This window comes from Shinella sp. AETb1-6 (assembly GCF_009826875.1).
GTDB classification, from domain to species: domain Bacteria; phylum Pseudomonadota; class Alphaproteobacteria; order Rhizobiales; family Rhizobiaceae; genus Shinella; species Shinella sumterensis.
In genome coordinates, this window is sequence record NZ_WUMM01000022.1 from 1 (window position 1) to 45,581 (window position 45,581).

Sequence of the window (45,581 nt, forward strand, 5' to 3'; positions counted from 1 at the left end):
GGCTTCCGCGGGCCCATCCAGCCCGAGTGCGTCGATCAACCGGCGCTGTCTGAGCAGGAGCGTGGTGAGCGCGACGACGTCGCCGCGCGTCGGCTGGTGCGTCATGCTTTCCTGCACCGCTTCGACGATCGCCTCCAGCGTATCGGTGATTTCGCGCGAGACATCCTGCAGGTCCAGGAAACGCGGATCGGCGGCCGCGGCCGCAAGCGTTGCGACCGAGACGCGACCGATACCGTGCGGCACCTTCGAGCCTGCATCGCTATAGCCCTCCGGCAGGTCGCCTTTGAGGTTGCTGACCCGTCGCCTGAGGATGACGTCCATGATCTGGTCGACCGCCTGGCAGGCGCCCGCCACGCGGGAGGGATGATCGGTATCGGCGGCCGCATGCGGTAGAAGTTCCAGCTTGCCGGGATGCCGCTCAGCGACCTTGAGGTAGGGCAGCATCGGCCCGCCCAGGACGCCGCTCGTCGCATTCTTGAAAAGGTCGGCATCGATTGCGGCGTGGCGCAGCCGGCCGGAGGTGAGTGCCCTGTCGAGCGCGGCCGTATCCACCACCTCACCGCGATCGTAATTGACCAGAACGGCGCCCCGGTTCATCGCCGAAAGCACGGCGTCGCCGACGAGCCCGGCATTGGCATAGCGGCGGGTTTCCGCATCCAGCCGGCCCAGGCCGACATGGACGGACAGCACATCCGCGCCGCTCGCTGCCTCGACAGGCGTTGGTGCGAAGTCGAAGCCTTCGGCTTCAATCCATTGCCGATGGCTCGGGCGGGCGTAGATCGACACCCGCATGCCGAAGGCACGGGCGAGCTTCGCCACTTCGCGGCCGATATTGCCATAACCGAGCACCGCCATCTTGCGGCCCTCCAGCTTGGCTGTGGGGTAGGATTTCAGGTCGCGGCCCGTATCGAAATCGCCCGCCGCAACACGCTGGTGCAGCATATCGACCGGGAGATCCGGGATCACGTTCAGGATCGCCTTCATCACCATCTGCGCGGTCGCGCGGGTGTTGATGCCGGGCGTGTTCATGAGCGGCGCGGTACCGCCCTCCCCGTTGCCGCCGCCCCAGGATGCCGATCCCATATTGCCGGTGCCGGCGCCGATGCGCACGCCGCCGAGCGGAAAGACGGCTTGTTTGGGGATGAAGGTCGCAGCGGCGATCAATGCATCGTAGCGACCGTCCGCGGTCTGCGCGATGATTTCAACCTCGGCGCTGAGATCGGGCTGATAGAAGAAGTGAATGCCCGGCGGCAGATCCTCGCGCTTGTAAGCCCCGTCGTGAAAATGCCCGCCGCGGGCTTCGATATAGGCGCGCACTTCGCCTGCGTCGGGCCGCCCCTCCGCATCGAAGCGCAGGCCGACCAGATCGGCGATCAGGACCTTGTAAGCGCGATCGAGGCCATCGGTCGTTTCGGTTTGCCGCTCCTGCATGTTCCCCTCCAAATCCTCACCCGTTTCGTAGGCGAGATTGCCGGACCGGGCAAGCCGATCCGGTTGTCAGGTGCCGCCCAGCGGCGCGGAAAGAACGGGACTGTCCCCGCTTTCCAAGAACTCCCGCACCGTTGGCGGAAGCAGTCTGGAGTTCTGCGGCATCACTCCGCAGCGTGACAGCAGGAGCCGGCGGTCGGTATCGGCGCCGAGATGGCGCCAGATGGCCCGCGACGCATAGGGCTGGTTCTGCTTCCGCCAGGATATGCCGAGCGTCATGCCCTTCAGATAAACGCGCTGATGGGTTTCGAACGGCGCCAGGATGGTCTCGGCGATCATCGGCTCGTCGCGCGTGCTGCGCTCGACGATGAAGATGCGGTTCTGCAGGAAAGAGACCAGCCCGACATATTTCGTGAATTGCCGGATCTCATGCGGGCGATCCTGAATTCGCTCGATGGTTTTGACGCGGACCACGCCGTCTTTCTCGTCGATCCGGGCGCAGGAACAGACGATCATGCCCGGCCATGACAGGGAGACGTGGTAAGTCTGGTAATAGCCGAGATGCCGCCGCAGCGCCGGGAGATTGCCCGGAAAGCACGCCTGGAGCGCGTCCGCCTCGAAGGCAGCGCCCGATGAACTGAGCAGGCGCTGCTCGAATTTCACCGGATCAAGCGAGAAATCGCCCGGACGCATGCCGAAGAACGCCGCGATACGTGCCAGATTGTGCGGCGACGGCATTGCCTCGCCGTTCACATAGCGATTGAACTGCTGGCGGTTGACGCCAAGCTGGCGGCAGATCTCCGACACCGACTTGCGGGTGCTGCAAGCGTGGCGGAGATTGACCGCAAATGATGTGTCCTGCATGTCGATCCTTTGCCACGGTAGCGTAAATCAGCGTAATCTCGCGTCAAGTCGTGAAATATCAACGCACCAGGATATTCGCTACGACTGGGCACGACGACCCCGGCCATGTTCCGGGGTGACCACAAGAACGGGAACCGCCCACATGACGCCTACCTGGAAGTCCGAACCTTACGCCAATGCCGGCCTCAACCGCCGCGCCTTCCTCGGCGGCACCGCAGCCCTCGGTGTTCTCGCTGCGACCGCGACGAGCCTTGCGCCCGGCCGCGCGCAGGCCCAGGAGCCGAAGCGCGGCGGACACCTGAAGCTTGGCCTGAACGGCGGCGCTGCGACCGATATGCTCGACCCGGCAGGCTACAGCGCCGGCGTCGCCTTCGTCACCGGACGCTGCTGGGGCGACACGCTGGTGGAATCCCATCCCGAAACCGGCGCGGCCGTCCCATCGCTCGCCGAATCCTGGGAGCCGTCTGCGGACGCTTCGGTCTGGACCTTCAAGATCCGCAAGGGCGTGCAGTTCCACGACGGCAGCGAGATGACCGTCGCCGATGTGCTGGCCACGCTCAAGCGTCACGGCGACGCGGGCTCCAAGTCCGGTGCGCTCGGCCTTCTCGGCTCCATCAAGTCGATCGAGGACAAGGCGGGGGACCTCGTGATCACGCTCACCGAAGGCAATGCCGACCTGCCGCTGATCCTGTCGGACTATCACCTGATCATCCAGCCGGGTGGCGGCATGGAGAACCCGCACGCTGCAATCGGCACGGGCCCCTATAAGCTCACCTCCTTCGAAGCGGGCGTGCGCACGACCTTCGAGAAGAACGCGAACGACTGGCGCAGCGACCGCGGTTTCGTGGAAAGTGTCGAGATCATCGTGATGAATGACACGACGGCGCGCATTGCGGCCTTGTCGTCCGGACAGGTCCATTTCATCAGCATGGTGGAGCCGAAGACCGCCGCTCTCCTGAAGCGTGCTCCGACGGTGGAAATCCTTCAGACCGGCGGCAAGGGCTTCTACAGCTTCCTGATGCACTGCGACACCGCGCCGTTCGACAACAACGACCTGCGCCTCGCGCTCAAATATGCCATCGACCGCCAGGAAATTCTCGATCGCGTGCTTGGCGGCTACGGAAAGCTCGGCAATGACTATCCGGTCAACACAGCCTACGCGCTGGCGCCCGACGATATCGAGCAGCGCATGTTCGATCCCGACAAGGCCGCGTTCCATTTCAAGAAGTCTGGCCATTCCGGCGCAGTCGTCTTGCGCGCTGCCAATGCGGCTTTCCCGGGCGCCGTCGATGCCGCCGTGCTCTTCCAGGAAAGCGCCAAGAAGGCCGGCATCGCCATCGACGTCAAGCGCGAGCCGGATGACGGCTACTGGACGAATGTCTGGAACGTCCAGCCGTTCTGCGCCTCCTACTGGGGCGGCCGGCCGACGCAGGATTCGCGTTACGCGACCTCCTATGTCTCGAACGCCGAATGGAACGATACGCGCTTCAAGCGTCCGGACTTCGACAAGATCATCCTCCAGGCACGCGCCGAACTCGACGACACCAAGCGCCGCGAACTCTACCGGACGGCGGCGCTGATGGTGCGCGACGAGGGCGGACTGATCCTGCCCGTTTTCAACGACTACCTCAACGCCTGCTCTAAGCAGGTGAAGGGCTATGTCCACGACATCGGCAACGACGTCTCGAACGGCTATGTCGCCAGCCGCGTGTGGTTCGACAGCTGAGCCAGCGCCGCATCGGCCTGACGGGGTGATCCATCCCGTCGGGTCAGTCGTCTCCCTTTGACCAAACGGATACTGTCCATGTCCCGCGCCTTCACCGTCATTGAAAACGAATGGATCACGCTTGCCGATGGCACGCGGCTCGCCGCCCGCATCTGGATGCCGGACGGCGCGGTCGATGATCCCGTGCCCGCCGTCTTCGAGTTCCTGCCCTACCGCAAGGGCGATGGCACGAGCCCGCGCGACGAATCCACCTATCCGGTCTTCGCCGCAGCCGGCATTGCCGGCGTGCGCGTCGATATCCGCGGCTCGGGTGAATCCGATGGCGTCATCGATGGCGAATACACGCCGCTCGAGCTGGCCAATGCGTGCGAACTCATCGCCTGGATTGCAGCACAGCCCTGGTCGAACGGCTCGGTCGGCATGATGGGCATTTCCTGGGGCGGGTTCAACTGCCTGCAGGTCGCGGCCCTCAAGCCGCCGGCGCTGAAGGCCGTCATTTCCATCGCATCCACGGTCGATCGTTACAATGACGACATCCATTACAAGAACGGCACGCACCTTTCCGCCCAGCTGTCCTGGGCCGCGACGATGCTGGCCTACCAGTCGCGCTCGCCCGATCCGGCGATCGTCGGCGACCGCTGGCGCGACATGTGGCTGGAGCGCCTCCAGAAGGAAGACTTCTTCATGGAGGAGTGGCTGCAGCACCAGCGCCGCGACGCCTTCTGGCAGCACGGTTCCATTTGTGAGGATTTCGATGGTTTCCCGCTGCCCGCGCTCGTCATTGCTGGCTGGGCGGACGGCTATCGCAACACGCCGCTGAAGGCGGTCGAAGGCCTTGGCGACAAGGCGAAGGCACTGATCGGCCCCTGGGTGCACAAATATCCGCATTTCGCCTGGCCGAAGCCGCGCATGGATTTCCATGCGGAAGCCATTGCCTGGTGGAACCGCTGGCTGCGCGGCGAGGAAAACGGCGTCGAAAAGACGCCGCAGGTCCGCGCCTATATCCAGGATGCGCCCAAGCCCGCGCTGCGCCGCGAATTCGACCCCGGCTTCTGGGCCGCGAAGGATAGCTGGGAGACGCCCGAAATGGCGACTTTCTATGTCGAGCAATATGGCACCCTTGCGCCCGGCATGCCGATAACGGGTGCGTCCGGGCATGACCGCTACCTGAAATCCCCGCTCGATACCGGGATCATGGCGGGTGAGTGGTTCACACTGAAGCCGGATGCTGAAATGGCGCTCGACCAGCGGCTCGACGATGCCGGATCGCTCGTGATTGAAACGGCGCCGCTTGCCGAAGCGCAGGATTTTCTCGGTCAGCCCGTGCTCGAACTCGATATCTCGACGGAGGCGGAGATCGGCAACCTCTGTGCCCGCCTTGTCGATATTCATCCTGACGGTACGGCGACACGCGTCACCTTCGGCGTGCTCAACCTTGCCCATCGCGATGGAAATGCAGAGCCGAAGGCGATGCCGAAGGGTGAGAAAACCCGCATCCGCCTCGTGCTGGACGCGATGGGCTACCGGTTCCGCCCCGGCCATCGCATTCGCCTGTCGCTCTCCACCGCCTATTGGCCCATGGTATTGCCGCCGCCGGTCGATGCGGGGGTGACCATCGACCTCGCCTCGCTCGGCCTTGCCCTGCCCAAGCTCGGCGAATTCAGGGTTATCGACCTTCCCGAGCCTGAAAATACCGATCCCTTGCCGAAATACACCGAGCTCGCGCCCGGTGAAACCGCGCGCGGCGTGGAGCGCGACCTGACGAATGGCCTCACGGAGTATACGATCTACGAGGATACCGGTCTCCACGAGCATCCGGGCACGGGACTGGCGACACGGCAGGTGCGTGACGAGCTTTGGTCCATCGCCGAAAATGACCCTCTGTCGATGACCGGCACCTCCGTCTGGACCTGCGACATGCAGCGCCCCGGCTGGTCCGTGCGCACGATCTCCACCTCGTCCATCGCCTGCACCAACACGGACTGGCTGATCTCCGCGAACGTGCGGGCCTTCGAGGGCGAGACGCAGATCTTCGAGAAGACCTTCGAGAAGAAAATCCCGCGCGATTTCATGTGACCCAAACCATTTCCGGTGCATGTGAATTCACCGGAAATGGCTCTGCCTTTTCGTTTTCGCTGATTTTCCGACGGCAAAGCATTCCCTGCTTCGGCTGGAAATATTCTAGTGAAAATCGCGCGACTTGACGCGGATCTCGTCGATATGGCCATAGCCGTCGACGAGATTGCGCGGTTTGACGAGTTTCGGCATGTCGCGCCTGTCGGGCGAGGGACTGCCGTGGTGAAACTCGTCACCCCGGCCATGCGGCAACGGGAAGGGTCCTTCGCGCCGGCCGACGCTGGCGAGCATGCCGGACAGGTCCGTGAGGTGCTGCGCCACGACATGCACCACCTCGCCTTCCCGCTGGACATAGCCCTTCACGCCCAGCATGGATGCCCCCATCACGACCCTGCGATAGGTGGCAAACACCTTCTTCCAGACGACGAGATTGGCGATGCCCGTCTCGTCCTCGATCGTCACGAATATCACACCCTTTGCCGAGCCCGGCCGCTGGCGAACGAGAATGACGCCGGCTGTCTCGACCGGTTGACGGTCGCGCAGATTGGCCGCGACATGACAGGAAACGATCTTTCGGCGCGCCAGATCTTCCCGCAGGAAGCTGACGGGATGTGCGCGCAGCGTCAGTCCGACATGGCCGTAATCCTCGACGACCTCGTTGCCGGCGGTCATGGGACGGAGGGCGACCTCGGGCTCGTCCAGCTCCGCGATGACCGCCTCTTCCCGCCGTGCCGCCGCGGCAAAGAGCGGCAAGGGTTCGTCGCGCAACGCGCGGATCGCCCAGAGCGCCTCGCGCCGGGCAAGGCCGAGCGACGGCCGGAAGGCATCCGCATCCGCCATTTCGACAAGGGCGGCAACCGGCAGGCCGGAGCGGCGCCAGAGATCGTCCACCGAGGCGAAGGGCTCATCGGCCCGTGCCTGGACGAGCCTACCCGCCTCCGTGTTGTTCATGCCCTTGATCATCCGTAGCCCGAGCCGCACGGCAAAACGATCCGGATCATCCGTGGGCTCCAGCGTGCAATCCCACCGGCTTTCATTGACGCAGACCGGCAGCACCTTGACCCCATGCTCCTGAGCATCACGCACGATCTGCGCAGGAGCATAGAAACCCATCGGCTGCGAATTGAGCAGGGCCGCGCAGAAGACATCGGGGTGGTGGCATTTCATCCATGCCGAGGCATAGGCGATGATCGCGAAACTGTAGGCATGGCTCTCGGGAAAGCCGTAGGAGCCGAAGCCTTCGAGCTGGCGGCACATGCGTTCTGCGAATTCCCGGCTATAACCTTTGTTGAGCATGCCATCCCGTAATTCATCCCGGAACTTATCGACGCCGCCCGTCTGCTTGAATGTGGCCATCGCCCGGCGCAACTGGTCGGCGCGGCCAGGTTCGAAACCGGCGCATTTGATCGCAACTTGCATGGCCTGTTCCTGAAACAAAGGAACACCAAGGGTTTTCTTGAGAACCTTCTCGAATTCCGGCTTGGGGTACTCGACCTTCTCCAAACCTTGCCGGCGCCTGAGATAAGGATGCACCATATCGCCCTGGATGGGGCCGGGACGCACAATCGCCACCTGAATGACCAGATCGTAAAGCTTTTGGGGCTTGAGCCGCGGCAGCATGGACATCTGCGCCCGGCTTTCGATCTGGAAGGTACCGAGCGTATCGGCCTTTGAGATCATATCGAACGTCGCCTCGTCCCTGTCGGGTATAGAAAGCGTACAGATCGTCCCCTTGTGCTCTCTTAGGAGATCGAAGGCTTTGCGCATGCAGGTGAGCATGCCCAGTGCCAACACATCCACCTTCATGAAATTGAGGCTTTCGATATCGTCCTTGTCCCATTCGATCACCTGGCGATCGTCCATGGCGGCAGGCTCAATGGGTACGAGATCATCAAGCCTGTCCTGCGTCAGTACGAAACCGCCTGGATGCTGGGAGAGATGGCGCGGCGCGCCCGTCAGTTCTCGCGCAAGCTCGACAAGAAGACGCATGCGCCGGTCATCGACATTGAAGCCGATATCCTCGATCTGCGCCTTAGGAATATCGTTCGACCACCCCCAGACTTGAGAAGACAGCGCCTTAAGCACATCTTCCGGCATGCCGAGCGCACGCCCGACATCCCGCATGGCACCGCGCGAGCGATAACGGATGACCGTGGCACAGAGGGCCGCATGGTTTCTGCCATAGGTCTCGTAAATCCACTGTATGACCTCTTCTCGCCGCTCATGCTCGAAGTCGACGTCGATGTCAGGAGGCTCGCCGCGTTGTTCGGAAACGAAGCGCTCGAAAAGCAGGCCGTTGTTCGTGGCATCGACAGAAGTAATGCCCAACACGTAGCACACCGCACTGTTGGCCGCAGATCCCCTGCCCTGGCAGAGAATGCCCATCTTGCGGGCCTGGCGGACGATGGAGTTCACCGTCAGGAAGTAAGGCGCATAGTTCATGCGCGCGATGAGGGCCAGTTCGTGGTTCAGCTTCTCGCGCACTTCCTGCGGCACGCCCTGGGGATAACGCTCCTCGGCCCCCTCCCAGGTGTATTTCTCCAAAGCCTCCTGCGGCGTGTAATGCGCGTATTCTTTTTCCTCGGGATACTGGTATTGCAGCTCGTCCAGCGAGAAACCGCATCGCTTGACGATCTCCAGCGTACGCCCGAGCGCCTCAGGGTAACGGGCGAAAAGCCGGTGCATCTCCTCCGGCGGCTTGAGGTAGCGGTCGGCATGGCGCTCGCGCAGGAAACCCGCATTGTCGATGACCACATTGTGGCGGATGCAGGTGACGACGTCCTGCAACATGCGGCGGCCGGGCTCATGGTAGAGCACGTCATTGGTCACGACGGTGGGAACCCGATGCTGGGCGGCGAGATTGGAGAGCTGCCAGAGCCGTAGCTGGTCGTTCGGCCGCCGGCGCAGGGTCAGCGCCAGATAGCAGCGCCCGCGGAAGGTCTCAGTCAGTCGGCGCAGATGAAAACCGGCCGTTTCATCGGCCTCGTCAGGCACGAGGACGGCCAGAAGCCCCTCGCTCCACGCTACCACGTCGCGCCAGTCGAGATGGCACTTGCCCTTGCCGGCCCTCTTCTTGCCGATGGTGAGCAGGCGGCAAAGCCGGGCATAGGCCTCCCGGTCCGTGGGATAGACGAGCAGGGACATACCATCGACAAGGTCCAGCCGGCAGCCGACGACGAGACGGACCATGTTTCCATCGGCCGGCAGTTCCTTGACCGCGCGATGCGCCTGGACGATGCCGGCAAGACTGTTTCGGTCCACCACGGCCAGGGCTTCGATACCAAGCGCACTGGCCTGGGCGAACAATTCCGCGCAACTGCTCGCCCCGCGCAGGAACGAGAAATGGGACGTGACCTGAAGCTCGGCGTAGCGCGGGTTCATGCGAAAATCCCGTGCAGGAACCAGCGGCCGAGGCCGCCCGCGGCCTGAACCTCATCGCCGGAACGAAACAGCCAGAAGCGTTCCCCCATGGCATCCTCGACCTGGAAATAATCGCGCACGGCCGCGCGTTCGCCGTCACGCTTCCACCATTCGCCGAAGACGCGCTCGGGGCCATCGGCACGCTTCACCAGCCGCCGCACGCCGCGCCAGGTGAAGGAGGCCGGCGGATGGTCCGGCAGGAGCGCCATCACCTCTATGGGTTCAGGGCGGGCCAGCAGACGCGCCGGGCGTGGCCACTGCCCCTGCCATGTCGCACCGGCATCCGGCGCCAGCGGCGCGACACGCTGGAAGGACCGTTCCGGGACATCGCTCTCGACCGGGGCGATGCGGTAAAGGCGGGCGGCGCCGATGCGGTTGGCGATGACATCGACGAGGCCGGCAATATCGGCAGGCGCCTCCTCGATCAGCGAGGTCGCCGCCTGTTGCAGGACAAGCGGTTCGGCCAGTGTCGCGGAAAGCTCCATGACCTCGATGCCAAAGCCGGGCTCGATGGTCTCGATCCGGTCGCAGAGCAGCCGGGCAAGGCGTTTTTCATCGCGTACCGGACGGGCCGTTCCGATACGGATCGCCTGCAGGGAATTGTCGACGCGGTGAAAGATGAGGTCGAGCCGGCGGGCGCCGAGGCCGCGCTTTTCCAGGGCCAGACAAAGGTCCTGGACCAGCGCCGTCGTGTAGCGCGCGATGGTTTCGGGCGCACCGATCGGCTCGCCGAAGCCTTTGCGTGCGACAATCCGCTCCGGGTCGCGCAGCGGGTCTACGGGCTCGCGGACAATCCCTTCCAGCTGGTCCAGCCGGCGGCCAAGGAGAGGCCCGAAGCGCAGCACCAGCGGTGCGCGCGGCACGGCGAGCAGGTCGCCGATCGTCGAAAAGCCGAGCACATGCAGCCCCGCCACGATCTCGGGGGGAATGCGCAGCCCGTGGATCGGCAGCGGCGAAACGCTTTCGACGGCGCTTCCCGGAGGGATGACACGGACCGGATCGGCAAGGAAGCGGGCTGCTGCAAAGGCTGCGCCCCATGTATCGGCCACCGCGGCGCGAGCGATAATGCCGGAAGCGCCGAGGCGATTGACGAGGCCGCTCAGCATAAGCGCTTCTCCGCCGTGCAGATGGTCGGCGCCGGTCGTGTCGATGACGAGGCCATCCGGCGGATCGGGCGCGACGATGGGGGCATAGTGCTGAAGAGCCCAGAGCGAAAGCCGCTCGAGGGCTGCCGCATCGGCCGCAGGATCGGCCGGCAGGGTGAGGATGTCAGGCAGGAGCGCGTGGGCCTTGGTAAGCGGCATGCCGACACGCAGGCCAGCCTGCTCGGCCGGGCGGCTGACCGCCGTCACGACGCGGCGCGTGCCCTCGCGACCGACAAGCACAAGCCGGCTGTCAGGCGGAGGCGCTTCCGCGCCAAGCGCCCGCCGCAGCCGGTCGATCGGCCAGCCGGGGAGAAAAAGCGATACGACCCTCGGCATCGGATGCCTCCACTTCGAATTCCGCCGCCTCGCCCGCGCGGCATCGGGTAAGCTCCAGCAGCCATCGCGCCCGGCCGACGCCGGACACCGGAAGCGGCACGGATGGCCGCACGGAAACCCGCCAGCGCGTCACCGCGGCCGATGGCAAGGTGAAGGCATCCGCCTCGGCACGGCTGCGAAAGCGGCGCACGGCAAGCCCGAGCGTGCCACCGGCCTCCGCCGCGAGTTGCAGGCGGCGCGACGCGGTCATGGACAGACGCGCGACTTCCGCTACCACAGCCCCAAGCCCGCCATGGCGCAGCCCCTCCTCGAAACAGAGAAGCAGGCTCTTCTCGTCACCGGCTTCCACGTAAAGGACGCGCCCCGGGGCAAGCCCCGCCTGGGCAAGCGCCGGCGCAAACAGGTCGGGCCGGGTCAGGCACCAGAGCACCTGCCCCCGGGTTCGCGCGGCGATACCCGCGGCAAAGAGCATGGCGGCCGTGCCCTGGACGGCATCGTTGCCGCCACCGCAGACTTCATGAAGGCTGGCAAGCGCAAGCCCGCCGCCAGGCAACCGCTCATCGATCTCCGGCACGCCGAAAGGCAGCACCGCCCGGTCGCGCACCGCCCGGCCATCGAACTGGCGGATGCGGTCGCGCAGGCCGGCGACGACAGCGCGGGCGGCGGCGGAGGACATCGATACAAAACTCCCTGGCTCGGACGGCATGTTCTTTATTTGTTCTCAATTCCGGAAAGAGTCAATCGTCGTTCCCGGTGGGAAAGATCACAGTTTGAATCATCGGTGGGAACCAACTTGCCCGGCGGAAGTTTCCCCTCACGCCATTCCAACAATCCAGGAGACACATCCATGGCTGACGAAAAGAGCACCGGAAAGCGCACGCTCGGCGTCGTTGAAGGTATCGACAGCATTTCAGAGGAAGCCCGCACTGCTGCAGCCGAGGCGGACATCAGCGCACAGATCGAGGCCCTGAAGACGGAAATCAGCCGCATGAAGGAATCGGTCGGCCTGATCGCGGAAGGCACCGGTCAGCTTGCCGTCGCCAAGGCGGAATCGCTGCGTGAAGATCTACGCCAGACGATCCAGGCCAATCCCCTCGCCACCCTCGCCGGTGCGGCCTTCATCGGTTACCTGTTCGGCCTGCGGCACCGCTGAGTTTTTCGCAAGTCACACCAAAAAGCCCGGCAATGCCGGGCTTTTCCGTATCGACGATCGCTGTTCTTAGAACCAGCGCTGGCGGCGGGGCTCGCTTTCATAGGAGCCGAGCAGATAACCGATAAGGACGCCGGCAAGTCCAGCCGTCAGAACCACGGTGGAAACGGCAGCCGGATGCTCGCGTGCGGTCTGGGCAACAGCAGCACCTTCATTGCGCACATAGCGGGTGGCAGAACGCACGGCAGGGCGCGCAGCGTCTACAGCCTCGCCTGCACGCTCACGGACCGCTTCGTAAGCCTCGGCGCCACGCTCCCCAAGATCCTTCTGGAGGGCTGCGATTTCTTCACGAAGAGCGGAAATCTGGGATTGAACGTCATTGCTTGCCATTACGGTCTCCTTCTTAGCAATGAGACACGAACGGTTGGCGCGTAACTTGGTTCCAGGGCTGCGGCAGAATTACAGGTCAGCTTGCCTGCCGGCGGCCGTCGCGGCGGATCTGTGAGGGCGTGTCGCCGAAGGCGGCGCGAAAACGGCGCGTGAAATGCGACAGGCTCTCGAAACCGGTTTCAAGCGCGACTTCGATCAGCGGCTTGTTGCTGCGCATCACCATGTTCAGCGCCGCCGCCATGCGGATCTTCATGTAGACCGCGCTTGGCGAGGCCCCCATGTCGCTCTCGAAGAGGCGTTCGAGCTGGCGGCGGGAAACATTCGTCATGTTGGCGATGCTGTCGATGGAAAGCAGATCCTCGGTATGCTGCTCCATCATCATGATGGCGAGATGGACCCGGCGATCGCGGGCCTCCAGGCCGAGCGGGTTGCGCGGCTGGATATCCGTTGCATCGCGCCGATGGCGGATCTGCAGGATTTCCAGCGCATTGCGCTCCGCCGCCTCACCGACATGGTGGCGCACCAGCGTTGCCGCGAGATCCGCGACGCTGCTGCCGCCGGCACAGGTCGCGACCTTGCCGTCAAACCGGAAAATCTGCTCGGATGTCGCCTCGATATCGGGATAGCGCGCGCGGAAATCGCGGTGATGCAGCCAGCTCACACAGGCCGTGTGGCCCTTGAGCAAGCCGGCCTCGGCCAGGATGAAGCTGCCCGTACACAGGCCGATCAGCCCGACGCCCGCCTTGGCCGCCTTGCGCAGATAGTCCCGGGCATAACTGTCGATCGGCTCCTCGACCGACAGAAGGCCGCCGACGACGGCGATGTAGTCGAAACAGGAGGGGTCGGCAAAGGGCGCGGTCGGCGCGACCTGGATACCGCTGGAGGAGGAGATGAAATTGCGCGTGCTGCTGATCACGTCCCAATCGCAGTTGACGCGGCGCGAGCGATCCTCGCTGTCGCTGGCAAGCCTGAGCGTATCGACGAACAGGGCGAATGCCGACAGGGTGAAACTCTTGGACAGGATAAAGCCGACGCGCAGCGCCTTCGGCGCCGATACGCCGTGCATCTCTTTCGATGTCCGAACCCCTACGCCCATCCATATCTCCTATTGTGCCTGCCACTATGGCCGCCAATCGGCCCTTCTGGCAAGAGGCTCATCGCATTCGGCTGCCGTTGGCTAATCCCCGGCAGGCATCAACCGCGCTCCTTGACCGTCTCCATCGCCACATTCGTCGACGTGCTCGCGACATAGGGAAGATTGGAGATACGCTCGCCCAGCACCAGGCGGTATTTCTTGATGTCGCGCGTGCGGATCTTCAGAAGATAATCGAAACGCCCCGCGATCATATGGCATTCCTCGACCTCCCGGATCTTCTTGACCGCCGCATTGAAGCTCATCAGCGCCTCTTCCTGCGTATTCGTCAGCTTCACCTCGGCGAATGCGATATGATCCAGGTTCATCTTGGCGGGATTGAGGATCGCCTTGAAGCCCTGGATGAAGCCATCGGCGATCAGCCGCTTGAACCGGTTCTGGCACGGCGTCTTGGAAAGACCGACCTTTTCGGCAAGTTCGGCCACCGGAATGCGGCCGTTTTGTGCGAGCTCCTCGAGGATTTTCCGGTCGAAGGAATCCAGCGGACTATCAACATTGACTATTTCAGGCAAAGAAACCTCCAAAATTGGAAAAATAGAACCATATGGCCTAATTTTCAGCAATATGAGGTCAATTCGCTTTCGTGCGCAATGGTATTGTTGCGATGTCTTTCCGTGCAGACATCGAACCGCTTCCGATAGGTCCTTCCATGCAGAACTCTCCAGCCGCTTCCGCTTCCCCCTCCGGCGAAGCCGTTCCACCATTTTCGCACTTCGCGCCGCCCATTCGCGAGCAAAGCGAGTTGCGTCGGGCGATCACCGCAGCCTATCGCCGGCCTGAGACCGAGTGCCTGCCGCCGCTCGTGGCCGCCGCGCGTGTTTCCGAACGCCAGCGCTATGACATTCGCAGCACCGCCCGCACGCTGATCGAGGCGCTGCGCGCCAAGCACAAGGGCACGGGCGTCGAGGGGCTGGTGCAGGAATATTCGCTGTCGAGCCAGGAAGGCGTGGCACTGATGTGCCTTGCCGAGGCGTTGCTGCGCATTCCCGATACGGACACGCGGGATGCGCTGATCCGCGACAAGATCGCGGAAGGGGACTGGACCTCCCATATCGGCGGCGGCAAGTCGATGTTCGTCAATGCGGCGACCTGGGGCCTCGTCGTCACCGGCAAGCTCACCTCCACGGTGAACGACCGCGGCCTGTCCGCCGCCCTCACCCGGCTTATCGCGCGCGCCGGCGAACCGGTCATCCGCCGCGGCGTCGACATGGCCATGCGCATGATGGGCGAGCAGTTCGTCACCGGCGAGACCATCGAGGAAGCGCTGAAGCGCTCCAAGCCGCTCGAGGCGCGGGGCTTCCGCTATTCCTACGACATGCTGGGCGAGGCCGCGACCACCGCCGCGGACGCCGAGCGCTACTACCGCGATTACGAGAAGGCCATCCATGCCATCGGCAGGGCCTCCGGTGGACGCGGCATCTATGACGGTCCCGGCATCTCCATCAAGCTGTCGGCGCTGCACCCGCGCTACGTTCGTGCACAGGCCGGGCGCGTCATGAGCGAGCTGCTAACCAAGGTGAAGGCGCTCGCCGCCATCGCCAAGAGCTACGACATCGGCCTCAACATCGACGCCGAGGAAGCAGACCGCCTGGAACTGTCGCTCGATCTGCTCGAAAGCCTGTGCCTGGATGCGGACCTCAGGGGCTGGAACGGCCTGGGCTTCGTGGTGCAGGCTTACGGCAAGCGATGCCCCTTCGTGCTGGATTACATCATCGACCTCGCCCGCCGCGCCGGCCGCCGCATCATGGTGCGCCTCGTCAAGGGCGCCTATTGGGATGCCGAGATCAAGCGCGCGCAGCTCGAGGGCCTTGAGGGTTTCCCGGTCTATACGCGCAAGATCTACACGGACGTCGCCTACGTCGCCTGCGCCCGCAAGCTGCTGGCAGCGCCGGACGCCGTCTTCCCGCAGTTCGCCACGCACAATGCGCAGAGCCTCGCCACCATCTACCAGCTCGCCGGCCCTGATTTTTCCGTCGGCAAGTACGAGTTCCAGTGCCTGCACGGCATGGGCGAGCCGCTCTATGACGAGGTGGTCGGCAAGGACAAGCTGGACCGTCCCTGCCGCATCTATGCGCCGGTCGGCACCCATGAGACGCTGCTTGCCTATCTCGTGCGCCGCCTGCTCGAAAACGGCGCCAACTCTTCCTTCGTCAACCGCATCTCCGATCCGAAGGTTTCGGTGGAATCGCTGATTGCCGATCCCGTCGATATCGTCGCCGCGATGCCGGTCGTCGGTGCGCCGCATGACCAGATCGCCCTGCCCGACGCCCTGTTCGGCAAGGCCCGCGCAAATTCGAAGGGGCTCGACCTTTCCAACGAGACGACACTTGCGGAGCTTGCCGGCGAACTCGCGGGCACCGCAGCACAATCGTGGCATGCCGCACCGCTGCTGGCCGACGGCGCCAGCGACGGCGAAACGAGCGACGTGCTGAACCCGGCGGATCATCGTGACGTGGTCGGCCGTGTCACCGAAATCCGGCCCGAGGATGCGGAACGCATCGTTGGCGTCGCGGCGGACAATGTCGCCGCCTGGTCCGGCGTTTCGCCGGCCGAGCGGGCCGCCTGCCTGGACCGCGCGGCTGACATCATGGAAGCCCGTATCGAACCGCTGATGGGCATCATTATGCGCGAAGCCGGAAAGTCGGCGGCGAACGCCATCGGCGAGGTGCGCGAAGCGGTCGATTTCCTGCGCTATTACGCCGAGCAGGCGCGCCGTACGCTGGGCCCATCGCATCTGCCGCTCGGCCCCGTCGTCTGCATCAGCCCGTGGAACTTCCCGCTCGCCATCTTCACCGGGCAGGTTGCCGCCGCCCTGGTGGCGGGCAACGCGGTTCTCGCCAAGCCGGCCGAGGAAACGCCGATCATCGCGCATGAGAGCGTGAAGATCCTGCACGAGGCCGGTGTGCCCGTCGGCGCGCTGCAATTCGTGCCCGGCGCAGGCCGCGTCGGTGCAGCCCTCGTCGGTGCGGCGAAGACGGCCGGCGTCATGTTCACCGGTTCGACCGAAGTCGCCCGCCTCATCCAGGCGCAGCTTGCCGAACGTCTCTCGGCCGGCCGCAAGCCGATCCCGCTGATCGCCGAAACCGGCGGTCAGAACGGCATGATCGTCGATTCCTCGGCACTTGCCGAACAGGTCGTCGGCGATGTCATCGCATCGGCTTTCGACAGCGCCGGCCAGCGCTGCTCGGCACTCCGGGTGCTCTGCCTTCAGGACGATGTTGCGGACCGCACGCTCACCATGCTGAAGGGCGCGCTCAACGAACTGACGCTCGGGCGCACCGACTGCCTCAATGTCGATATCGGCCCCGTCATCACCGCCGAGGCCCGCGACGGCATCGTCAAGCACATCGAGCATATGCGCAGCCTCGGCAACAAGGTGGAGCAGCAACCGCTGCCTTCAGGCACGGAAAACGGCACCTTCGTCGCGCCGACCATCATCGAACTGAAGACGCTCGCCGATCTCAAACGCGAAGTGTTCGGCCCGGTCCTGCACGTCATCCGCTTCCGGCGCGCCGATCTCGACCGGCTGATCGACGATATCAACGCCTCCGGCTACGGCCTGACGTTCGGCCTGCACACGCGCCTCGACGAGACGATTGCGCATGTCACGAGCCGCATCAAGGTCGGCAACGTCTACGTCAACCGCAACATCATCGGCGCGGTGGTCGGCGTGCAGCCCTTCGGCGGGCGCGGCCTGTCCGGCACCGGCCCCAAGGCCGGCGGTCCGCTCTATATCGGCCGCCTCGTGCAGAAGGCCCCCGTGCCGCCGCAGCAGGATTCGGTGCATACCGATCCGGCGCTCAGGGATTTCATCACCTGGCTCGACCGCAAGGGCAAGACCGACGAGGGCGAGACCGCCCGCAGCTTCGCCAACCGCTCCGCGCTCGGCCTGGAGCGGGAACTGACCGGGCCCGTCGGTGAACGCAACATCTATGCGCTTCATCCGCGCGGCCGCGTGCTGCTCGTTCCGAAGACCGAAACCGGCCTTTTGCGTCAGGTCGCCGCCGCACTGGCGACGGGCAACCAGATCGTCATCGACCATGTCGAGGGCCTGAAGCCCGTCATCGCGGACCTGCCGGCCGCCGTTGCCGCCCGCCTGTCGTGGTCGACGGACTGGACGAAGGACGGCCCGTTTGCCGGTGCGCTGGTGGAAGGAGACGCGGCGGACATTCAGCGCGCCAATGCGCGCATTGCTGGCCTGCCCGGCCCGCTCGTGCTCGTACAGGCCGCGACGACCGACGAACTCGTTGCTGATCCCGAAGCCTACTGCCTCAACTGGCTGCTGGAGGAAGTCTCCACCTCCATCAACACGGCCGCTGCCGGCGGCAATGCCAGCCTGATGGCCATCGGCTGACGCTGTAGTGGTACGGCTCGCGACAGGCAGGCCGTACCCTCCTTCCCTTCACGACCTCCGCCGCTCGCGGATATGCGTGCCGAAGGAAACGCCGACCAGCAGCAGGCAGAAGCCGAGCGCCAACGGCGCGTAGAACGCCTCTTCCTGCAGCACGGCATTCGCGCAGATCGTAACGACGGCGACGAAGGCGAAGAGGAAATCGGGCTCCCCCGTCTCCGACAGCCGGCGGCCGGCGGCGACGACTATGCCGGCCAGGAAGCCGAAGAAGGCGAGGCTGCCGATCCCCATCTGCGAAAGCATCACGCCCACCGCGCTTTCGACTGGAACCGCCGAGATGCCCTCCCCCTGCGCACGGTCCCAGTCCAGATTGGCGCCGTCGCTTGAGAGATTGCCGCCGATGCCGAGCCCCTGCCCGAGCGGGTTTCCCAGAAAATCGCGGATGCCCGCAAAGAACCCGAGCACATGGTAATCACCATGGCGCGCACCATAGACGGTGGCGGCGAGCGTCCACGCTGTGGCAAGCGAAAGGACGACGGCGAGCGTCAGGCGGAGGCTGGACGCTCGCCAGAGAAGGCGACTTATCAGTGCCACGCACAGCAGGAAGGCCGCTCCCTTGGAGCCGATCAGTAACAGAAGCGGAAAGGCGGCAAGCGGCAGCGCGCGATGCCCCCGGAAAAGCAGCCAGGCGGATGAGAGGCTGAGAGCATAGGCATAGCTGATCGGATGGAAATTCGGCCCGGCATTGCGGAAGATCCGCGGCAGCGCATCGCCGAACAGGGCGGTGTTGAAGAAGGTTGCCGTCATGGTGTCTTCCAGCCCCCGTAGCACGAAACCCGTCTCCCGCAGGGTCTTCTCCCAGACCCCCGCCTCGATCTGCGCCTTGAGGCCCCGCTGGACATAGAGATCGCCATGAAAGAGCCCGAGGAAATCCATGCGAAAGACCTGCTCGAGATAGCCGTAGGCCATCGCGACGATGCAAAGGCAGATCATCGGCAACCGCAGGTCCACGCGGTAGAGCGTGGCGGCAACGATCGCGATGTGAAAGCAGGCGATCGGGGTGATCGTGTTTCGGAAGTAAACGATCGCATCCCGCGGCTCGCCACGGACCGCGCCGAGCAAAAGATAAAGCAAGATCACAAGGCAAAGAACGAAGGTCATGACCAGCCATGGTCGCAGCCCCGGCACTGAACGAATCCGGGACGAGAACGCCGCCAGCACAAAGAGGCCGAAGCCCGTCATCAGGATGACGAAGTTGGCGCCGCGCAATGCATCGAACGTGCCGTCATCAGGCACGAACGGGGTGAACCACGCGACGACGAGATTTTGAAACAGGAACGCGCAGGCGATGACCGCCGGCAGCGCCGGTGGCACGGCAATGGCAAGAACGGCCGTCAGGAGACCCGTGGCGACGACGCCGAAGGGCGTCCATACGGCGAACGACGCCACTGCGACGATGATCGTCATGAGGGCCAGGAAGAGATGAAAGGCGCCGTCGGCCGGCTCGACGACCGGCCCGAGCGCATGAGGCTGAAGGGAGGCCGGAGCCGCGATTTCAACCTTGGCCATCAGATCGATCTTTGATGGCGGGATCATCATCGACGGCGACGATAAGGGTCGCACTTCGTTTCACGTCATCGTCTCGAAGTTTGTGGCGCAGCTGGTCGCGCATCCGTGCACCGGCATCCGCCGGCGTGAAGGTGAACAGCATCAGATCGGCGGAAGCGAAAAAAGCCGTTTCCCATCCATGAAAATCAATCGGCGGCGCGAGCAACAGGATAAAATCGAAGCCGTCGGCGAGATGATCCTCAAGCATGAAGGGCCTGCCATCCGTGCCCGGGGCAAGCTGCCGCACGATGGTCGGCAGGCCGCTTGCCCCGTTGACGGATACCCCGGCCATGACCGAACCGGAGCGTCCGTGTTTCACGAACTCGACGATGAGGACCTTCTGGCCCGCTTGCTGTAGCCCAAGACCGATCATCGCGCCTGTCAGTTGCGCTTCCGATGGACTGTTCACGGAGGAGACCAGCAGCGTGTAGGGCGCCGGATGCTCTTCGAGACGAGCGACGATACGCCGGATGAGCTGGAGCGTGCTTCTGGAAAAGACGGCTCCGGCGGGCTGGAGAAGCCGCCGCCTCATGGCGCGGATGCGGGCGGGGATACTCGATCCCGGCAAACCCGGAAGTTCATAGTGGCCGAGATGGACGGGCACGGCCTGGCTGCCTGAGAGCGATCGGTGCGTGCGCATATCCACCGGCTTGTCTTCGGCGCGGCCCGACGGGACGGATCCGCCTGCCACGGCAAGCCCACACCCCGCAAGGAAGCCGATGGCGGCGCTGACCGGCAGGATAAGCGCGGGTGTGGGCCAGGACGGCTGGACGGGCGGCGACGCAACGCCGATCACCCTTGCCTCGGACAGCTGGAGACCCCGCATCTGTGCGGTCTCCTCCGTCCGTTTCAGCACATCGTCCAGCACTGTGCGGGCCGCCTCTGCCTTTGCTTCCAGCCGGCGCAGTTCCACACGCGCCGCATCGGCCGCCTGCGACTTGGCGCGCATCTCGACGAGCTTGGTTTCAAGAACCCGGACGGCGTCGTCGGCCAGGTCCTGCTTCGCTTTCAGCTCGCGCGTGATGCGCCCGGCTTCGGCGGTCATCAACGCCTTGGTCCGGGACAGTTCCGATCGGAGGCGGCGCACGGTCGGATGATGAGGCTGATAGACCGTATCGGCATTGGCGATGGCCGCGGCGCGCTGGTTGTAATCGGCGCGCAGTCCGTCCAGAGCGACCGACGAGACGATTTCCGAAAGCCTTGCCGCGCCCGGCTGCGCCCGCTCAGCCGCGACCGCCTGTTCGTAGCGCCCCCGCGCGGCATCGGCCTTGGCCCGCGCGTCGATCACCTGCGTGGTGAGCTGGTCGATCTGCGATTGCAGCGTGCCGCCGGCCGCGGGATCGAGAAGCTCGTGCCGAACCTTGAAATCGGCCACGGCACGCTCCGCTTCGGCGACATTGCGCTGGAGGTTGGAAAGCCTTCCCTTCAGGCGTGCATTGACGTCGTCATTGGCGTTCTCGCGCTCGCCGGCAAGACCCGCGGTGTAACGTGCCACGATCGCATTGGCGATTGCGGCTGCCTTCTGTGCGGAGCGGGACTTGAAGCTGACCTTGATGACATAGGTCAATCCTGCGCGTTCCACGGACACGCGCTTTTCGAAACGGCGGAAGATGGCATCCCGTTCGCGGCCGCCTGCCCCCGTCAGGAAGGAGAGGATGCCGGGATCTGAGAATTCCGGATCCTGCGCGATGCGCTGGCTTTCGAACACGCGCATCAGCAGATCCCGCGACTCGATGACGAAGACCTGGCTTGCGACGGCTGCGCTGTCGGCGCCGATACCGGGCAGAACCGTCTCGAACTGGGTGGAGCGCGCATCTCGCGGGTCGACGAGCAGGGACGCCGTCGCCGTATAGGTCGGCGTCGTCACGGCAAGATAAAGCAGCGCCAGCGAAAGAGCGGCGCCCACACAGAACAACACCCGCCAGCGCCCGCGCCAAAGGCGCGCCCAGAGGTCTCCGACGTCGAACAATGGCGGGAGAAAACTCCCGGCCGATGCAAGTGCAGTCATCCCTGCCGTCCATGTGAACCGGGGCGAGCATAAGCCGCGCCGTCAACCACTACCCAAGGTTACCGTAACCGCAGAAAGTAACCATAAGGTGTATCTTTTTGAACTGTTCCTCATGGGTTGTGTTATTCCTAAACACACGCATTAAGGGATTTCTTAAAGACATACAACCGAAGGATAGACGATGAGCCAGCGCCCGATGCTTTCCCTCCATGTGCTCGCCGGCAAGGGCGTGGCCGCAGGCGTGGTGAAGCTCGCGAGCGCCGCCCTCACCTTCACGGTTTTCGTCGTTGTCGCCGCCACCATGGACGAGCGTCAGTTCGGCCTGTTCAGCACCGCCTATGCCGGCGCAAGCCTCGTCTCCTTTTTCTCGCTCGCCGGCCAGCATGCCGCCGTCCTGCGCTTTTGGCCGCAATATGCCGGAAGCCATGACGACGGCCGCGCCAACACAATGATGGCTCTGTCCATCCGCATCACGGCGGCCGCCGTCGCCGTCGCGGCTCTCGTGGTTCTGGCGGCAAGCGCGCTTCCGCTCTCGCCTGGCCCCGAATGGCCGGCGATCATGGCGGCGACCGCCCTTCTTGCGGCGGCACTCGGCTGGTCGGAATTCAGCGCCTGCGCCATGCGTGCAAAAGGCGCCGTCGTCAGCAGCCTGCTGCCACGGGACGTCGTCTGGCGCGTCCTGAGCATCTTCGTCTTTGTCATCGCCGGGCGCCTCGCGACGGACATGACCGCGGTCACCGCCCTCTGGCTGACCGCCCTGCTGCTCATTGCCAGCGTCCTGCCCCAGACGGTGACATTGCTGCGTGACACGCTGCAGGTGCCGCAAACCCCTCTCAGCGCCGGAGAGGCCGCTGAATTCCGCGCCGTGTCTCTGGGCTTGTGGGGCGTCACCGCCCTGCCGCCGGCCCTTGGGCAGGCAAGCACGCTCGTCGTCGCAGCGCTGCTCGGCCCGGAAACGGCAGGCGCGGTCTTCGTGGCCGATCGCATCACGCGCCTTGCGGCACTTGCGCTGAACGGCATCAACCAGGCGGCCGCACCGCAGATCTCCGCCGCTTTCCATGCCGGCGACCGGGTCCATGTGCAGCGCATAACCGGCCTCGTCGCCATGACCGGCTTTGCCGCCGCACTCGCCGTGCTTGTGGCGCTCGTCGTCGCAGGCAGCCCGATACTGGCGCTCTTCGATCCCGCCTACGCCACCCCGGCCATGCATGGCGTGCTGGTCATTCTCGGGCTCGGCGTGCTCGTCGGCACCGCCTGCGGGCCAACGGAACTCACCATGCAGCTGACGGGCCTGCAACGCGAACTCTTTCGCACGCTCGTCGTCGCGAACGGCATTGGGCTTGCGGCGACCGCCGCGCTTGCCCTCATCCACGGACCGACGGGTGCTGCGATCGGCATGGCCGGCACGACGGCGCTTTGGTGCCTCGCCGGCGCCGCCATCACCCGCCGCAAGATCGGCGTCGATCCCTCCATCCTCGGTTTCCTCTCAGGACGGCGGCACCTCGCCCTCCGCACAACCCAGAAAGGCCGGCCATGAAAATCCTCCAGGTTCAGACGCAGGCGGAAGCCGCCGGCGCGCAACGCATTTCCGATATGGTGGGCGAAGGGCTTCGAGCCCGCGGCCATGACGTCCGCACGGTCTTCCTGTATCGCAAGACCGCCGTCTATGACCGCGATCCCCATGCCGACTTCATCCTCATGCACCCGCCGCGTGGTGTGCTTGAGCAGGTGCTGGCGGTGCTCGGCCTCATCGACCACGTGCGCAAGATCAGGCCCGATGCCGTCGTGTCCTTCCAGCATTACGGCAATATCGCCGGAACGCTTGCCGCTCGGCTCTGCGGTGTAGGGGCCATCGTCGCCAACCAGAGCGGCGCACCCCAGGCCCGCGGTCTGCGTGGCTTGCTCACGCAGGTCGACAAGCTCATGGGCATGGCCGGTATGTATCACGTCAACATCGTGAACTCCGCCTGGACCGAAGCACAGTTCGCCGCCTTTCCCGCTGCCTATCGCAAGCGCCTGAAACGAATCGATCATGGTGTGCCCGCGCCGGCGCGGCTGCCGCCCAGGAAGCGGGCGCGCGCGGCGTTCGGACTGCCAATTGGCGTTCCGCTCGCGATCTCGAGCGGCCGGCTGGCGCCGTCGAAGAACCACACCGCTCTCGTGGGGGCGCTGGCGATGCTTCCGGACGTGCATCTTGCCATCGCCGGCACGGGCCCGGAGAAGGAAATGCTCCTCGCGCTTGCCGCGCGGCTCGATGTGCAAAACCGCCTCCATCTCGTCGGCGAACTCTCCCCTGCTGGCATCCACGACTTTCTCGCGGCGGGCGATGTCTATGCCTTTTCATCGACGACGGAGACGTTTGGCCTTGCGGTCGTGGAAGCTGCCATAGCCGGGCTGCCGATCGTGTCGAGCGACCTGGACGTGCTGCGCGAGGTCCTGACCACAGCCGATGGACGCCCGGCTGCCCTGTTCGTGCCGCCGGATGCCGATGGAATCGCGGCCGGCCTTGCGCAGGTCTTCGCAAATCCCGCACTCGCTGCGACGCTTGCGAGGGCCGGGCGCCAGTTGCGGGAACAATATTCGCCCGCAGCCATGTGCGCAGCCTATGAAGCCTTGTTTTCGAACAACGGCTTTCGAACCGGCACGATCCCGTCGATCACCTCGAGCGGCCCGGAGCGGTTGAGCGTGTGAATGCGTGGATAGGGCCAATCCCCGTCGGCGACGATGGGGCGTGGTGGTGAAAGATGAACGGTATCGCTGTCGAGTAAGAGCAGTTCCGACAATCCCAGCCCCCCGCCATAGCCCAGCGTGCCATCCTGAACCGGCAGGAATATCCGCCCCGCCCGGTCGCGCACGAAAGCGCCGCCCGGCCGCGCCCGCCGGCGATCGATCAGGATCGGGTTCAGCCGGTGCGGCCGCCAGGGGCCGGCAAGCGCCTCGGCCTCGAAAACCACGAGCGTATCGGATGTGCTGCCGAAGCCGTCCCTGTCCGTTGCGAAAAGCCACAGCCGTCCGTCGTGTGCGAGCAGTGTCGCGTCGGATATCTCGCCTTCGGCGAGAACAGCCTCCGCCCGCCAGCGATCCGGGAAGGCCTCGGCGCGGTAAAGGGTGAGCTTCCCGCTGGTGCTCGCCTCCGGCAGCATCCAGATCGCCCCGTCCCGCGTGAACACCTGGGGATAGGACAGGTGGTGCGGTTCTTCCAGAACCACACGGGCCGACTGTGGAATGCCGGCCGCGTTGAACGGCACGACTGAAATCACCGCCTTGCCGGCTGCGTGCAGATAATCCTCGACGAAGAGGAAGGCGCGGTCCTGCCAATGGAAGATGAAGGGATCGGCATAAAAGCGATCTCCGGCATCCGCAAGCAAGGTCCATCCAGTCCCGAGCCTGCCGGTATCGGCCACGCCGGGGCCGTGATGGAAACGATAGCCGACCTGCCAGTGCGCCTGCCGGAAGCGAAGCCGCCGCCAGGCCTCCCGGCCAAGGCGCGGCAGGGCGCTCGTCAGATAAGCAGGCAGAAACCGATGGTCTGCTTGGAGCGGGGCGATGGCTTCGAGCCGGTCGAGCCGGTCTGCTGCAAACGCCTCCACCGCCGACACCAGCGCCGTTATCGCTCGGGCAAGAACATCCTCCACCCCAAGCGACGCGGCTTCGCGCCGGTCGATCATCGGCCAGGCCCTGCCGACGACGTGCGCGCCATCGAGCACCACGTCCAGCACCGGTAGCCGGCCTGCCGCAACCAGCGCCGGGACGGCGCGAGCGTCGTATGTGCCATCAAACCGCAATGCGAGGGTTGGCGCGTCCCGCACCGGTGCATGTCCGGCAAGATCGACGCGCAGGTTCGCCGCGACATGCGGAGCGCCGGACATAGGCGGTTCGATCGGTGATGCCAGCGCCTGCGCGCATCGACGGAAAAGCCGACGTTCGAGTGCAAGCGTACCGTTCGCCCAAGCCGGCCACCCGTCCGCAACGGGATCAAGGGCGACAGCCACCGCATGCCCGGCCGCCGTCAGGCGCGAGATCAGGACTTCATGCCAGTACTGCGCGCCGCGGGCCGGAACAATGACATCGATCGCAAGGCGCCGGCCGCTCATCAGGCGTCGAAGACCGCGAATTCCGTGAAGGCGAGATCGCCCGGCCAGGGTGGGTTGGGCCCTTTCGCATATTTGGGTCCAACACCGGCAAAATAGCGCCCCGTCAGCCCCGGCACGGGTCCGCAGGCATCGACAACGGCGAAGAACAGCCCCTTGCGCGCGAGATGACGCCCGAGCGCATGGGCGCATCGGCTTAGATCCGCATGCGAGCGGCAGTAGATGACCTGGCTGCATGGAATGAGGCCGCGCAACACGCGTCGCGGCTTGAGAACGAAGGGGTAAGCATCGTCTCCGTCCAGACAGACGATCGAATCGCAGCCGAGGGCGGCATGGTCGAGCAGGAGGGTGCGGTCTTCTTCCGGCAGCCTGTCGAGTTCCGCGAGCCCCGGCCGTGCAACGACCGCGCGGATCGCCCCCGTCGCCCGGCTGAGGAGTGGCACAAAGGCCTGCTGCCCCTCAGCAAAACGGCGGAACCGCAATGCCTCTGTCACCTTCAGCGTCACGGGCGCCGGCGTGATCGACAGAAAGGTGACATCCCGGCGGCGCATTGCCGTCATGATGAGCTTTCCCGCATAGGAGCGGAACTGCTCGTCCACCGCCCAGCTCGAGAGGTTGCAGCGAATGGCATCGCCGGGATGGCGAAAGTACAAAGCCAGCAGCACGCCAACGACACGGCCTTCGCAATCCAAGAGATAGCCGTAGCGAGGCAGGTCCTGCACGGCGGCACAGCCTGACATGCGTTCAAGCGCCCCCTCCCAATGGCGCTGCGACCGCTCGGGAAATCCGCGCCGAAGGCAATCGATAACGCCTGGCCAATCCGCCTCTTCGATCGGGCGGCAGGCGAGACCTTCGGGAAGCGGACCCAACACACTCATGCAGCCTCCAAAGATGTGATTCTTTCGGTTGAGGATGATGCGAAAATACAACCAAAAGAAAATTTGCAAGTCAAATACACAACCGGAAGAATGCGCATCAATCTCCACCCACTTGCCATGCCTTTGCCGATCGGGAAGGTTGGCCGCAGTCTAACGCAGCATTCTCAGGAGCCGGCATGGCCGTTACCGACATCGCAACCCGCACCTACGATCATAATTTCCGGCTCGATCCGATCGTGCGCAGCCTGCTGGATACGGATTTCTACAAGCTCCTGATGCTCCAGATGATCCGCCGCCAGTATCCCGAGGTCTACGCCACCTTTTCACTGATCAACCGGACGAAGAGCGTGCGGCTCGCCGACATCATCGACGAAGGCGAGCTTCGTGCGCAGCTCGATCACGCCCGTGAAATCCGCTTTACCAAGAAGGAGTTGATCTGGCTTGCCGGCAACAGCTTCTACGGCAAGGCGCGGATGTTCGGACCTGATTTCATCGCTTGGCTTGCCGATTTCCGCCTGCCGGAATACGACCTGCACAAGGTGGACGGCCAGTACGAGCTGCATTTCGACGGGCCGTGGACGCATACGACCATGTGGGAAATCCCGGCGCTCGCCATCATCAATGAGCTGAAGTCCCGCGCGGCGATGCGCGGGCGCGGCCGCTTCACGCTCGATGTCCTCTATGCCCGCGCCAAGGCGCGGCTGTGGGAAAAGGTTGAGCGGCTGGCAAAGCTGCCGGATCTCGTCATTTCCGACTTCGGCACACGGCGCCGGCACGGCTTTCTCTGGCAACGCTGGTGCGTGGAAGCCCTGAAGGAAGGGCTCGGGGATCGCTTCATCGGCACGTCGAACGTGCTTCTCGCCATGGATGCCGACCTCGAGGCGATCGGCACCAATGCGCATGAATTGCCGATGGTCGCGGCCGCGCTGGCCGATGGCGACGAGGCGCTCGCGCGTGCCCCCTATCAGGTTCTGGAGGACTGGCGGCAGCATTATAACGGCAATCTCCTGATCGCCCTGCCCGACGCCTACGGCACCGCGGCCTTTCTCGCCAACGCGCCCGACTGGGTCGCGGACTGGACCGGTTTTCGCCCCGACAGCGCGCCGCCGATCGAAGGCGGCGAGCAGATCATCGACTGGTGGCGCGCCAGGGGGCGCGATCCGCGCAAGAAGCTGCTGATCTTCTCCGACGGCATGGATGTCGATACGATCGAGGAGACCTACCGGCATTTTCACGGGAAGGTGCGCATGAGCTTCGGCTGGGGCACCAATCTCACCAACGATTTCCGCGGCTGCGATCCGGACGGCGGAACCGGGCTCGACCCGATCTCCCTGGTCTGCAAGGTCACAAGCGCCAACGGCCGTCCCGCCGTGAAGCTTTCCGACAATCCCGCCAAGGCGACCGGCGACCCGGCCGAGATCGACCGCTACCGCCGCGTCTTCGGCATCGACCGCCAGACCGCGCGGCCAGTCGAGGTCTAGCCGACCGCGCCAGAAGCATCACTGCGGCCCGGCACTTATCGCCCTGGAACGCTTGGCGCGTCTACCGGGAATGTCCCGCCATTCGGATTACCCTTCCGTGAAAAAAGTGCCGGCAAGCGGATTTGCCGGTTTACAATAGTAATACAATATGATGTTTTATCGACGCTGCTGAGGAGCAGCTTTGTTTGGGAGGAAATCATGAAGTTCAAATTCGCACTCGCAGGTGCCACGATTCTGGCTGCATCGGTCTTCAGCGCGGCTTCCGCGTCCGCGATGACCGTGGGCTTTTCGCAGATCGGTTCCGAATCGGGCTGGCGCGCCGCAGAAACCACACTGACCAAGCAGCAGGCTGAAAAGCGCGGCATCGACCTCAAGTTCGCCGATGCCCAGCAGAAGCAGGAAAATCAGATCAAGGCCCTGCGCTCGTTCATCGCGCAGGGCGTCGATGCCATCCTGGTCGCGCCTGTCGTCGCCACCGGCTGGGACGAGGTGCTGCAGGAAGCCAAGGACGCAAACATCCCGGTCGTTCTGCTCGACCGCACCATCGACGCGCCGAAGGAACTCTACCTGACCGCCGTCACGTCCGACCTCGTGCATGAAGGCAATGTCGCCGGTAAGTGGCTGGTCGACACGGTTGCCGGCAAGCCGTGCAACGTCGTCGAACTCCAGGGCACGACCGGCTCCTCGCCGGCCATCGACCGCAAGAAGGGCTTCGAAGAAGCGCTTGCCGGCAAGGACAACCTGAAGATCGTTCGCAGCCAGACCGGTGACTTCACCCGCACCAAGGGCAAGGAAGTCATGGAAAGCTTCCTGAAGGCCGAAGACGGCGGCAAGAACATCTGTGCAGTCTACGCGCACAATGACGACATGGCCGTCGGCGCCATCCAGGCGATCAAGGAAGCCGGCCTGAAGCCGGGCACCGATATTCTCGTCGTGTCGATCGACGCGGTTCCGGATATCTTCCAGGCCATGGCCGCCGGCGAGGCGAACGCCACCGTCGAACTGACGCCGAACATGGCCGGCCCGGCCTTTGACGCGCTCGATGCCTTCATCAAGGACGGCAAGGAGCCGCCGAAGTGGATCCAGACGGAATCGAAGCTCTACACCCAGGCTGATGATCCGATGAAGGTCTACGAAGAAAAGAAGGGCCTCGGCTACTAATCCCTATCGGTCCTGCGCCCGGCCTCGAACGGCCGGGCGCACACCACCGCTTTGCCTGCCGACGCGCGTCTTGTTACGCTGCGGCCGGTTTCTGTCATACGGGTCGGGATCATGCAGTCGGTCAGTTCCTATGTTCTATCGGCGACGGGGATCGACAAGATCTTCCCGGGTGCCAGGGCGCTCAACGGCGTCGATTTCTCGCTCGCGCGCGGTGAGGTCCACGCCCTTCTGGGTGAAAACGGCGCCGGAAAATCCACGCTCATCAAGTGCCTGACAGGCGCCTACCGGCGCGATGGCGGTCGTATCCTGCTCGATGGCGTCGAGGTCGATCCGCACAACACGCTGGAAGCGCAGAAGCTCGGCATCGGCACGGTCTACCAGGAAGTGAACCTGCTGGCGAACCTCACGGTTGCCGAAAACCTGTTCCTCGGACGCCAGCCGCGCCGCTTCGGGCTCGTCGACGCGCGCGCGATGAACAAGCAGGCCCGCGCCCTGCTTTCCGAATACGACCTCGACATCGATGTGACGGCGGAGCTTTCAGCCTTCTCCGTCGCCGTCCAGCAGGTCATTGCGATCGCCCGCGCCGTCGATCTTTCGGGCAAGGTGCTCATCCTCGACGAACCGACGGCCAGCCTCGACACGCACGAAGTCGCGATGCTGTTTCGCATCGTGCGCCGCCTCAAGGAGCGCGGCCTCGGCATCATCTTCATCACGCACTTCCTCGAACAGGTCTACGAGATCTCGGACCGCATCACCGTTCTGCGCAACGGCCAGTTGGTCGGCACACGCGAGACCGCGGCGCTGCCGCGCCGCGAACTCATCGCCATGATGCTCGGCCGCGAACTCGTGCAGGAAGTCGGCGAAGCGAAGCACAGCGAGACGAAGGCGCCCGGCGAAGCGCGCTTCCGCTTCCGCAGCTTCGGCCGGAAGGGACATATCCAGCCGTTCGACCTGGACGTCGCATCCGGTGAGGTCGTCGGCATTGCCGGCCTGCTCGGCTCCGGCCGCACGGAGACGGCGGAAATCCTGTTCGGCGCCGAACGTGCCGACAGCGGTACGGCGCAGGCCGACGGCCGCACGCTCGATCTTTCCTCACCGCGCGCGGCGATCCGCGAGAAGTTCGGCTTCTGCCCCGAGGACCGCAAGGTCGATGGCATCGTCGGCGACCTCTCGGTGCGCGAGAACATCGTGCTGGCGCTGCAGGCGCGGCGCGGCTGGGCACGGCCGATCAGCCGAAGCGAGCAGGACAGGCTGGCCGACCACTACATCAAGGCACTCGACATCCGCACGAGCGACCGTGAGAAGCCGATCCGGCTTCTGTCCGGCGGAAACCAGCAGAAGGCCATCCTGGCCCGCTGGCTGGCGACCAATCCGGAATTCCTGATCCTGGACGAGCCGACGCGCGGCATTGATGTCGGCGCCCACGCGGAAATCATCCGCCTTATCGAGACCCTCTGCGAGAATGGCATGTCGCTGATCGTCATATCCTCCGAACTGGAAGAGCTGGTCGCCTATTCGAGCCGCGTCCTCGTGCTGCGAGACCGGGCACATGTGGCCGAGCTGGCGGGTGACGAGGTCACCACGAACGCCATCATCGAGGCGATCGCCTCCGCGCATGAAGGGAGGCCGGCATGACGGGCACGCTCAAGGCCTATGCCGTCAGGCTGTTTCCGCAGGTCGCGGCGCTCGCCATCATCCTGTTCATGGTGTCGCTCGCCTTCCCGGGCTTCTTCAAGCTGTCGTTCCAGAACGACCGTCTCTACGGCAGCCTCATCGATATCCTGAACCGCGGCGCACCGGTCGCGCTACTGGCCATCGGCATGACGGTGGTGATCGCGACAAAGGGCATCGACCTTTCCGTGGGTGCGGTCATGGCGATCTGCGGCGCGGTCGCGGCCGCCTCCATCACCGCTGGCCATTCGCTCGCCTTCACGCTCGTCGTGACGATCTCGACAGGCGTCCTGTGCGGCCTGTGGAACGGGGTGCTCGTCGCCGTGCTCGATATCCAGCCGATCATCGCGACGCTGGTGCTCATGGTGGCGGGACGCGGCATCGCGCAGCTCATCACCGAAGGCGCGATCCTCACCTTCAATCATCCGGGCCTGATCTTCATCGGCAGCGGCTCGCTGTTGGGCCTGCCGATGCCTGTTGTCATCTGGCTGGGCTTCGGGCTGATCGTCGCGCTGCTCGTCCGGCGAACGGCGCTCGGCATGCTGATCGAGGCCGTTGGTGTCAACCGCCGCGCCTCGCGCCTTTCCGGTGTCTCCACCGGTGTCCTGCTCATCGCCGCCTACATGCTCTCCGGCCTCTGCGCCGCCCTGGCCGGGATCATCGCCGCCGCGGATATCCGCGGCGCGGACGCCAACAATGCAGGCCTGTGGCTCGAGCTCGACGCCATCCTCGCGGTGGTCGTCGGCGGCACATCCCTGCTCGGGGGGCGTTTCAGCATCGCCGCCTCGCTGCTCGGCGCGATGATCATCCAGTCGATCAATACCGGCATCCTGCTCTCGGGCTTCCCGCCGGAATTCAACCTCATCATCAAGGCGGCGATCATCGTGCTGATCCTGGTCATCCAGTCCCCGCGCGCGCAATCGGCCTTCATCTGGCTGTCGCGCGCCCGCGCCACCGAGCCCACGAAGGGGCAGGAGGCGAAATGAACCCGCGTTACCTTCCGCTCACCGCGACCGTCGCGATCTTCCTCATCGCCTATGCCGTCTGCATCGCACAGTACCCCAACATGCTGTCGACCCGGGTGATCGGCAATCTGCTGACGGACAACGCCTTCCTCGGCATTGCAGCCGTCGGAATGACCTTCGTCATCCTCTCCGGCGGCATCGACCTGTCGATCGGCGCGGTGATCGCGTTCACCGGCGTCTTCCTCGCCGTGCTGCTGCAATCGACCGCGATCCACCCGCTCGTCGCCTTCGCCCTGGCGCTGATCATCACCACCGCCTTCGGCGCGATCATGGGCGCGATCATCCATCATCTGGAAATGCCGCCATTCATCGTCACGCTGGCGGGCATGTTTCTCGCCCGCGGCATGGCCTTCGTGCTTTCCATCGATTCGATCCCGATCAAGCACCCGTTCTATACGACACTGAAGAGCTTCTATTATGTGCTTCCCGGTGGCGGGCGCCTGACACTGATCGGCGGGCTGATGCTCGTTGTTTTCCTTGTCGGCATTCTGATCGCCCACCGCACCCGCTTCGGCGCCGACGTCTATGCGCTCGGCGGCGGCACCGCCACGGCGCGGCTCATGGGCGTGCCGATCGGCCGCACGACCATCCTGATCTACGCTCTGTCGGGGTTTCTCGCCGGCCTGTCGGGCATCGTCTTCTCGCTCTACACGTCGGCCGGCTATTCGCTGGCGACCGTCGGCGTGGAGCTTGACGCCATTGCGGCCGTGGTTATCGGCGGCACGCTGCTGACGGGCGGCTCGGGCTTCGTCGCGGGCACGCTGATCGGCATCCTCATACAGGGGCTGATCCAGACCTACATCACGTTCGACGGCTCGCTTTCGAGCTGGTGGACCAAGATCCTCATCGGCCTGCTACTCTTCGCATTCATCCTGCTGCAGAAGGCCCTGATCCTCCTGTCCGATCGAAAGAGACGCCATGCCTGACGTCAAACAAAAGGCGGCGGCTATTGCGCAGGGCGACCCCGAAAGAAGGGGATAGCACATGGTCCGCCGCAAGGGAGTGCTGGATACGGTCATCACGGGCGCGGGTGTGCGCACAAGCCATTGGCAGGTGGTGAACGCCCTCGGCAAGGCGATCATCGCCGGGGAGTTCCCCGTCGGCGCCACCCTTCCCGGCGACGCCGAACTGGAGGCGCGCTTCGAGGTTTCCAGAACCGTGCTGCGCGAGGCCATGAAGACGCTGGCTGCCAAAGGCCTCGTCGTGCCCCGCGCCCGCATCGGCACACGCGTGACGCCGAAGAGCCAGTGGAACCTCTTTGACGGCGATATCCTCACCTGGCATTTCGCCGTCGGCGTCGACGAGAATTTTCTCCTGCACCTGAGCGAGATCAGGCTCGGCTTCGAGCCGCATGCGGCTGCCCTCGCCGCACGCCATGCCTCCGAGGCCGATATCATCCAGATGATGCATCTGGCCGTCGCCATGGGCGATCCCAGCCACACCCCCGAGACGATGGCGATCGCCGACCTGCGCTTTCATCTGAGCGTCATGGAGGCCTCGCGCAACCCCTTCATGCGTACGGTGGGAAGCCTGATCGAGGCGGCTCTTGCCGGCGTCTTCGAACTGAGCTCGCCAGCAACCGCCGATATCCGCATCACCGACGTGTCATCGAGCCATATCCGCATCGTGGAGGAAATTCGGCGGCGGGACGAGGACGGTGCACGCCGGGCCATGGAAAACGTCATCCTCGTTGGCCGCAACCGCATACTCGGCGCAATGCACGCAGCGCCGAGGGAGGAGAATCGCGAAAACGATGCTTCCGCATTGAGTTCTGACTGACGCTGCGCGGGGGACCACTCTTCCCTTCAGACTGTGCTGGCAACCCGCCTGAGGATGTCCAGATAGCCTTCGACAGTCCAGGCCGAGCGTCCGATGAACAGTCCGTCGATATGGGCCTGCGACACGAGTTCCGCGCAGTTGGCCGGATTGACGCTGCCACCATATAGCAGCGGCAGACGACGGCCCATGGTCTCTTCGACGACCGCGCTGATCCTCTCGTGACGGGCATTGGCATAGTCCATCGTCGCAGGGATGCCGTTCACTCCGATCGCCCATACCGGTTCATAGGCGATAAGGATTCGCACCTGCTTTTCCGCCGGAGTGAGCAAAGCTAGAGCCGCCGTTACCTGACGTGCCAGCACTTCGTCCGCCTGCCCAGCCTCTCGTTCGGCAAGCGTCTCGCCAACGCACACGAGCGGGATCAGGCCGTGGCGCACCGCTGCCGCAGTTTTGCGGCCAACCGCCTCATCTGTCTCGTTGAAGAACTCACGACGCTCGCTGTGCCCGATCTCGACAAGGTCTGCATTGCAGTCCTTCAGCATGACCGGCGAGATCTCGCCGGTCCAAGCCCCACCGTCATCCCAGTGCATATTCTGCGCACCGACCTTCACGCTGGTCTGCGCAAGGCGGCTCTTTACCTCCCTGATGGCAGTGAATGCGGGCAGGATGAAGCGTTGAACATGCCGCGCGCGTTCACCATCCGCCGCCTTGAGGCCGTCTGCGAAAGCCAACGCCTCCGCAAGCGTCTTGTTCATTTTCCAGCTTGTGCCGACCCAGAGCGATTTTGTCATGTGTTCTTCCTTCCTCAGCCGCGAAAACCGTTCATGCCGGTGTCGATATGCGGTTCCCAATAGGCGACCGATTCCCGGATCATCTCGACGACACGGCCATCCGTCGGTTCGCGTTCGCGAAACGACAGCTCCATGCAGATCTCGTTGTCCGTGCCGCCGGCCTCCTTGACGGTACGGATCAGTTTCTCCGGCTGGATGCGGCCGTCCTTGTTGTGTTCGGCGGTGAAGGGCCAGTGCCCGCCCTTGTTCATGGAGGACTGCTTGACATGGATGATCGGTGATTCCTGCGGGAACGCCGCCGCCCAGGCATAGGGGTCGATATCATCCGGATTCGAGGAGGTCACGTCGCCGTGGTCGATGTCCACGATCATGCGGAACGGTATGGCGAAACCCGCGCTAGCGAGCCGCCGGTCGAGCGTGCGGCAGGCGGCAATCGTCTGGCCAAACTCACGGCCAACCGACATCGGCTCCCAGAAGACGTATTTGAGCCCAGCCGCCTTGCCCTGTTCCGCCACGGCCTTCCAGCAATCGAGGACGGTTTCGATCAGTTCCTGCCGTCGCGCCTGGTCGTTGTAATCCTTCTGCGTGAAGACCGCGAACTGTGAGCCCATGCCGTCCGCACCCAGTTCTCCGGCAATGTCTGCCAATGTGCGGAACCATTCGAGATAATAGGCGCGCACATCGGGGTCGGGATGGCCGAAATGGTTTAGGCGGCCGTAGGTGCTCGTCATGACGGATGTGACCCGCACGCCGGTGCGGTCCAGTGCGCGGCGGAAGGCACGAACACGACGCGTGATGACGGAGGCCGGCCAGGATGGATTGATGAACTCCGGGGTCAGCTGGATGTGGCCGATGCGGATTCGCTCTGCGATCGTCTCGATGAGATCGTCAACGTCGGCGAACCGGTTGACCAGCGGATTGGTGTTGAGCGACAGCCTCAGCGGCATTTTCTTCTCCCCAAGAGTTGTGCGGTGCCGGCTCCGGCCGGCATCAGGATGTCAGGTTGCCGCCGCTTGCTCCGCCTGAAGCGAGGCGATGGCATCGGGCAGTTCGGCGAAGGTATCGATGAGCCGGTCGGCGCCGAGATCGTCCAGCGGCGTTTTCGTGTAGCCGTAGGTCAGCGCGATCACCGGCACGCCGGCCGCCTTGCCGGTTGCTATGTCGACCTCTGAATCGCCGACGAACAGGACGGGATGCCCGCCACCGGCCGCCGCCGCGGTTTCCGTCAGATGGCGGGGGTCCGGCTTGCCGACGCCGAAAGTATCCGGCCCTGCCACCACCGCGAAGTGGCGCGAGAGGCCGAGATGATCGACGATCTGCCGGGCGAAGCGCTCCATCTTGTTGGTGCAGACCGCCATCCGCCAGCCCTCACCCGCAAGCTGCTCCAGCACGGTCTCGACATCGGCATAGGGCCGCGTCTCCTGCGCGACGCGTGCGCCGTAGATCTCCGTGAAGCGCTTGACGGCGGCAGCGCCGGTGTCGTCCTGCCACTCGACGCCGCGTTCGGCCAAAGCCCGGCGCACCAGGTTCGGAATACCGTGGCCGATCAGCCGGCGCGCGGTTTCGACACCGATCGGCGCCAGCCCCCTTTCTTCCATCAGCGTGTCGAGAGAACCTGCCAGGTCTGGTACGCTGTCTACCAGCGTGCCATCGAGATCGAAAACAATCGTGCCTTTGCTCATGTCCATCCTCTATGCGTGAATCGCGCGTGAATCGGAGGCCAGCGTAGCCTCATGCAGCGCTTCCGACAGCGTGGGATGGGGAAATATCGTGTGGAGAAGATGCTCGCGCGTCGCGCCCATGGTCAGCGCGAGAGAAAAGACCGGCACGAGTTCGCTGACCGAAGGACCGATCATGTGCGCGCCGACGAGTCGACCGCTCACCTTGTCGAACAGGACTTTGACGAAACCGTCTGTTTCGCCAATGGTCACCGCCTTGCCGTTTCCGCGAAAAGCGAAGCGTCCGATATCGACGACCAGCCCTTTTTGGAGAGCGGCCTCTTCCGTCAGGCCAATAGAGGCGACCTGTGGCGCGGCGAAAATGCAGGACGGGACCGGCCCCATGCCAGCGTGCAATCCACGGCCCGCGATCGCCTCGACACAGCGCACACCCTCATGCTCGGCCTTGTGTGCCAGCATGGGCGGGCCCGCGACGTCGCCGATGGCGTAAAGCCCGGCAATGTTGGTCCGGCCTGCCGCATCGGCGGCGATCGTGCCGTTGCGCAGGGTGACACCGAGTTCTTCCAGGCCGAGCCCCTCGACATTGGCTACGACGCCAGCGGCGGAAAGAAGTTTCTCGGCGGTGATTTCGCGAGGCCCGGTCGGATCGTTGAAGCGTAAGGTCATACCGGTGACATCGGACGACACCTGCGAAATTTCAACGCCGGTCAAAACCTCGATGCCCCGCTTGCGAAGGGATTTGCTCATCTGCTCGGCCACCTCGGCGTCTTCCTGCGGCAGGATACGAGCCAGACGCTCGATCAGCGTCACTTTCGCGCCGAGCGAATTGTAGAGGCTGGCAAACTCCACGCCGATGGCGCCGCCACCCACAATTGCTATGGAAGCCGGCAGCACCGCAGGCGTCATCGCATGATGATAGGACCAGATGCGTTCGCCGTCGGGAACGATGCCCGGGAGGCGGCGTTCGGAGGCGCCAGTGGCGATGACGATATGTGCCGCATTGTAATCGCCGGGTGCAAGCGTGCCCTTCGGCGCTTCGCCCTCACCGGCCGTGACGCGCACCATGCCGGGCGCCAGGATTTCGGCGGCACCCCAGATCACGTCGACCTTGTTCTTGCGCAGCAGGAACTGCACACCGGTATTTAGCTGGCCCGCGACCGTGCGCGAGCGCGCGACAACAGTGGGAAGATCGACGGAGGGCGTTTCGCTTCGAATGCCGAAGGATGCCGCATGACGAGCCTCATCCAGAAGGGCTGCAGAATGGAGCAGCGACTTCGTGGGAATGCAGCCCCAGTTCAGGCAGATGCCACCGAGATGCCGGCGCTCGACAACCGCCGTCCTCAGACCCAGCTGCGCCGCACGAATGGCCGCGACATAGCCGCCCGGCCCCGCGCCGATCACAATGACATCATAGGCCGGCATGCGGCATTCCTTTCGAGGGATATTGGCTCGACGCGGCCACGCACCAGGGAGAGGTGCGTGGCACGGCCGGGAGGCGAAGCGCTCAGCTAGCGCTTCGAATGGTCTGCGACACGAGCCGGCCGACGAGCGGGGCGGCCTCGAGCTGCGGCAGGTGGCCGACCTGTGGAAGGCGGTGCAACCCCACATGCGCGGGCAATGCATTGCTGTGTTCTGCCGGAATGACCCGGTCCTGCTCTCCAACGATAACGCGGGCCGGGCCGCCGAAACGGTTGAGTGCATCACGCACGGAGAAGAGCTGTGTGCTTCCCGCAAAGACACCGGCGGCAAGCCGTGTCTGGTTCGCCACCATACCCGTTCCTTCGCGGCCGGAGAGCGTCGCGCGGACCAGGACGCCCGGCAGGCTCGCCGGTTCATGAACCAGAAGGCCAAGCCAGGCCTGAAGCGCCGCCTCGCTATTGGCGGATAGGAACCCGCTCACATAGTCGCCGTTGATCTTGGGTCCGAGGCCGGCCGGCGCAATCAGCGTCAGCGACCGCACGTCGAAGTCACCACCACCGGCGATTGTCGTGGCGACTGCCGCGCCGAGCGAATGGCCGACCAGATGCAGCCGCTCGATCTTCTCGGCAGCTAGCGTGGCGCGCACGACGGCCACAAGATCGTCGAAGCTGTCGGCCGATGCATTCGCCGCGCCACCGTGACCGGGAAGGTCGATCGCGAGGATCGGATTGGCCACGCTGATATGGCCGATGAACGACCGCCAGGCGGAAAGCTCGGCTCCGAAGCCGTGAACGAACAGCACCGGATCTCCCACACCGGCTTGCAGCGTCTTGAGGACGCTGCGGCCGCTTGAAGCCGTCGAAGCGGCGCCGCCGAAGTTGACGAGCGTGCCCGAGCCGGAGGAGCGCTTGAATGCCTCCACATCGCGCTTCACCACAGCACCGCGCGGGCCGGAGCCGGACACCCGGGCGATATCGATGCCGGCGGAAGCGGCAATCCGTCGGGCAAGCGGCGAGGAACCGCCGGTTCCCGATTTCAGGAAGGCCGTCTCGTTTTCACGGACGGACTCCCGCGGGAAGACCGCGATGTTCTCCTTGGCCGTCTCGACGATGGACTGGGCGTCTTCGCCGGAGAAAGCTGAGACAGGAGTGGTGGCGGCTTCGAGCTTCTCGCCCTCGTCGCCGACCATCATGAGAGGTTCAAGAACAACACCCATGTCGCCGACATTGTAGCGTATTTCGAGGATCGTACCGGTTTCGAAGGCCTCCACCTCGAAGACCGCCTTTTCGGATTCGACCTCGGCGACGATGTCGCCCTTTTTGACCTTGTCGCCGACCTTCACGAGGATCGCCGTGATCTTGCCTTCGGTCAGGTCCTGACCGACCTGTGGCATCAGAATGGGACGTGCCATGACGGTTCTCCTCTCAGGCCACGCGACGGTGGAGCGTTTCGACCGACTGCGCGACGAAATCCACGGTCTTGCGGGTGGCGGCTGCGAATTCAGCAGCCGTTGCGGCGAAGGCGCCAAAGCGTGAGAACTCCTCCGGCTTCATGCCGTCGAATTCATAGGCCTGGCGGAAATAGGGAATGCGCAGCAGTTTCTCGATGAGCTCCGGCGACGCGTCCGTATCGATTGCGGTGGGATCGAAATCCGGTAGCCGGTCTTCGGCCCTCATGAGTTGCGTAATGTAGCCCGGCGGGCAGGTATAGACGAAGTCGCCGCCGGCGATCAGCGCGATATGGCCGCTCGATGCCTTGCCGCCCTCGCCTTCGTCCTGCACGCGCATGGAGCATTGCAGCATCTTGCTGGGATGGTTGCGCTCCTTGCCGTAGCGATAGGCTCGCTTCAGCACCGCCATTTCGCCAAGCAGAATTTCCTCCGGCGAAAGCGAAATACCGCGCGCATCGGCCTGGGCCTTGAGGTCGCCCACATTCCCGAGACGGGACGACATATGGGTGATCACCGAGCGCCATTTCGACAGATCGACACCCGCTGCCCTTGCCCGCTCAAGACCGCGTGAGACGGCGTCCATGCAGGCGATATATTGCGGAACGGTGAAGGACGTCGTGTTGTTGGTGGAGATGCCGTGGGCCGTCAGTTCCTCGATGACCTCGTAGCCTTCCTTCGAACCGGGGATCTTCACCATGACGTTCGGCGCAATCTCTGCAAGCTGGAGCCCCTGCTCCAGCATGCGCGTCTTGTCCGTGACGAAGCGTGGATCCACCTGGCCGGAGACATAGCCGTACTTGCCGCCCGATGTATCGAAGACCCTGCGGATCATCGCCGCGCCGCGGCGCACGACATCGAGATAGACCGCCCAGTAGATATCCTCGACATCATCGGCATTGCGTGTCGATCCGATCCTGCGGATCTCGTCCGCCCAGAAGGCCGGATCGGCCTGGATCGCCTGGAGCGAAAGCGGCGGATTGGTCGTGACGCCACGAAAGCCCATCGTTCCGTCACGTGCAGCGGTTTCCGCATCGAAGAGACGCGTCAGCTGCTCCTCCCATTCTGCCCGCTTTCCAGCAGGCGCATCCTTCAGGACGGCGGCTTTCCAACCCTCGTAGATCAGGGGTGAGGAATCCCACCAGATTTCACAGTCCGGATTTGTGGCCGCAAGCTTTTCCAGCACATGCAAGGACATGGTCGTCTCCCGATCTCTCTTCTCACTCAGCGGCCTGCGCCAGCGGCTTCGAATGAAGCGTGCGGCGCACGGCAAGCACGATGTCGTCCACCTGTGGAACGCTTGCCTTTTCAAGCTCAAGGTTGAACGGGATCGGTATGTTGAGACCGGCGACGATCTCGATTGGCGCGTCCAGCTGGTAGAACGCCTCCTCCTGAATGATGGACGCGATATCAGAAGCGACGCCGCCGCGACGCACGGCCTCTTGAACGATGACGGCACGGTTGGTCTTGGCGACCGAGCCAAGGATCATATCCTTGTCGAGCGGCACGAGCGTGCGCGGATCGATCACCTCTGCATCGATGCCCTCGGCCGCTAGTCTCTCGGCTGCTTCCAGCGTCCGCGGGATCATGTTTGACCAGGCGATCAGCGTCACGTCCTTGCCCGGGCGCTTGATATCGCCCTTGCCGAACTCGATGACGTGCTCGCCATCGGGAACGAGGCCCTTCGTCATGTACAGATGCTTGTGCTCCAGGAACATCACCGGATCGGGCTGCCGCAGCGCATATTTCAAAAGACCCTTCGCATCCGCCGGCGTCGACGGCATGACGACCTTCAGACCGGGAATATGATAGAACAGCGCCTCGAGGCTCTGCGAATGCTGTGCCGCTACGCCGCCGCCCGTCCCGCCCTGCGTGCGCATGACGAAGGGAACCCGACCGTCGCCGCCGGTCATCAGACGGAACTTGGCGGCCTGGTTGACGATCATGTCCATGCCGAGCATGGCGAAGTCGATATAGAGAATTTCCACGATCGGCCGGGCACCGGCGATGGCCGCGCCCACGCCGACGCCGATCATGCCGGCTTCGGCAATCGGCGTGTCACGCACGCGCTTGGGACCGTATTTCGACAGCAAGCCTTCCGTGACCTTGTAGGAGCCACCGCGTTCGGCAATACCTTCGCCGATGATGAAGACGGTGCTGTCGCGTTCCATTTCCTCGTCGATCGCCTCGCGCAGCGCATCGCGGTACATGATTTCTCTGGCCATGGTATGATCCTCCCCGTCTGCTCAGTATGCTTCGACGAATTCGTTGAACTCGGCGAGCGTGATCTCACGGCTCGCCTTGGAGAATTCGACGGCATCCTCGAATTCCTGCTTGATCTCGTTTTCGATCGCTTCGATTTCGGCCTGGTCGAGACCGACGATCTCGACGAGAGCATTGCGCGCGCGATCGACCGGGTCGCGCTCCTTGTAATAGGCCAGCGTGTCGGCCGGCATATACTTGCCGGGATCGTTCACATGGTGGCCCATGTGGCGGTAGGTCTTCGCCTCGATGAGGATCGGGCCTTCTCCACGGCGGCACTTTTCAACCGCATCCTGCATAAGGTGATAGACGGCGAGTGAGTCATTGCCGTCGACCTGATGGCTTTCGACGCCGATGGCGAGGCCGCGCTTGTAGAGATCGACGTCGCGCGTCGATTCCTCGATGCGGGTGGAGACCGCATACTGGTTGTTCTCGACGACGAGCACGTAGGACAGGTTCCAGATCGCCGCCAGATTGAGCGATTCCAGGAACGTGCCGTTGTTGGAGGCGCCGTCCGTCGAGAAGGTCACCGTGACGGCGTCGTTACCCTTGATCTGGTTGGCGAGCGCCGCACCGACGCCGAGCGGCGTACCGGCGCCCACGATGCCGTTTGCCCCGAGATTGCCGGCCCTGATGTCGGCGATGTGCATGGAGCCGCCGTAGCCGCGGCAGTAACCGGTCTCCTTCTGCAGGAGTTCGGCCACCATGCGCTTCACATCGGCGCCCCACGCGATGCAGTGGCCGTGCCCGCGGTGGGTCGAGGCGATGAAGTCGCCTTCCTGCAAGGCGGCGCAAACGCCTGTCGCGATACCCTCCTGCCCGAGATAGGGATGGAAGTATCCACGGATCAGCCCCTGACGATAGAGCTTGATGCCTTCGGACTCGAAGACACGGATTTTGTAGGCCGTCCTGAAAAGTTTTTCCAGAAGCTCCCGCGAGGGTGCATTCGCCTTCTGAGCCTGCGCTGCCATGGATTTCTCTCTCCCCGATATGAAGATCGCCTGTCGATGAATGGCGTTCTAACATCCGAAAAACACGTTGTCGAGAAAATTTTCTTCATAAATGAAAGCGCTGAATTCAGCAGGGAAATCTCTCGTCAGCAGATGACGAACAACCAAAATCGTTGTTTTTTAATGGCTTTTTATGTCATGCGGAATCGCAGACAAAAAATAGAGTAAAACTTCCGCCTTGCGCCGCCTGCGAAACCAGCAGAGAAATCCAGTAAAAAGTAAAATTCTTTCCACAATCTGACGGGCGTGTTTATGGCGCAGCAAAACGAGCGATCACGCGGTGAGCTTTTCGCTGCACGTACCGGCTTGAAAAAGCAGAGAGTAAACTTTTCTTCCCCAGTCGATAGTGCTACCAATGTTCAGCAGACCTATCGGCCGCGGCCGGCACCCTGGATTGAAGTCATGACTGATGCTCGACCTTTGAGCGACCTTAAGCAGAGCGACCTTCTGGAACGGATTCAGGAACGCTATGGCACGCTCAGGAAATCGGAGCGCATCGTCGCGGACTTCCTGCGGGAAAATGCCGGACGGCGTCTCGATTCATCCATTACGGAACTCGGCCGCACGCTTGGCGTCTCGGAAGCCACGATCAGCCGTGTAAGCCGGGCGCTTGGCTATGACGGCTATTCGGACATGAAGCTGTCGCTTGCCGAGGGCGCACGCGCACGCGCGAGCTTCGTCAACCTGCCGCTCGAGATCGAAGATACGGACTCCCTGATCAGCACATCGAGCAAGCTCGCCAATCTTCTGATTGCCGGCGTAGACGGCACGCAGCGCATGCTGGACGCCCACAGGCTCGAGCAGGCCGTGGAAGCGTTGCGCAATGCGCGCAAGATCGTCTTCGTCGGCGTGGGTGGTGCGGCGGCGATCTGCGACGAGGCCGCCCATATGTTTATGAAGGCGGGCTTCGAGGCCACCAGTCTCCGCGACGGCTATACCCAGACGATCGTCGCCGCGACGATGACCGAGAAGGACGTGATGGTCGGCATCTCGCATACCGGCACCACCGAGACGGTAACGGACGCGTTGCATCTGGCACGTGAGAGAAAGGCAACGACGATTGCCATCACGAGCAATGTCGGATCGGATGTCGGGCGCGCCGCCGATGTCGCGCTGACTACCTGGAGTGCGGGGCAGCAGCTCGTGCCGCTACACGGCGACTTTCTGGAAGGACGACTCAGTCAGCTGTTTTTGATCGACTTGCTTTATGTCGGCACGATCTTCCGTGCGGGCGAAGAACCGGCCAAGGCGTTGAAGGTCACAGGCGAGGCTCTCGAAAAGCGCTATCGGCATAAAAGCGGAAAAGCCGGCTGAACGAATCCGCCGGCTTGAACCACAGATCGGAATGCCAATTTTCAGGCGTCGATGAGTGCGCGGCAGAACGAGATATCGACGTTTCCTGCATCCAGATCATCCACGACCCGGTCAGCGAGCGAAAAATCCTCCTCGCCGGTATAGGACGAGATCGTTACGACGCAGTGCATGCCGGCCGCCTTGGCCGCGCGCAGCCCGTTGTTGCTGTCCTCGATTACCACACAATTGCTCGGATCGAGCCCGAGCGTCCGCGCGGCGAGATTGTAGATATCCGGCGCCGGCTTCTTGGCGGCGACCATGTCGCCCGCGAAAACTGTAATCTTCCTGGACCGTTCAGGTCCGAGCATCACATCGACCACCGCCTGGACGGCCTTCTCGTTCGATGTCGAGCAAACCGCGAGCGTGATACCGCTTGCAATGGCCTCGTCAACGATGCGCGCGATGCCGGGCCGAAGCGGCAGGCCGCCCTCCTCGATCAGTCGCATGAAGATCGCGGTCTTGCGCTTGTGGATCGTCGAAATCAACGCGTCCCGGTCCTCGGTGCCGGCGGGCCAACCCGTCTCATCGAAATGCCGCCGCATGCGTTCCTTGCCGCCAGCGGTCAGAAGCAGTTCGCCATAGCGCTCGACCGACCAGACGCAGTCTATGCCGAGTTCGGCAAAGGCCTCGTTGAAGGAAACACGATGCCCGTCGCGCTCGGTGTCTACGAGAACGCCGTCGCAATCGAAAATAAGAGCCTGCATCGGTTCACGCCCCCGCCGCATGCGCGGCCTTGCCGGCCGATCCAAAGATGCGGATCATGTCAACGACGTCCTTCTTCATGGCGTTATATTGCCCGACGATGAAAGGGAGCGGCTCTTCCAGCTTGGGCTTTTCCGCACGCACGCCGATAAAGCCTTCGATGAAGCGATGTTTGTGCATGGTCGAGATGTTGACCTTCGCGCAGCCGCCGGCGATGCAGCGGTCGAACTGTTCCTGGCTGAGCCCCGTCCCGCCATGCAGCGCAATCGGCACGGAAATCGATTGCGTGATGCGCTCGAGAAGATCATAGGCGATCTTCGGCTGCCCTTTGTAGAAACCATGTGCCGTTCCGATGGCGGGCGCGAAGACTGCGAGGTTCGGCATGTCCTTCACGAAGGCGAGGCATTCGTCGTAGTTGGCGAGGATCGCGGCATCCTCCGCCACGAACTTGTCGTCCTCGACGCCACCGATCGCGCCGATCTCCGCCTCCAGCCCGACGCCGGCCTGTTCGGTCATGCGGTAGATTTCCTCCGAGCGCGCCTTGTTTTCGGCAAACGGTAGCGAGGAACCGTCGAACATGACCGACGACCAGCCGGCATCGATGCAGCGACCGATCACGTCCGCATCACTGCAATGGTCTAGATGAAGCGCCACCGGCACATCGACATCATCCGCCAGCATGCGCACCCAGGTGGCGATCGGCTTGTAGCCCCAGTGCTTGATCGTCTTCACCGAGACCTGCACGATAATCGGCGCATCCAGCTCCGCCGCGCCCTCGATGATCGAGCGCACGCTGTTGTAGTCGATCATGTTGAAGGCGGCGATGCCGTAGCGGGCCGCCTGCGCGCGCTTCAGCATCGGACCCATTGTGACGAATGCCATGACTTTCACTCCACCTGCCGGTTTTCGCCGCCTACGCCACGCGACGAAGCGGCACTATCGCTACACCCTCCCTAGCAAGAAGATGTATTCATGTAAATTATTTTCTTGGATGGCATTGCGAAAAATCATTTGCTTCGCGCAGTTTAGCGCATCACTCAAAGAAGCCGAGACGCGATGCGCTCTCAACAGCCCGATCAATCTTCAAAATCATGAAATATTTTTTACTTCACCGCCACGACATGCAAACGGCCGGTGCGTGCCCGGCCGTCGCATGGTCTCAAAGGAAGAAAACCTC

At 63.8% G+C, this 45,581-nt stretch carries 35 protein-coding genes and 1 pseudogene; 14 read left to right on the top strand and 22 right to left on the bottom strand.

The window, feature by feature from the left end; genetic code table 11:
• Window positions 1-1,398, bottom strand: a pseudogene (locus GR158_RS23955) (NAD(P)-dependent oxidoreductase); the annotation flags it as partial.
• Window positions 1,399-1,497: 99 nt separating this feature from the next.
• Window positions 1,498-2,292: a helix-turn-helix transcriptional regulator gene (locus GR158_RS23960; protein ID WP_160872898.1), complete on the bottom strand. Its 795-nt coding sequence runs from the start codon at window positions 2,290-2,292 to the stop codon at window positions 1,498-1,500.
• A 142-nt stretch (window positions 2,293-2,434) separates the two neighbouring features.
• On the opposite strand from GR158_RS23960, the gene GR158_RS23965 reads away from it, so the two are divergent.
• Both GR158_RS23965 and GR158_RS23970 read left to right on the top strand, forming a co-directional pair.
• Window positions 2,435-4,018, top strand: coding sequence for an ABC transporter substrate-binding protein (locus GR158_RS23965; protein WP_160872899.1), 1,584 nt, complete (start codon window positions 2,435-2,437; stop codon window positions 4,016-4,018).
• Between the two features lie 78 nt (window positions 4,019-4,096).
• A complete protein-coding gene (locus GR158_RS23970; protein ID WP_160872900.1) occupies window positions 4,097-6,094 on the top strand; it encodes a CocE/NonD family hydrolase in 1,998 nt (665 codons plus the stop codon).
• A 105-nt stretch (window positions 6,095-6,199) separates the two neighbouring features.
• Here GR158_RS23970 and GR158_RS23975 read toward each other — a convergent pair whose 3' ends face one another.
• The 3 genes from GR158_RS23975 to GR158_RS23985 are packed head-to-tail and all read right to left on the bottom strand — an operon-like array spanning window position 6,200 to window position 11,671.
• A complete protein-coding gene (locus GR158_RS23975) occupies window positions 6,200-9,475 on the bottom strand; it encodes an error-prone DNA polymerase (RefSeq protein ID WP_160872901.1) in 3,276 nt (1,091 codons plus the stop codon).
• Window positions 9,472-10,995 (bottom strand): DNA polymerase Y family protein, encoded by a 1,524-nt coding sequence (locus GR158_RS23980; RefSeq protein WP_160872902.1) that lies wholly within the window; start codon window positions 10,993-10,995, stop codon window positions 9,472-9,474. Before GR158_RS23980 ends, GR158_RS23975 begins: the two co-directional genes overlap by 4 nt.
• Window positions 10,910-11,671 (bottom strand): ImuA family protein, encoded by a 762-nt coding sequence (locus tag GR158_RS23985; protein WP_160872903.1) that lies wholly within the window; start codon window positions 11,669-11,671, stop codon window positions 10,910-10,912. Before GR158_RS23985 ends, GR158_RS23980 begins: the two co-directional genes overlap by 86 nt.
• 171 nt (window positions 11,672-11,842) lie before the next feature.
• Between GR158_RS23985 and GR158_RS23990 the strand changes: the two genes are divergently transcribed.
• The gene (locus GR158_RS23990) at window positions 11,843-12,148 is read left to right on the top strand and encodes a hypothetical protein (protein WP_134651285.1); all 306 of its coding nucleotides are present in this window, start codon (window positions 11,843-11,845) and stop codon (window positions 12,146-12,148) included.
• Window positions 12,149-12,214: 66 nt separating this feature from the next.
• Here the strand turns inward: GR158_RS23990 and GR158_RS23995 are convergent, their stop codons facing one another.
• The 3 genes from GR158_RS23995 to GR158_RS24005 all read right to left on the bottom strand — a co-directional run bounded on the left by GR158_RS23995 (window position 12,215) and on the right by GR158_RS24005 (window position 14,200).
• Window positions 12,215-12,535 (bottom strand): hypothetical protein, encoded by a 321-nt coding sequence (locus GR158_RS23995; RefSeq protein ID WP_134651287.1) that lies wholly within the window; start codon window positions 12,533-12,535, stop codon window positions 12,215-12,217.
• 76 nt (window positions 12,536-12,611) lie between these two features.
• Entirely contained in the window at window positions 12,612-13,631 is a 1,020-nt protein-coding gene (locus GR158_RS24000; RefSeq protein ID WP_134651289.1) for a GlxA family transcriptional regulator, read from the bottom strand.
• 98 nt (window positions 13,632-13,729) lie between these two features.
• Entirely contained in the window at window positions 13,730-14,200 is a 471-nt protein-coding gene (locus GR158_RS24005) for an Lrp/AsnC family transcriptional regulator (protein WP_246665780.1), read from the bottom strand.
• A gap of 137 nt (window positions 14,201-14,337) precedes the next feature.
• On the opposite strand from GR158_RS24005, the gene putA reads away from it, so the two are divergent.
• Entirely contained in the window at window positions 14,338-18,042 is a 3,705-nt protein-coding gene (gene putA, locus GR158_RS24010; RefSeq protein WP_160872905.1) for a trifunctional transcriptional regulator/proline dehydrogenase/L-glutamate gamma-semialdehyde dehydrogenase, read from the top strand.
• A gap of 48 nt (window positions 18,043-18,090) precedes the next feature.
• Here putA and GR158_RS24015 read toward each other — a convergent pair whose 3' ends face one another.
• Together GR158_RS24015 and GR158_RS24020 are read right to left on the bottom strand one after the other, a co-directional pair.
• Complete coding sequence (locus GR158_RS24015) at window positions 18,091-19,608, bottom strand: hypothetical protein (RefSeq protein ID WP_160872906.1); 1,518 nt, start codon at window positions 19,606-19,608, stop codon at window positions 18,091-18,093.
• Window positions 19,595-21,655, bottom strand: a complete 2,061-nt coding sequence (locus GR158_RS24020; protein WP_160872907.1) for a GumC family protein — start codon at window positions 21,653-21,655, stop codon at window positions 19,595-19,597. Before GR158_RS24020 ends, GR158_RS24015 begins: the two co-directional genes overlap by 14 nt.
• A 181-nt stretch (window positions 21,656-21,836) precedes the next feature.
• Here GR158_RS24020 and GR158_RS24025 point away from each other — a divergent pair, with 181 nt between their 5' ends.
• Window positions 21,837-23,192, top strand: a complete 1,356-nt coding sequence (locus tag GR158_RS24025; protein ID WP_160872908.1) for a lipopolysaccharide biosynthesis protein — start codon at window positions 21,837-21,839, stop codon at window positions 23,190-23,192.
• Window positions 23,189-24,346 (top strand): glycosyltransferase family 4 protein, encoded by a 1,158-nt coding sequence (locus tag GR158_RS24030; RefSeq protein WP_160872909.1) that lies wholly within the window; start codon window positions 23,189-23,191, stop codon window positions 24,344-24,346. The genes GR158_RS24025 and GR158_RS24030 overlap by 4 nt, the downstream gene beginning before the upstream one ends.
• Here the strand turns inward: GR158_RS24030 and GR158_RS24035 are convergent.
• Window positions 24,259-25,749 (bottom strand): hypothetical protein, encoded by a 1,491-nt coding sequence (locus GR158_RS24035; RefSeq protein WP_160872910.1) that lies wholly within the window; start codon window positions 25,747-25,749, stop codon window positions 24,259-24,261. The two genes, GR158_RS24030 and GR158_RS24035, sit on opposite strands and share 88 nt — an antisense overlap.
• Window positions 25,749-26,624, bottom strand: coding sequence for a hypothetical protein (locus tag GR158_RS24040; protein ID WP_202402431.1), 876 nt, complete (start codon window positions 26,622-26,624; stop codon window positions 25,749-25,751). The genes GR158_RS24035 and GR158_RS24040 overlap by 1 nt, the downstream gene beginning before the upstream one ends.
• Window positions 26,625-26,800: 176 nt before the next feature.
• Between GR158_RS24040 and pncB the strand changes: the two genes are divergently transcribed.
• From pncB to GR158_RS24070, 6 genes are all read left to right on the top strand, one after another.
• Window positions 26,801-28,105 (top strand): nicotinate phosphoribosyltransferase, encoded by a 1,305-nt coding sequence (pncB, locus tag GR158_RS24045; protein WP_160872911.1) that lies wholly within the window; start codon window positions 26,801-26,803, stop codon window positions 28,103-28,105.
• A 198-nt stretch (window positions 28,106-28,303) separates the two neighbouring features.
• Window positions 28,304-29,266 carry a galactofuranose ABC transporter, galactofuranose-binding protein YtfQ gene (gene ytfQ, locus GR158_RS24050; protein ID WP_134651309.1) on the top strand — a complete coding sequence of 321 codons (963 nt, stop codon included), beginning with the start codon at window positions 28,304-28,306 and terminating at the stop codon, window positions 29,264-29,266.
• 111 nt (window positions 29,267-29,377) lie between these two features.
• Entirely contained in the window at window positions 29,378-30,901 is a 1,524-nt protein-coding gene (gene ytfR, locus GR158_RS24055; RefSeq protein ID WP_160872912.1) for a galactofuranose ABC transporter, ATP-binding protein YtfR, read from the top strand.
• Window positions 30,898-31,923: an ABC transporter permease gene (locus GR158_RS24060; RefSeq protein ID WP_160872913.1), complete on the top strand. Its 1,026-nt coding sequence runs from the start codon at window positions 30,898-30,900 to the stop codon at window positions 31,921-31,923. The genes ytfR and GR158_RS24060 overlap by 4 nt, the downstream gene beginning before the upstream one ends.
• On the top strand, window positions 31,920-32,888 hold the full coding sequence (gene yjfF, locus GR158_RS24065; protein WP_134651315.1) for a galactofuranose ABC transporter, permease protein YjfF: 969 nt from the start codon (window positions 31,920-31,922) through the stop codon (window positions 32,886-32,888). The genes GR158_RS24060 and yjfF overlap by 4 nt, the downstream gene beginning before the upstream one ends.
• 58 nt (window positions 32,889-32,946) lie before the next feature.
• The gene (locus GR158_RS24070; protein ID WP_160872914.1) at window positions 32,947-33,741 is read left to right on the top strand and encodes a FadR/GntR family transcriptional regulator; all 795 of its coding nucleotides are present in this window, start codon (window positions 32,947-32,949) and stop codon (window positions 33,739-33,741) included.
• Between the two features lie 26 nt (window positions 33,742-33,767).
• Here GR158_RS24070 and GR158_RS24075 read toward each other — a convergent pair whose 3' ends face one another.
• The 8 genes from GR158_RS24075 to GR158_RS25230 form a co-directional block, all read right to left on the bottom strand.
• Window positions 33,768-34,532, bottom strand: coding sequence for a triose-phosphate isomerase (locus tag GR158_RS24075; protein WP_160872915.1), 765 nt, complete (start codon window positions 34,530-34,532; stop codon window positions 33,768-33,770).
• A 14-nt stretch (window positions 34,533-34,546) separates the two neighbouring features.
• Entirely contained in the window at window positions 34,547-35,479 is a 933-nt protein-coding gene (locus GR158_RS24080; protein ID WP_160872916.1) for a sugar phosphate isomerase/epimerase, read from the bottom strand.
• Between the two features lie 51 nt (window positions 35,480-35,530).
• Window positions 35,531-36,214, bottom strand: coding sequence for a phosphoglycolate phosphatase (gene gph, locus GR158_RS24085; protein WP_160872917.1), 684 nt, complete (start codon window positions 36,212-36,214; stop codon window positions 35,531-35,533).
• A gap of 9 nt (window positions 36,215-36,223) precedes the next feature.
• Entirely contained in the window at window positions 36,224-37,633 is a 1,410-nt protein-coding gene (gene lpdA / locus GR158_RS24090; RefSeq protein WP_160872918.1) for a dihydrolipoyl dehydrogenase, read from the bottom strand.
• Window positions 37,634-37,715: 82 nt separating this feature from the next.
• On the bottom strand, window positions 37,716-39,041 hold the full coding sequence (locus GR158_RS24095) for an acetoin dehydrogenase dihydrolipoyllysine-residue acetyltransferase subunit (RefSeq protein WP_160872919.1): 1,326 nt from the start codon (window positions 39,039-39,041) through the stop codon (window positions 37,716-37,718).
• 13 nt (window positions 39,042-39,054) lie between these two features.
• Window positions 39,055-40,275, bottom strand: a complete 1,221-nt coding sequence (locus GR158_RS24100; protein ID WP_160872920.1) for a transaldolase family protein — start codon at window positions 40,273-40,275, stop codon at window positions 39,055-39,057.
• 22 nt (window positions 40,276-40,297) lie between these two features.
• Complete coding sequence (locus tag GR158_RS25225; protein ID WP_202402432.1) at window positions 40,298-41,302, bottom strand: alpha-ketoacid dehydrogenase subunit beta; 1,005 nt, start codon at window positions 41,300-41,302, stop codon at window positions 40,298-40,300.
• 21 nt (window positions 41,303-41,323) lie between these two features.
• Complete coding sequence (locus tag GR158_RS25230) at window positions 41,324-42,310, bottom strand: thiamine pyrophosphate-dependent dehydrogenase E1 component subunit alpha (protein WP_202402433.1); 987 nt, start codon at window positions 42,308-42,310, stop codon at window positions 41,324-41,326.
• Between the two features lie 291 nt (window positions 42,311-42,601).
• On the opposite strand from GR158_RS25230, the gene GR158_RS24110 reads away from it, so the two are divergent.
• Entirely contained in the window at window positions 42,602-43,663 is a 1,062-nt protein-coding gene (locus GR158_RS24110) for a MurR/RpiR family transcriptional regulator (RefSeq protein WP_160872921.1), read from the top strand.
• A 41-nt stretch (window positions 43,664-43,704) separates the two neighbouring features.
• On the opposite strand, the gene GR158_RS24115 is transcribed toward GR158_RS24110, so the two are convergent.
• The gene (locus GR158_RS24115) at window positions 43,705-44,406 is read right to left on the bottom strand and encodes an HAD family hydrolase (protein ID WP_160872922.1); all 702 of its coding nucleotides are present in this window, start codon (window positions 44,404-44,406) and stop codon (window positions 43,705-43,707) included.
• 4 nt (window positions 44,407-44,410) lie between these two features.
• On the bottom strand, window positions 44,411-45,286 hold the full coding sequence (locus GR158_RS24120) for a class II fructose-bisphosphate aldolase (protein ID WP_160872923.1): 876 nt from the start codon (window positions 45,284-45,286) through the stop codon (window positions 44,411-44,413).
• Between GR158_RS24120 and GR158_RS25265 the strand changes: the two genes are divergently transcribed.
• On the top strand, window positions 45,285-45,581 hold a 297-nt coding region (locus GR158_RS25265; protein WP_210253304.1), incomplete at its 3' end, for a hypothetical protein. The genes GR158_RS24120 and GR158_RS25265 overlap by 2 nt on opposite strands.

Excerpts from the sequence above, each read along its gene's own strand:
- GR158_RS23975 (WP_160872901.1), bottom strand. The coding sequence starts at position 9,475 with ATGAACCCGCGCTACGCCGAGCTTCAGGTCACGTCCCATTTCTCGTTC.
- GR158_RS23965 (WP_160872899.1), top strand. The coding sequence starts at position 2,435 with ATGACGCCTACCTGGAAGTCCGAACCTTACGCCAATGCCGGCCTCAAC.
- GR158_RS23990 (WP_134651285.1), top strand. The coding sequence starts at position 11,843 with ATGGCTGACGAAAAGAGCACCGGAAAGCGCACGCTCGGCGTCGTTGAA.
- GR158_RS24115 (WP_160872922.1), bottom strand. The coding sequence starts at position 44,406 with ATGCAGGCTCTTATTTTCGATTGCGACGGCGTTCTCGTAGACACCGAG.
- GR158_RS25230 (WP_202402433.1), bottom strand. The coding sequence starts at position 42,310 with ATGGCAGCGCAGGCTCAGAAGGCGAATGCACCCTCGCGGGAGCTTCTG.
- ytfQ (WP_134651309.1), top strand. The coding sequence starts at position 28,304 with ATGAAGTTCAAATTCGCACTCGCAGGTGCCACGATTCTGGCTGCATCG.
- lpdA (WP_160872918.1), bottom strand. The coding sequence starts at position 37,633 with ATGCCGGCCTATGATGTCATTGTGATCGGCGCGGGGCCGGGCGGCTAT.
- GR158_RS24060 (WP_160872913.1), top strand. The coding sequence starts at position 30,898 with ATGACGGGCACGCTCAAGGCCTATGCCGTCAGGCTGTTTCCGCAGGTC.
- GR158_RS24030 (WP_160872909.1), top strand. The coding sequence starts at position 23,189 with ATGAAAATCCTCCAGGTTCAGACGCAGGCGGAAGCCGCCGGCGCGCAA.
- GR158_RS24020 (WP_160872907.1), bottom strand. The coding sequence starts at position 21,655 with ATGACTGCACTTGCATCGGCCGGGAGTTTTCTCCCGCCATTGTTCGAC.
- GR158_RS25225 (WP_202402432.1), bottom strand. The coding sequence starts at position 41,302 with ATGGCCAGAGAAATCATGTACCGCGATGCGCTGCGCGAGGCGATCGAC.
- yjfF (WP_134651315.1), top strand. The coding sequence starts at position 31,920 with ATGAACCCGCGTTACCTTCCGCTCACCGCGACCGTCGCGATCTTCCTC.
- GR158_RS24015 (WP_160872906.1), bottom strand. The coding sequence starts at position 19,608 with ATGGCCAAGGTTGAAATCGCGGCTCCGGCCTCCCTTCAGCCTCATGCG.
- pncB (WP_160872911.1), top strand. The coding sequence starts at position 26,801 with ATGGCCGTTACCGACATCGCAACCCGCACCTACGATCATAATTTCCGG.
- GR158_RS23995 (WP_134651287.1), bottom strand. The coding sequence starts at position 12,535 with ATGGCAAGCAATGACGTTCAATCCCAGATTTCCGCTCTTCGTGAAGAA.
- GR158_RS23970 (WP_160872900.1), top strand. The coding sequence starts at position 4,097 with ATGTCCCGCGCCTTCACCGTCATTGAAAACGAATGGATCACGCTTGCC.
- GR158_RS24120 (WP_160872923.1), bottom strand. The coding sequence starts at position 45,286 with ATGGCATTCGTCACAATGGGTCCGATGCTGAAGCGCGCGCAGGCGGCC.
- GR158_RS24080 (WP_160872916.1), bottom strand. The coding sequence starts at position 35,479 with ATGCCGCTGAGGCTGTCGCTCAACACCAATCCGCTGGTCAACCGGTTC.
- GR158_RS24035 (WP_160872910.1), bottom strand. The coding sequence starts at position 25,749 with ATGAGCGGCCGGCGCCTTGCGATCGATGTCATTGTTCCGGCCCGCGGC.
- gph (WP_160872917.1), bottom strand. The coding sequence starts at position 36,214 with ATGAGCAAAGGCACGATTGTTTTCGATCTCGATGGCACGCTGGTAGAC.
- GR158_RS24110 (WP_160872921.1), top strand. The coding sequence starts at position 42,602 with ATGGCGCAGCAAAACGAGCGATCACGCGGTGAGCTTTTCGCTGCACGT.
- GR158_RS24100 (WP_160872920.1), bottom strand. The coding sequence starts at position 40,275 with ATGTCCTTGCATGTGCTGGAAAAGCTTGCGGCCACAAATCCGGACTGT.
- putA (WP_160872905.1), top strand. The coding sequence starts at position 14,338 with ATGCAGAACTCTCCAGCCGCTTCCGCTTCCCCCTCCGGCGAAGCCGTT.
- GR158_RS24000 (WP_134651289.1), bottom strand. The coding sequence starts at position 13,631 with ATGGGCGTAGGGGTTCGGACATCGAAAGAGATGCACGGCGTATCGGCG.
- GR158_RS24025 (WP_160872908.1), top strand. The coding sequence starts at position 21,837 with ATGAGCCAGCGCCCGATGCTTTCCCTCCATGTGCTCGCCGGCAAGGGC.
- GR158_RS24040 (WP_202402431.1), bottom strand. The coding sequence starts at position 26,624 with ATGAGTGTGTTGGGTCCGCTTCCCGAAGGTCTCGCCTGCCGCCCGATC.
- GR158_RS24075 (WP_160872915.1), bottom strand. The coding sequence starts at position 34,532 with ATGACAAAATCGCTCTGGGTCGGCACAAGCTGGAAAATGAACAAGACG.
- GR158_RS24070 (WP_160872914.1), top strand. The coding sequence starts at position 32,947 with ATGGTCCGCCGCAAGGGAGTGCTGGATACGGTCATCACGGGCGCGGGT.
- GR158_RS23960 (WP_160872898.1), bottom strand. The coding sequence starts at position 2,292 with ATGCAGGACACATCATTTGCGGTCAATCTCCGCCACGCTTGCAGCACC.
- GR158_RS23985 (WP_160872903.1), bottom strand. The coding sequence starts at position 11,671 with ATGTCCTCCGCCGCCGCCCGCGCTGTCGTCGCCGGCCTGCGCGACCGC.
- GR158_RS23980 (WP_160872902.1), bottom strand. The coding sequence starts at position 10,995 with ATGCCGAGGGTCGTATCGCTTTTTCTCCCCGGCTGGCCGATCGACCGG.
- GR158_RS24095 (WP_160872919.1), bottom strand. The coding sequence starts at position 39,041 with ATGGCACGTCCCATTCTGATGCCACAGGTCGGTCAGGACCTGACCGAA.
- ytfR (WP_160872912.1), top strand. The coding sequence starts at position 29,378 with ATGCAGTCGGTCAGTTCCTATGTTCTATCGGCGACGGGGATCGACAAG.